A 57,671-nucleotide genomic window follows, 5' to 3' on the forward strand; every position below is an offset into this window, starting at 1 on the left:
AGATTTTTGTTCAGTGAATATTTTTTCCGCTCCAAATTCTTTTAATATTTGTATCTGTCTATTTAAATTTTGATCTAAAGTTGAAACTCTAGCATAAGCAATTTTCATTTTTCAAAATCCACCCCATTTTCAAACCTATTATCATACACCCTAATCATACAATTGGAACCGAGTGTTTTCAATAGCCAACCAATGGATGATTAGGGTCTACCCATAATAGACAAAATTGGATTCTTTATCGTAAGATGAAAGAGTCCGCCACCACTTTTGGTATAATGCTAACTAGGAGGAATGAGATTGACTTCAGTTGAACGTACAGCATATCCCAGATTTAAACAAAACTTAACTAAGAAAGAGCTTGCAACAATTTATACGATTACACATGAAGAAAATATATTTGCACATCGTGTAGCACGTGGAGAAAGTTCGGTTTTTAATTGTTTAGTCATGTTAAAGTCTTTTCAACGATTAGGCTATTTTCCACGTCCTAAGGATATTCCACCAATGGTGATTCAACATATTCGTTCATGCCTTAGTATATCTGATGAAAAAGAACTCAAATTCAATCCAAAAGTGATGTATCGACATCAAAAAGAAATTCGTCAATATTTACACGTATATGCATTTGGAAAAGATGCTTTGCATGTAGCTACAAAGGCTATCTATAATGCTTCTCACGTGATGGATCATCCTCCGGATTTAATTAATGTTGCCATTGAAGAATTAATTAAAGAGCGCTATGAATTACCAGCATTCAGTACTTTAGATAGACTTGCTCGTCGTGTCCGAACACTGGTTAACAACCAATTGTGTCATATAGTTATGACTCAGTTGTCAAAACAAGAAAAACATAAACTTGATGAATTACTTTATACTTCGCAAGAAACTAAGCACTCTGGTTTTAATTATTTTAAAGAACTTCCTAAAAGCCCCTCAATTTCTCATATGAAAGAGCTACAAAACAAACTAGATTTTATTACATCTTTTATGTCGAACATCGAGGAACTATTAAAAGAGATTCCAAATTCTAAAATTAAACACTTTGCATCAGAAGCACTAGTTTTAGATGCATCAGAAATAAAAGACTTTCATATGGCCAAAAGGTATATGTTGTTATTGTCTGTTATTTATCGTTCACAAATTGTAACAAGAGATAACATAATAGATATGTTTTTAAAAAGGATTGCTAGGATACATAAAAGAGGAAAAGAAAAATTGACTTTTTTACGAGAACAGCAACGTTCTATAAGTGAAAACCTTATTTCTATATTAAGTGAAGTTTTACATACGACTCATATGTATGATGATACGAACATGATAGGAAGTAAAATAACGGAGTTATTTGAAGAAAAAGGCGGTATCGATTCTTTACAACAAGATTGCCTAGCTATTTCTGCGTATAATGGGAATAATTATCTTCCTCTATTAGAAAAGTTCTATAACAGTCATAGAAAAACCTTATTTCGATTGACTTCATTATTAAAATTGGATTCAACGACTCAGGATGATTCTCTTATAAAAGCTTTACAATTTTTGTTGCTAAATGAAAATCGAAGAGTAGAACACCTTCCTACTAATCTTGATTTATCATTCGCAAACGAGCAATGGAGACAAACTCTTCGAGTTGGAAAGGATTCTAATTTATTGTATCGTAAACGTCTTGAAATCTGTATATTTTCCTATTTAGCTTCAGAATTAAAAACAGGTGATGTGAGTGTACAAGGTTCTGAAAAATACGCTGATTATAGGAAACAGTTACTACCTTGGGAAGAATGCGAACCGCTAGTTAAGGATTATTGTAAAGAACTTAATTTCCCTTCATCTCCTACTCATTTTGTTAAACAACTGAAACACAAGTTAACTTCTGTCGCCAATACGGTAGATTTAAATTATCCAAATAATGGTCAGGTGATTATAACAGAAGATGGAGAACCTATTTTAAAACGATTAACACGCAGAGATGTGTCTACAAGTAGTAAATTGTTAGAAAAAGAAATTATACAACGTTTACCAGAACGAACCGTATTAGACATACTTTGTAATGTAGAACATTGGACTCATTGGACCAGACACTTGGGTCCTTTATCCGGATCTGATCCTAAATTAGAAAATCCAACGGAACGCTACATTGTTACTACATTTGGATATGGATGTAATTTAGGACCAACACAAACAGCCAAACATATGCGTAATACGATTACAGCTCACATGCTTTCTTTTGTTAATCGTAGACATATTCATATTCCGAAATTAAATGCGGCTCTTCAGGATGTTTTGAATCAATATAATACATTTAGTTTACCAAAACTATGGGGAACGGGAAAAGTAGCTTCAGCTGATGGAACAAAACATGATATGTATATAGAAAATTTAGTATCAGAATACCACATTCGTTATGGCGGATATGGAGGGCTTGCCTATCATCATGTTGCGGATAATTATATCGCTCTTTTTAGTCATTTTATCCCCTGTGGTGTTTGGGAAGCGGTATATATTATTGATGGGCTATTAAAAAATAAATCTGATATTCAACCAGATACTCTTCATGCGGATACACAAGGACAATCGACACCTGTATTTGCCTTATCCTATCTATTAGGAATTCATCTTATGCCTAGAATTCGAAATTGGAAAGATTTAAAATTTTTCCGTCCAGATAAACATACGCATTACAAACATATAGACCCTTTATTTAAAGATGTAATTGATTGGGGGTTGATTGAAACACATTGGAAAGACTTATTTCAAGTGGTTGTTTCAATTAAGATGGGGAAAATATTACCTTCGACGCTTCTTAGAAAGTTAAGTAGTAATAGTAAGAAAAACCGATTATATCAAGCGTTTCGAGAGCTTGGAAGAGTGATTCGAACAATCTTTCTTCTTCAGTATATTTCAGATATGAAATTACGTGAACAAATTACAGCTAGTACCAATAAAGTAGAAGCCTATAATGGTTTTTCAAAATGGTTGTTTTTTGGCGGCGATGGTATTATTACGGAAAACGATCCAATCGAACAGGAAAAACGTATCAAATACAATGATTTAATCACCAATTCTGTAATTTTTCAAAATGTAGTAGATATCACTATGATTTTATGGCAACTAAAAAAAGAAGGTTATCGCTTTTCACGCCAAGATTTAGAAAGGCTAAGTCCTTATATGACTAGACATATAAAACGCTTTGGGGATTATGTAATTGATTTACAGAAAATCCCCCAGCCAATAGAAGAAACGATCCCTCTATAAGCTCAATAGGTCATAGTTGGGAAAAAAAGTAAGGCTATGACCTATTTTTACACGTATCTCGGCTGTACCCCTAATCGACTTTATTGTAAATTAAACAACTTTATTATCACTCAATATTATGTTAGTACGTTGGTTGTACCCCGAATAGAAATCCCCTTGTTGACTATAATTTGAATATATTTAATAAGTACGGTACATGAAATTTTATAAAGTGGGGACATATGAGATTACATTTAATAAAAATAGGGGAGAATGGAATGTAAGAGTATGGGGCAAATGTATTTACTATTATAAAAATGGAGGGATGTTATGAACGCAGTTTTTAGAAAGTATAAACGGTCTTTAAACGCGTTAAATGCTGCCAATACATACTTAGATAGTTTATTGCAAACAAAAACGTATCTGCAGCTCATAATACTGATCTTATTTTGTATCGCTACAGTATACTTACCTTCCCCTGCATTTACGTTCAATTTTATAAATAATATAGATATCCTGTTACAATATGCGTTTAAAGCATTATGTTTTTCGCTTCCTATCTCATTGGTATTTTTATTTATAATGTGGGATCAAAGATTTTTGTTTTCTAAAAAAATCACTTTCCAGCATCTGAAAATCTCTTTCTTCAGTGCTTTCATTATTTATATTATTATGTTGCTGTTTTTGGCTGTACTAATATCCCTAACAACATTCACCGGGACGTCTAACCCCATTGGGAGTGAAGGGAATAACAATATGTTTCATAAAACGCCTGGAATTGCAATACAATTAATTGGTGAGAATATTATGTTTGTATCTATATTATTCTTTTGGCACAAGATTACACGCTCCTTCGTAACAAGTCCCATTACCTCAATTACAACCTCTTTAATATTGTCTGGAAGCTCATTTGGGCTACTCCATCTTTCCACTTATAATTTTAACTGGATACAATGTTTAACTATCATCGGTATACCAGCCATCGCTCAAATGATTTTCTTTCTAATATTTAAAAATATCCATATGGGATACATACTTCACTTCAATTACAATTTAATTATTATGCTTTTTAACTACATAGTTTCTATTTAAACTATTTTACAACTAAAAACAAAAGAAAAGGTACCCCTGCTGCAAGGTACCTTTTCTAAGGGGTATAACTCATTAGCTAAGCGGCCGTTGGTCAAGTATACCGCCTAGACTATTACATGAGTTATGTTTTTATTATACATTGATCATATCAAAAATATTATCATTAGTGAAATTAACTTTCATTATTTTTTAATTTTAAAGCTGCCACCATAATAATAATTTTCTCCAAGTTTCATAACAGCTACATATGATCCTGGCTCATAAACTGATGTAATAGGTGTTACAAATCTACCATAAATATGCGCAGTACCAGAATCATAAATTGTTTTATATCTTTGCATATTTACTACTTTATTTTCATTTAATCGATATATCTTTACAATACCTGTATCTTTACCACCTGTATAAATTGAGATTCAGCAGAAGCAGTGGAAATGTTTCCAACAGTATAAGAAAATACACTGACTCCAATAGTTAACGTCCCAATAGTAGCTACTTTTCCTAAAAGTTTCATTTTTAAGCCTCCTAGTTTATTAAGAGCTTTAAAATCTTACTCATGAAATACAGCTGTACAATCAACTGATAAAAATGTTGGGTTAAAATAAAGTTTGATTATAAATGCTTTGAAAATCCTTATTGAATTAGCACTAAAAAGAATCCATTTCGAAAAAAGATTAATCAAAATGGATTCCCATGTTAAAGTCTAAACGTAGATTTTATAAAAAGATTGGTCAAAACTAATGAGCATATCAATTACAAAAGTTTACTTACTTGTACTAGAATTATTCTATTCTTCAAACCAAAACAGAGTCTGGATAGGCGCTTCTAATACCTTTGCAATATCATAAGTAAGTTTGAATGAAGGGTTATATTTTCCGTTTTCGAGATTGCCAATTGTTTCTCTTCTAACCCCAACCTTATTAGCTAAATCTTCCTGAGACATATGTAACTTTACTCTATATTCTTTCATTCGAGTCTTAAGTGGCATCTTGCATTCCTTTCTTTTCTCTACGCTCAAATATTTCTAAATTAATTAAGAAGGTACCTAATGGTGCAAAAACTGAAATAATAACAAGGAAACGAATTATATGTAGATTTTCAAAAATAAAAATACTCAAAACTAGTATGATACCTAGTACCAATGCTACGAAAAAAGCTCTTGTAGCAGAGATGCGAACATGTAGTATAAAAAGCTCATCTGGTACTACTTTTGCATATGCAAAGAAGAAAAAGAAACTGAATAGGAGACCTGCCCACGTAATATCACCTAAAAATGTGAAAGGTGCCAAAAACCCTAAAAAACCGATAAATCCTAAATAAGCTATTTTATTTTTCATACAATCCTCCCACGTGACATATTTCACTCTTTATGTTAAAAATATATCACATAGTTTTGCAAATAGAAAGGATTTAAAACAGTACAAATTTGTTTTAAATCGACAGTAAAACCACAAAAAGATACGTGAAATTGCTGCTAAAAGCACCCTTCAAAAGAATCGTTATAACAAAAAACACACATTATTGATACAATATAATTATTCATCGAACTAAAGAGAAAACACAATATAAATTTAGGAGGAGAAATACTTTGGAAATAGATCAAATAAAGAATATCCTAAGAAAAAGAGCAACTATCTTTCAAACAGGAGGAAAAAGACCCGATTTATCTATAAATGAAAGTTGGATTGGAAAAATTCCCTATTCATTACCAAATGAAACTTATCCAATCGACCGCTATCAAGAAAAAATGTATGGGATCATGATGCTTAATTTAACTCAAATACCTTTTGTTCCAGAAGCAGTAAAAGATATGAAAGCCATCGCAGTATTTCTATCTCCAAACTTTGCTAAAGATTTGTCCAACTTATCAGGAAATTTTTGTATTAGAGAATATGATTCTTTAGAGAAACTAGTACCGAATGAAATGTCACTTACGTTTCCTAAACTAAAACCTTTTCCCTTAATTCCTAAATTAGTAACTAATGAGTTTCCACAATGGGATACAGAAGATTTTCCAAACAATATGCAAAATAGAATTTTAGAACTTGAAAACACAAATGAGATTGACTACTACGAGGATATTTTTGAAGAAAATCATTACATACATAAATTAGGTGGCTATGCTTGTTTTGCCCAATCAGGCATCCAATGGCCCGCGGATTATGAATTTATTTTTCAAATAACAGACGACCCAAAAGCACATTTAAAGATTATTCATGGCGGCGGAATTTATTTTGCTAAAAATAGCAAAACAAATGATTGGATCGCACATTGTGACTTTTTATAGAATTAGAATATAAAGTGACGTTTTCTCGTGTGAAATTTTGCTTAGCATATATTCTTGTTAAAATGTTGGCGGTATGTCTATAACTACAAGCTTTAATGGATTAAAAGGAAAAAGGGGATTTACAATGAAGAAATATGTCAAATTACAAGCGTGAGGTAGGCCATCTAGTCTCATTGGTTAAAAGAACTTTATTCATTAAATATATTTAATGAATAAAGTTCTTTTTTAATTTGTAATTAGCCCCCATAACTAGGTCTTTTTAGAACATCGTGACCTTATTTCAAATCTACATATATTTATCTTGAACTAAAAAATCTCCTTTTAAAAGAACGTTAGTTCGTATATAATACAAACAGAACAAACGTTCTTTTGAAGGAGATGTATTAAATATGTATGACTATTCCCTTTTGCCTAACCGCAAAATTTGTTTTGTTGATTTGAAAAGCTTTTACGCATCAGTTAGTTGCGTTAAAAGAGGGCTAGATCCTCGATATACAAAACTTGCCGTAGTGGGGGATGTTAATCGTAGCGGTTCAATTGTACTTGCAGCAACTCCTCCATTAAAAGCATTAGGTGTCAAAAGAATGGCTAGGAGCTGGGAGATACCTAAAAGGTCAGATATTATAGTTGTTAACCCTAATATGGAAACTTATATTAAATGTTCTAATTACATAACAAGTTTAGCGTTACAATATGTAGCACCAGAGGATTTTTTTCAATACAGCATCGATGAATTCGCTTTAGAGCTAGATTCATCTCTACATTTATTTGCTTCAACGCCTTATGAATTCGCTCTTAATTTCCAAAAAGAAATATACAAAAAAACAAGACTAGAATGCACAATCGGTTTAGGACCAAACATACTCATGAGCAAGCTAGCGCTTGACCTGGAGTCGAAAAAAAATGAAACTGGCATTGCGCAATGGGGATACGAGGATATTCCAACTAAGCTGGGGTAGTACCAGCGTCTGTACAACCAGGGGCAAAGTAAATTTAAATTAGTTTGCAAAGTCCTATATAAAGGGCTTTTTTTATACTTCAGATTCTTATAAGATGTTGCTGATACTTACTATTATAGGGAGGGAGCAACATAATGAAGCAAAATTGGGATCTGGAGGAACTAATTGAACATTTCACAGTTTTTCCAGAAGAGGTTCGTTTACTTGGAAACAAATATGGTGGAACAAGACTTGGATTTGCTGTTCTTCTTAAGTGTTTTCAATATCAAGGCCGTTTTCCAAAAGGAAAACATGAGATACCAAAAGATATTATTAATTTTGTCTCAAAGCAATTAACCGTTTCTTCCGAATTGTTCCAAGAATACGACTGGAATGGAAGATCTATTAAATATCACCGTGCTCAAATACGGGACTATATGGCATTTAGAGACTGTACGCTAGAAGATATGGAACATATAAAAAAATGGATCCATACAAACATATTACCTCAAGATTTGCAGATAGAAAGGGTTAGGGAACATGTATTACGTTACTTAAAAGAAAAGAAGATTGTTCCTCCTGCTCAGGATCATCTAGATCGAAATATCAAATCCGCCATCCATCAATATGAAGAAAGCTTTTTTCAATCTATCTATTCGCGCCTCTCAGAACACTCCAAATCAAAATTAGATACTTTCGTACGTACATGGTCAAATACAGAACAGATGGAAGAAGATGAGACAATCCTCAGTTTTCGAGAACTTGTGTCCGATCCTGGAAGAATTGGATTAGACAGCCTATTCCGAGAGGTAGACAAACTACGTACAGTTCGCGATATACAGCTTCCACAAGACTTATTTTATGGTGTACCACCCAAAGTAATTAAGAAATACAGGCAAAGAGCTGTTTCTGAGGATATCAGAGAGTTACGTAGGCATCCTATTCACATTCGATATACCTTGCTTTCTGCCTTCTTTTGGTGCCGAGGTAGAGAAATTACAGACAATCTTGTTGAACTTATTATACAGATTGTACATCGTATGGGGGCTAGAGCGGAACGCAGAGTAGAAAAGGAATTTCTACGCGACTTAAGAAAGGTAAGAGGTAAAACGAATTTGTTATTCCGGCTGGCTGAAAAAGCAGTTGAACAACCCGATGGTGTCATACGAGATGTCTTGTTCCCTATCGTTAGCGAAGATACGCTAAAAGATATTGTGAAGGAAACGAAACATGCTGGCCCAGCTTACAGACAAAAGGTATATACCGTCATGAGATCATCTTATGGAAACCATTATAGGAGAATGATACCGGATTTATTAGATGTATTAGAATTTCAATCGAATAACGATGTGCATAGACCTGTTATTGATGCTATTTATTTGTTGAAACAGTATCGACGTACAAGTCAATATACGTATGATGAGGCAGATTATATCCCTATAGAAGGGGTTATAAAGCCCAATTGGATTGAAACGGTTATAGATAAGGAAACAAACCGGGTTAACCGAATTAATTATGAAATTTGTGTCCTACAAGCTTTAAGAGATCGACTAAGATGTAAAGAAGTATGGGTGGTAGGTGCTGATCGTTATAGAAACCCTGAAGAAGATTTACCAGAGGATTTTGAGAAAAAAAGAGAAGAGCATTACAAAGCATTACGAAAACCCCTTGAAGTGCAGACTTTAATTCGAGAGCTTAAACAAAATATGTCCAAGCGCTAATAATAAACCAGTTGCCACTGTACCTGTACGATTACGTCCACCGGAGCAATGGAAAAATACTTTTTTATCTTGTTCAAAAGCTTCTTTGACCGCTGCAATTGCTTTTCTTACTGATTCATCTTGTCCTTCAACACCTTCTACGATAGGATAAGCATGACGTTTAGTTCCAGCCGGAAATCCTTCTGGTTCTTCTCCTCCAGCACGTAAGTCAAACACCTCTGTAATCCCGTGTTTTTTTACTGCCTCTTGTATTGCGTCCACTCCACCAATATATACTTTTCCTTTTACGAGTTCGTGATAGTTCGTCATGTTTGTTAATCTCCTTCAATTATTATTTAGCAACAGTTAGATCCGCCACTGATAACAAGGCCTGCACCTTGTTGATCTTCTACATAATCTAGTGTCAATGTATTTACTAATTCAACAACCTTTGGATCCATAGCAACTTGAATACCGTTTACTGTTTCTTTGACATCATTTTCTTGTGCTTCGCCTAAATTAATACCGTAGCTAGGACCACAGCATCCAGCACCATCAAATGTAAAACGTAATGTTGTAACACCATTTTCTTTCATAGCAGTTTCAATAAACTCTTTTGCTTTATCTGTAATATTCATTTTCATTTCTCCCCTTCATAGTAACTAATTAAAAATGTTTTATTTCACTAAAGCTTTAAGCTTCTCATATCCCACAATATCATCTGATTGCCAAGGGATGATAACACAGTTATTTTGTGATTCCTTTTGAACCGCTTGAATCCATTGTACTTCAGACTGCGCTCTTCCTCTTAACACGGAATCACTTGTATGTGTTGCATAAAAACTTTGATTGATAACCCACCATTTCGGATTAATATTCGCACGTTGTAAGTCTCCTTGTAGACGACTTGCTTCATGAACTGGTGTCGCTTCTGCAAGCGTTACAATTACAACACTTGTTTCTTCTGGATTACGCAAACGTGGTAATAAGTTCTTCACAGACTGTGGTACTTCACCGGAAGAACGTGCAATTTCCTTATGATACGTTTGTGCCGCATCCAACAACAATAACGTATGACCCGTTGGCGCTGTATCAATAACTACAATTTCATCATTTGCTCTTTCAACAATATCCGCTAAAGCTCGGAAAACTGCGATTTCTTCTGTACAAGGAGAACGTAAATCTTCTTCTAAATACGCTAAACCTTCTTCGTCAACCGTATCTTTTGCTTGCTCTATGACTTCCTTACGATAGTTTTCAACTTCTACTTTTGGATCAATTCGACTTATCGTAATATTCCCTTGTTCTCCATGCATGACATAATCAATATGTGCTGCGGGATCAGTTGTAGTTAAGTGTACATGGTGTCCTTTTTCAGCCAGACCAACTGCAATTGCAGAAGCTACCGTAGTCTTTCCGACACCACCTTTTCCCATTGTAAAAATTACTCGTTTTCCTGATTCTGAAAGATTAGTAATCAATGTCTGAAGTGAAGGAATAGAGACGGCATTTGCTTTTTCATTCGAAATCGAGAGATTTTCCATTGGTTGAACCAGTTTTCTCATATTCTCTATCCCAGTAACATTAAACGGTACTAATGGAATTTCATAAGTAGGAAGATTCTTTAATTCTTCTGCCATGTTTTCTAACGCACGTGATTGTCTCTTAAACAATGCATTTGAGACATCATCATTTTGCACATAGTCTTTCAAGATCCCATTTACAAGTAGAAATTGATTACTAACACCAATTTCTTTTAATTCATGAGCTGCTCGTTCCGCTTCTTGCAATGGAGAACTATCTGGTCGTGTGACAAGCAATAACATTGTTTGTTTTGGATTAGATAGTGCTTGAACCGTTTGACTATATAACTCTTTTTTATCTCCAAGGCCTGCTAATGGTCCTAAACAAGAAGCTCCATGAGTACTTTCTTCTAGGAAACCACTCCAAGCCGTAGGAAGTTGAAGAAGACGTAACGTATGACCTGTTGGCGCTGTATCAAATATAATGTGATCGAATTTCGATGTTAATTCTTTATTTGTAAGTAACGTAGAGAATTCATCAAATGCGGCCATTTCTACTGTGCAAGCTCCAGATAATTGCTCTTCCATCGTTGTAATAACTGTATCAGGGAGCTTTCCACGGTATGGCCCAACAACACGTTCTTTATATTCATGGGCTGCTGTTTCAGGATCCAAGTTAGCTACTTGCAGATTCGAAACACTTGGAATTTCTTTCGGTTTATTCGTAAGCTCTATTTCAAACACATCTTGTAAATTAGAAGCTGGGTCAGTACTTATTAATAAAACTTGTTTCCCCATATCAGCTAACGTAATAGCTGTTGCACATGCAGTAGATGTTTTTCCAACTCCACCTTTACCAGTAAAGAATAAAAATGGTGTGAATGCTATTGTGTTTGGATTATATAAGTTTGTCATTGCCTTTCACTTCTTTCTCTATTTTTTCACGTTCAGCTTTAAACGTACGACTGGCTTTTGACTCAACTCTTCTTTTGTTACATCTGTTAATTGTGCAAGTTCTCCATTTGTAAGGTGACCTTTTTCTTTTACTACTTTTCCATCTGCCAAAGTTACAGGTAACACGTCTGGTCCTTTATCTGTTAAAAGTTGACTGATAACAACATTATTAGCAAATGCATCTGGTTCACTTGCCAAATTATAACGAGTTACATCAATTCCTTTATTTTTCAAGTTGTTAACAGCAACTGAAATACGAATTAACTCTGGATCAACACTTGGACCGCAAACTCCGGTAGAACAACACATTGCAGGATCAAAAATTTCAATCTTTTTCATCTCTGATTTCTCCCCTTCTTTATAAAAAAGCCGAGAAAGAATTCTCGGCCTATTTTATTTTCAATTATTCTCCTGTTTCAGCATACTTTTTAATGCGTGCGCCAATTTCATCACGAACTCTTTGGAATACAGACCATTCCTGACCCGCTGGATCATCAAATCCCCAGTGAACTCGTTTTACATGTGGTGGTGTTGTCGGACATATATCATTTGCGTGACCACAAAGTGTTACAACTAAATCTGCTTTGTCTAAAATATCACGGTCAATGATATCAGATGTTTGGTCCGTAATATCGATGTCTACTTCTTTCATTGCTTTAATTGCATTCGGATTTACTCCGTGTGCCTCAATACCAGCAGAAAGTACATTCCATTTGTCACCTAAATATTTTTTACCCCAAGCTTCTGCCATTTGGCTACGACATGAGTTTCCTGTGCATAAAAAGTAAATTGTTTTCTTGTTTTCCATGATAATTCCACCTTTATTATGAATGTTTATTTTTATTGTGTTTGAAAGTATTTACGTTGGAACCAAAGTGCTACATTTACAAGTGCTATCATAACTGGCACCTCAACTAAAGGTCCGATTACTGCTGCAAACGCTGCGCCTGACTGAATTCCAAATACACCTACAGCTACTGCAATCGCTAATTCAAAGTTATTGCTTCCAGCCGTAAACGCTAATGTTGTTGATACCCCGTAACTTGCACCGATTTTTTTGCCCATAAAGAAAGAGACAAAGAACATGATTACAAAGTAAATGAGTAATGGAATTGCAATACGTACAACATCAAATGGTACGCTAACAATCACTTCTCCTTTTAAAGAGAACATCACAATGATTGTAAATAGTAATGCGATTAAAGTAATTGGACTAATCTTTGGAATGAATACTTTTTCATACCATTCTCGTCCTTTCGTTTTTACAAAAATTAAGCGTGTTAACATTCCTGCGATGAATGGAATTCCTAAATATATAAACACTGATTTTGCAACCTCTGCCATTGTTATATCTACAACAGCACCTTCAATTCCTAACCATTCTGGAATAACTGTTACAAACACATAAGCATATACTGAGAAAAATAACATTTGAAATACAGAGTTAAAAGCAACTAATCCAGCCGCATACTCCGTATCACCTTTTGCTAAGTCATTCCAAACGATAACCATCGCAATACAGCGAGCTAAACCTATCATAATTAAGCCCACCATATATTCTGGCTTATCCGGTAAGAATATAACAGCCAAAGCAAACATCAAAACAGGACCGATAATCCAGTTTTGTACCAGTGATAATACTAATACTTTTACATCTTTAAAAACGCGTCCCATTTCTTCGTAGCGTACTTTAGCGAGTGGCGGGTACATCATTAAAATTAAGCCAATCGCAAGTGGAATAGAAGTTGTTCCTACCTGTAGACTATTCATTCCATCAACGAATCCAGGTGATAGATATCCAACTCCAATCCCTACTGCCATTGCGAGAAAAATCCAAAGGGTTAGATATCGATCTAGGAAAGATAGACGTTTTTTCCCCGTGTTGCTCATCCTTCTCACTTCCCTTTCTAACTATTTATTAACAACCACAACGAAGTGTAGGATTGCTCTTCACAATTTGTTTAATTTTCTCTGTTTGGTCTGGTACATGTGCTAAAATATCTTCTAAAAGCGTGTATAAATCACTTGCCTGATTTAAAGAATAATAAATCCATTGGCCTCTACGCTCTTCTTGTACTAAACCTAAATCCTTTAACTTACGAAGATGCTGACTAATTGAAGGTTGACTCATATCAAATACTTCAAGAAGCTCACAGACACAGCATTCACGCTGTTTCAAAATGGAAACAATCGTTAGCCGTGTTTTATCTCCAAGCAATTTTAACAGTTGTGATGCCTTACCTAATTCTATAACCGTTTTCTCCATCTCCACACCTACCTTTTTATAATTACATAAGCATATACTTATATGTTGAGCGAAAATTAAACATAATATCCGTATATGAATTAAAATGTTAATGTTCTTTCACTTATATAAGTATATAATTAACTGCTTATATAATCAATTGAAAAGCTCCTTCACAACAGAATTTTCACACTAAAATCCCCTCCTCCTAAGGCACTATATGTATTACTTGGCCTAGAATTACTATATTCGTCATGTTTAAAAGATATACATAGAGAATATGGATTCAATTCCTGAACTTAGTCACCTAATTTAAGTCAAAATCCATGTTCAAATCATATAATACTTATATTGTCTCTACTCTATAAGTATTATATGATTTAATCTTCTTGGTACTTTAATAAGGGAGCATTTATTCTACAGAGATTAATTTCTCCATAACCATGATATCAACATACTTTCCATCTAATATCCCTTGCTTTTCAAATACTCCTACCTCACGGTACCTTAATCTTCTATATAATCCTTGACCTAAATTATTAAAAGGAAATGTAAACAAAATGAATTTGTAAAAGCCGCTCTGTTTTCCTATATTCTCTAAATAAGTAAGTAACTTTTTACCTAAGCCTTTTCCACGATATTCTCTCTTTATATATATAGATAATTCTCCTACACCTTTATACGCACAACGATGACTATAGGGATTAATAGAAGCCCAACCAACAGTTTGAGAATTCTCTTCCAACAAAATTACTGAATACCTTTTATCTCGCTGAAATAACCATTCCATGACATATTTATCCGTTTTTGTTTCAGTTTCTAAAGTAGCGATGCGATCTTCAATACCTTCATTATAAATAGTTGTAATCTCTGATACATCTTGTTCAGTTGCTCTTCTAACCTCCATTTTTATCCCCCTTAATACATTCACTTACTTATCTGTTTTAATTCCTGATAAGCCCTCAAGAAATTTTCATAGGTTTGTTTCCCTAAACTGTCTGTATTTAGTCCAAAGAAATTTTCAATCGTGTATTTCTTGGCCTGTTCGAGGCTACATTGCCGTGTATTCATAATTAACTTCATATAAGATAAAAAATATTCATTTTTCAAGTTACCTGCACGATTAATAACCATCAAATTGCCTTCTCTCATTAAAATTAATATTCATAAAGATGAAGGGTGTATTTTACTCCCCTTAATACTTACTTATTTTAAGAACAGGAATTAGTACCACAACATGAATCATCTACTTTATTAGATTTTAAATTCACACTACAAACCCCTGTTTCCGGCAAATCAAGTTCCACTTTTTCAGCAGCCTTATAGTCTCCAGTAAGATAAGCAGTAATCGATCTAACTTGCTCATAACCTGTTGCCATTAAAAATGTAGGTGCTCTTCCATAACTTTTTGAGCCTACAATATAGAAATCCTTTTCGGGCTGTCGAAGCTCTTTTTCACCGTGTGGGCGAACCGTACCACAGCTATGAAGGTTTGGATCAATAAGTGGAGCTAATGCTTCCACACTTTCCGTAGCGGAATCAATAGAAGTACGTATTTCGTCTATCATTGATAAGTTAGGTCGATTACCTGTGTTTACAATCATCTCATGTACGTCAGTAATGTTTATTTCTTTTTCCTCTTGATGACCAATAATATTCATTCCTTTTTCCGATCTAGCTACATATTGAATTTTATAAGGTGTAAATACCGTTATCCGTCCGCTATCAACTAATTGGTGAATACGGCTCCCTAAATCACCACGAGCTTCAAGTGCATCTTTTTCTTCACCACCATATGCTTCTTCAACACGTTGTTTTCTCATAATCCAAAGAATATTAGTTTCTGGATAAGTTTCTTTCAATTTAGCTAATTCCAGTAAAGCATTAATTGCGGAGTGTCCACTTCCTACAACAGCTACTCGCTTATTTACATATCGCTTTTGTTCTCTTCCTAAAATATCTGGGATTCCATAAAAAATATGCTGTTTAAGAGATTTTTCTTCCTTTAACCAAATTCCATTTGAATTCGCTGGATTAGGATTCCCCCAAGTACCTGAAGCATCTAACACAGCCCTAGCTTCATAAACTTGGAATCCACCTTCTTTTTCTGTATAAATCATAAATGGCATACTTTCACGGTTAGCTGTTTTCATTTTATCTGTATCTTTCCGTCCTATAGATACTACTCTTGTATTCAAGTGTATAAATGGTTTGATTTCTGGTAGGTCTGCTAGTGGCTGTAAGTAATTTTCAACGATCTCTTTTCCTGTCGGTAATCCTTTTAAGTCTGGTGATTCCCATCCATGCTTTTTTAAAAGAGAGAACGCTTCTTTATCTATGTTATATTGCCAAGGGGAAAATAAACGTACATGTCCCCATGTTAAAATATTTGCTCCTATACTTGAACCAGCTTCTAATAAGATGAATGATTCTCCACTCTTTGATAAATGTGCTGCCGCGGCAAGTCCTACAGGTCCTCCCCCAATAATAGCTATGGGTAATTGTTTAACCTTAGGTGAATCAATATTTGTTGGTAAGGATTTAGTTTCATTCCCACAACAATCCTGCACTTTGAATGGAATATTTATAGATTTCATAAAAAAACCTCCTATTTCTCCTAGTTAAATCAAAAAAAATTGATTTATAAATTAAAATGTGGCTGCATCATTCTCGCCCTTAATTAGGACATAGGACGAAAGATACAGCATAGTTGCTCAGATAATAATGCATCAACTTCTGTTTTATTGATGTTGTAATAACTCCAAGTTCCTTTTGTTGCCTTTGTAATGAGATTAGCATCAAGTAGCAGTTTTAAGTGATATGAAAGTTTTGATTGTGGTAAATTAAGAATTCCTGTTAAATCACAAACGCACGTTTCCCCACGCTGACATAATTCATATAGGATATGCAGTCGCTTTTGATCTGCTAATGCTTTGAATTTCTTTTCGTGTGTTTCAAAAGATTGGGTAGTTAATTGATTGTACAGTGTTAGTTCTTTCATACTACCTCTCCTTAAATCAATTATTTTTGATATTTTTATTATATGCCAATGTTTATTGTTTTACAATTAATAAATCAAAAAAAATTGATTAATTTACTTTTACAAAAGAATCGTTTATAAAGGTATACCTTTGTAAACGGCAGATCCATATCTATGAAACATTGAAATATCGAGTTTATAAAGGTTATGTGAATATATTTATAAGCGTTTATATTTAATTACCACCTTTATAAATAGAATATCGTTGTAATTCTTCCGCAAATGGTTGTAGTTAACCGTGAATCGAGAGATTCATAAAAAAACGTCATCCTTTCTAGTCTAGCTTGTTAAGAAAGGATGACGTTTCTTAGTACTTGAGGGGTATTAAAATTTCTTAAATTAAAGGGCATGTATGGTGACTTCTAATAAGAAAAGACACCCTCTCGAGTGTCTTTCTCTGACTTGAACCATTTCAATTTAATATGAATATATCCGTATTTTTCCCACTTATACGTGTAAACACATCCTATAATACAAAATCAATTATTTATACCAGATTGTTAGTGTACAAATACAAGAGAATTGGGATCAATGTAGAGTGACGCCACATCTATAAAGTTAGTTTATTGATGTGTTCCTCTTTTAAAAACGAATCTGTTTTATAGAATGTATCCACAAGTAATATTTTACTACATTTAATATTCGGTTCGTGTATTTTTTTGATAATTATGCATTATTTCATAATCTTTAATTTGCACAATAAAGACATAACCTACCTTTCTTAAATTCTCTCTCCTATTTTGAAACAAGTCCTATGAGACGCTGTGAAATACCTTTACATTAGGTTCAACAATCTATCCCAATAGACTTTATTCTATTGGGACGAACTGGGAAACATTGATACACAAGACTTCTTATCCTTAACGTTGTAAAAGCGCAAAATTCTGACGCTACCCCTTTAATAACAATTAGAATCTAATTGTTAGGGAAATACATATATTTTGTTATTATAATAGATTCTATATGTTGATAAATTTTTACATATATTCCAATCGGTTCCATATAGCTGTATGATTAACTTGCAAGTTATTTTTATTCAGGAGTAATAATGTTGAAACGTGTCATTGATATGCGCTCTACAGGTTTAGTAATTTGTGTAATGTTATTGGATTTATCAAGCCTGTAGACACATGCAATTAGAAGAAAATGAAAAAAATGGAGGTTTTACAATGAAGAAGAAAATACTTGTAAGCACATTATGTTCTTTAGCAATTTTATCAGGGGGTACAACAATGGCTGGTGCTCAAACAACTAGCGGAAAGGTAAGTTCTACAGATACAATTAATCCAGCCAATCCAGCCTCTATTATTCAAACAAACTACAACACTCAAGGAAAATCATTAATAGCATCAGAAACATTAGTAGCTTCAGTTACTTCTGCACCAACTCCAATGGACGGACAAAAAAATCGTTCAAGTGGAAATTTCAGTATTCAAAATTTACCAGAGAACACATATGCATTAAAATGGGTTATTGTTGGTGCATCAGACGGGATTCGTTTTAATGTTATGAGAGATGTTTCTGGTGGTAAAGACCCAGTTATTTGGAACAATATTTATAGTGGGAATTCTACAGATGTTAAAACACACAGATCTTTTTATATCTCAAATCCATCCGGAGCGAGTGGAAACTTTACTGTTAATGTTTACGCAATACATTAAATCTAGAATATGAATCACTTTATAAAAATAAACCTCTTGTAAAGAGGTTTATTTTTATAAAATCATCATAACATCAGAATAGAAGTCTATTACTTTGATTCTACTATACTTTTATGAAGTTAAAACATACTGTTCTTATAAAGAAAATTATATTCTTTATGGAAGTGGAGGGTTATTCCATTCAGATCTCTTCCAAGGAGCATCTCTAGGATCACCATCTTCATTAGGATTCAATTTATATTCTGGATCACCATAATAGAAAACATCTGGTTGATTCAAATATGGTATTACGCCTTTTAAAGTATCATTACTATAGATAATCCATGGCTGAATAGAATTATTCCCTTCATCTAAACGTCCATTATTTTTGGAAATTTCTCCATTATAGCGAATCTGCACACCATCTTCTGATTTCCATTTCATTGCATGTGAACCGCCATCTACTCCAATAAGAGGATGACCATTATCTTTAGGGATATCTGACCAAGACTTTATTTTATAGCTATTATGATTAGATATGAGTAAATGTGTGGGTTCTCCATTTTTTAAATACACAAAATACTTTTCCCAATCATGTTCATGATCATTAATCCAATCATTGTCTGCATAATATAACCAATACTCATATACTTCATATTCACCTTTTGTAACACTATGAAAGTATACAGCAGGTCTTTGATCATTTGAACCTCTATTTTCCCATCCTGTTGAACCGGTTCCAAATATTGATTCTCCAATTTTAAATCTGATTAGATTTTCCTTGTTGTGCTCAATATTTTCATCATAAGATTGAAACTTAAAAGCTTGTGGGAAATTTTGTTCTCCGGAATCGAGCCAATCTGTTCCGTCAAATTGTAAAGTCGCTAAAAAATTTAATGGATTTTGATTTGTTTGTACTGAAAAAGGTTTATTAACGTTTTCAGCATACGCTATCGTATTACTACTCGTTAACGCAGCTAAAGAACAAAATATACTTAAGTATATTTTTTTATTCATCATAAAACCTCCTATAAAAAGTATTCTCAGCGTCGAATTGTGTTTCTTGAAAATTTTTCATTTTAATAGTTTGTGAAAGAAAATTCTGAATCCTGAATGGTGAAAGCTTCTCGTACAATTGGTAGAGGGGATTAGTTGTATTATATATTATTCATTATTGATTTTTAATATCAAGATGCACTAATTATCCTGAAAAATCGATATTTCGCCTTGAGAAAATTTCTGTACCAAAAGGTACACCTTTACAAACAGGTGTTTTTTTAGGAATAAATGTGAGCCTAAAGGTATCTATATTTTAGAAACGTTCTAAAATTCGGATTTTGACATTTAGAAACACTCTTTTTATCTTAGTTTATACCGTCCAAAAAGGTAAAGGTTTTGGAACCATATTAATTAGGGATAATTACAATTGAATGTTGTGACTTTTTAGTGCTCCAAAAATTGATGACAAAAGTGAGTTTAGAAATTTGATTCATATTTGTATAAGTTTGCATGTCCAGATTGTTTTTATGTACAATAAAGAAAAAGAAATAGCATTAGACAGAGAGAGGAAAAACCTGTGTTCAATCAAAAATTAGTAAATTTACGTATCGATTTTGCTTTTAAGCAATTATTTGGTACAAATGGTAGTGAGGATATTCTCATCGCGTTTTTAAATGCGATGCTACAAGATTCCTTAGAATCACCTATTGTTTCTTTACAGCTAGAAGATCCACATTTACATCGAGAACATGAAGAGGATAAATTATCGATTTTAGATATTTCAGCTACATTAGATACAGGAACAAAAGTAAATGTAGAAATACAGCTCAATAATAATCATGATATGATCAAACGAAGTTTGTATTATTGGGGGAAGCTATTCACATCGCAATTGCAAAAGGGGATGCCATATAGTTCTCTTCATAAAACTATCACCATTAATCTGTTAAACTTTGTGATGTTTCCAGAATATGAAGCGTTTCATACAACAGGAATCCTGTGGAATAAGCAACAACAGAAGATATTGAGTGATGATATAGAAGTTCATATGGTTGAGATTCCGAAGTTAATGCAACAGTGGCGGAATGAACAAGTAAATCCCTGGGAAGATTCTTTTGTTCGTTGGTTATTATTACTTCCAGCGAATGAAGATGAATACTTAACTCAAACATTGGAGGACATTGCCATGAATCAAGATCCAATTTTACAAAAAGCAATGAATAAGTGGGAACGCATGAGCCAAGATTCTTCTTTCCGACAAGCCTATGAGGCAAGGGAAAAAGTGTTAATGGATGAAGCTGCAAAGGTTGCTCATGCTCGTAATGAGGGGAAGAAAGAAGGAATTCAAGAAGGAAAAATACAAATGATTAAAGGTATGCATGAACTAGGTGTACCACTCGAAACAATTGCTAAAGCAAGTAAATTAAGTATAAATGATATTGAACGTATTTTAGAGGAGAAATAAAATAAAAAAAGCACATGAAATGGGGATAACATGCGCAAGAAAATAGTAATTTAGGTAACTTAACCATAACATAAAAGCTCTGATTTATGGGGCTTTTTCTTTTTTTCTCAATAAACAATATAGATAAATATGGTAAAATGGTAAGTGGATGGGAGTCCACTTACATATTATTAAAATTAAGATGGTTCAAGTCGGAGAAAGGTACCTTAGGGTGCCTTTTCTTTTTTAAACGGACCTGCTCATATATCATTTAAAAACATGGGGTAGCACCACATCGCTATCAAGCTAAGCTTATACAACGTCAATTATAGTAGAGGTTGTTTCTTTTTTCTAAAGGATACGTGTAGGGAATTTAAAGATTTGCATACGAAATAAACCCTAATGGGTTTCATTTTTTGATTTAAGCCGCTTGATTATCAGACATGGTACAATTGTAAATGACACCTAATATATCAAAGACTGTTTTTTTATCGTATCGATGGGATTTCCGTCCGTTTTTCTGTAAGAGGTTAAACAGACGAAGAAGAATCTTTGATAATTCTTGGGTGTCTTTTTGTATGGCTTGAAACAGAAGAGAAAAATAATCTTTAATCATATATACGGCTTTATATTCACTCAGTTCTTGTTTCTTCTTCATAAGAAGTAACTTCCGCATTTGAAACATAATAGAGGAACAGAGTAGAATGGCGATCAATTGCCCATACAAATGGCATTCCAATCGTTCTCGTTTTATCTTTTTACAATGATGAATGTGAAAGAATGATTTCCACGTTTTAAATAAAATTTCGATCTGCCAACGTAAAGAATACCAATCATGTACTTGTCCCATTGGGACAATATCTGTAGGGGTATTTGTCATATATACATTGATACCACTGAGTCGTTTACTACGAGGAGAATACTTCATTCCTTTCTTTTTTTCTCTTACAATTTGATCTTGTAATCGTTTTTGTTGTTGTTCTTTTGTTAATCGATGAACAATCACACGAGTTGGTACTTTATCAATCATTCCCACATAAGCATCGGAGATTTCACATGTTTGTCCTGGCTGAAGAGAATTCATTAAGACCTCCATATCTATTTGTATATACTCTGTACCTTTCTTGATTCTTCCATCTTGAAAATAATCAGGGATGGGATTTTTTTGATAAATACGTGTATTAGATTTAATACGAGAGATATAGTAAGCCTTTTTATCGTGTATATGTTGTAGATCTTTCAAATGAAAATAACCTAAGTCTCGAATACATAAATCATTCGCTGTCACTGTCGGAACACACAAAGAACCGTAGGTTCGATCATGTTGTTTACCTGGGCCTGTATGAATATGTAGGAACTGCCCACTTAATAGATCATATTCAAGTTGAATCTTTACCCCCGCTGTATGACTGCATCCTCCAGCACCCGGATAAATGAATGAAAATACATCCGGGAGTTGAAATGCAGTTGAATCTAAAATACGAATACGCTTGAAAACAGAAGTATATGGAGAAGAAATCGGCATAGATGAGGCTAATTTTTGATTTAGTAGTTCAGCTAATATGCGTTGTAAAAATTGGACAGCCGCGCTATTAAATCTTTGATTCAGTCCCTCGGGGCTGATGAGCACTTCTGTTGATGCTTCCAAACGGCTAGATAATTGAGTTAAAGAAGTCGTAGCAATACTTTGACTCATCCATACACATAAAGCGACTAAATCTTTTGCTTGGTACTTACTGGTTCTTTGCACAAAGCCAACATCTCTAGCAAGATCGCGTAAGATATGTGGGGATAAAAAGCTTTGAATCTCTTGAGCAAATAGTTGTAATTCATCAGATACAGAAATAGACATACAAAAAAGCCATCCTTTCCTATAATTCTAGAAACAGGATAACGGTTTTTTATTTTTTTAGAAAATATTTTGTTTCTTTATTGACAATAATCAGAAAAAACAGTTATATTTATGTCAATAAAAGCTGACTAGTCAGATGAAAGGAACATGTTAAATGACACAAAAAGATATATTAATTCTAAATGAGTATGAACAATTAAAATCATTAAGTGATCCTTTAAGAGTTCAAATCCTTTCTTTTTTGATTGAAGAACCTCGTTCAGGGCAACAGTTGTCACAAATTATTGGTTTGTCTCGTTCGAAAATTCACTATCACTTACGTGATCTAGAAAAAAATGGTTTAGTCCAAATAGTAGAGGAAAATAAAAAAAGAAATATGACTCAAAAACTATATCAAGCGGTTGCTAAAAGTTTTATCCCCTCTAATAACTTATTACCTTTTCATTCGGAATATGGAGAGAGTCGTAGGTTATTAACCATTGCAACCTTGGAGAGAGCAAAGAGTCGTGCTTTATCAGCTCCTGAAAATGCTTTTTTAACACAGTCTGAAAAGCCAGAAGAATGGGCTAGAATATCAAGTCAAATAGAAATTCGCACAACAAAAAAGCGATTTGAAGAATGGGTTGCTAAGTATCATGATCTTTTAAAAGAACTCTATGATATTGATGAAATTGAGAATAGTGATGCGGAATGGTTTTATTTAGCCACAGTTGGATTCCAAGTAGATGAGCCTCATTTTAAGGAAGGGGATAAAGATGAGTGAACCTGTTTTACAAAAAACTGCAGTCACGACAAAAGTAAAATCTTTATTCAAACAAAAATCTTTTATATTACTTTGGATTAGTACCATCTTCTCTGGGCTGAGTTTCAGTATGTTTTATTTTGCTGAAGCATGGTATGTTGTTCAGGAGTTAAATTTAGAAGCTTCCTTAGGGATTATTTATATTATTGGAGCAATTCCTCGGATCTTATTTATGTTGTTAGGCGGCGTGTTAGCTGATAGACTAAGTCAATCGAAAATAATGTTTTTTTCAGACTTAACAAAAGCCATATTAATTGGAGGATTAGTTTTATTGTTATTATTTACAGGTGAGATACATCTCTGGACATTAATTATTTTTGCGTTATTTTTTGGTGTTTTGGATGCGTTTTTCTGGCCTGCATCTAGTTCTATTACTCCCGTTATTGTTCCAAAAGAATTTCTAACAAGAGCGAATTCAATTATTCAGACTACAAGTCAATCTACTTCAATTTTGGGTCCAATGATAAGCGGATTTATAATTGTTGGATTTGATTATACAGGGATTTTTAGTTTGATTACAATCCTGCTGATTTTAGGTAGTTGCTTTATATTTTTTATTAAAGTTAATAAAAAAATTGTTAACACTCAAGAAAATAAGCATCATTTGCTTATAAGTTTAAAAGAGGGAATTAGCTATGTTAAGAAGGCACCAATATTAATGGCTTTCATTTTAAAAACATTATTTTTGAATCTTTTTTTCGTAGGTCCATTAACTATAGGATTACCGATTTTTGTTAAAAATATATTGGAAGGAGAAACAATAGACTATAGTTTTATAATGTCATTTTTAGCTATCGGGATGGTACTAGGCTCTATTATCCTTGGTATTATAAATCTCAAAAGAAAGAGAGGAATTCTTAGCCTAACATCACAAATGTTTGTAGGACTTTGTTTCTTGATATTAAGTTTTAGTAATGAACTATGGCAAAGTGTTGTTATTGTTGTTTTTTTGGGGATATCAATGACAATTTCTAATATATGTGCTGTTTCTGTTGTGCAAAATGAAGCTGAACCAGAAATGATTGGGAGAGTAATGAGTATTCAAACAGTCTCTTCCATGGGATTAACACCCATTTCCTATGGATTGACTTCATTAAGTCTTTCACTTGAGATAAATATAAAATTTATTATTATGGTTGGTGCCTTATCTTTAATAGCATTTACCTTATATATATACTTTAAAATTCCAGCATTACGAACTGTCGATTAAATCATTAATTATAAAATATCTTTAGGAAATGAATACACTACTGAATATCTAAAGCACTAGGGTTGTAATTGACTATAGAGATACAAAATTTCATTTGGGGGGCATTATAAAATTTTAACTTGATAGCAATGTGGCGGTACCCCTTTAAAGAGATACCCTATTGTCATTTTTAACTAATGATTATGTTTAGCGCTGCAGTCGCTTTAGGCCATCCAACATAAAAGGCCATATGTGTTATCAAAGCAATAATTTCTTTTTCGTTAATTCCATTCTTTTCAGCTAATTGTAGATGAAATGGTAGTTGTTCAGTATTGCCAATACTAATTAGAGCAGATAGTGTAATTAAACTTCTTTCTTTTGATGTTAAAGTAGGATCGCTCCATACTTTTTCGAATAGTATGTTTTCACCGTAATCAACAAAATCGGGAGCAATATCTCTCATTTTCTTTGGTATATTTAATTCGATACGATCATTCACTATTCTTTTTCCTCCTTCATATTAACCATTTGTGCTATCCCTTGACCAAATGACCAGTTTTCAGCAGATGTCTCGTTTAATGTAATAAAAATATCAGTTGTAGAGATGTTTAAATGATTATAAAAAGCTTCAGAGATTGATTGATACAAATTCTTTTTCTGATTTATTGCTCTTCCTGGCGCACATGTAATGGAAACATGTATCATTTTGTCTGTTCTCTTTTTCTCCCCTTCTAAGAGATAATGCGGGTCATAAAAAAATTGATCAGATGGATAGGGTAAAAATAAATGAAAGTAATCATTTTCTGGAATTTTAAAATGTTCAATTAATGAATGATGAATACTATTACTTACCTTTTTTAACTCTTCTTTATTCAATTGCCCTTCTGGATAATAAACATTAACAAACGGCATATATTCACTCCCTTTCTTATAACTATATTTTACTTCCGTGACTTTGATTTATATAATTGAAAATACATCATATAATTATCAAAAAAACCGATATAGTTGAGGTGTGAAAATGGAAATAAAAGAGTTAAATACATTTAAAATGATTGTCGAAGAAGGAACTTTTTCACTTGCGGCAAAAAAATTAAACTATGCTCAGTCAACTGTAACAACACATATAAAAAAACTAGAAAACGAACTTGGTTTTCTTCTATTTGAACGAGGGTGGGATGCACGATTAACAGATGAAGGTACGTTATTTGCAGAGGAAGTAGATAACTTGTTAATGCATTGGGATTATTCAATATCTCAAGCGCAACGTATAAGCAATGAGGAGAAAGGAACATTAAGAATAGGACTAACAGAATCTGTTGCAAAAAAATTAATCCCTTCTATATTAAAATATTTAAACAACGAAAAGCCGTATATACATTGTGATTTTGTTGTAGGAAATACAGCACTTTTATCACAAATAATAGATCAAAATAAAATTGATTTTGCTGTTTGTGGAAACAGCAAAAATAGTTCCAATGTGAATTTCACTCCACTTTGCCAAGAACAAATCGAATTTATAGTCAATAACCCTCATCATCCATTATTACAAAAAGAGTCAGTTGAAATTTCTGATATCATTGATTATCCCATTTTGATTGGAGAGAATAGTTGTTATTATTCTCAATCCGTGAATGCCTTCTTATCAGAAAATAACTTATCCTTTAAAAGAGTCTACAATTGTAGTGCGCTACATCTTATTCCACAAATGGTTTTTGGAAACGCAATAGGCATTATCCCTAAGGGAACTAGCTTAAAACAAAGTAATATATCATTTAAGGTTAAGGGATTTGATCCCAAAATGCCTATAGGATTATTAATTCCTTCTAAAAAAAGAAACTATTTGAGCCAGACAAAACAACAACTTCTGAAATTGATTGAGTCGTCGTTGAGATAAAGTTGATCAAAAACACCTCACAACCCATATTTTTCGACAAGATAAAAAAATCCATTTGTTTTAAACATTCAAACTTTATTTCAAATCTATATTTTAAATAAAAATAAATAAAGGCGCATTATAGCACCTAATACAACACAATATGGGGTACGGAAACGATTCAAGGTATGAGGGGCCACTTTGGAAAAATATTAAATAATAAAAACCGTAGGAATTGATAAGTCCTACGGTTTTGTGATTAGAATTCTCTAATATTAATTGCAAAATGAGGCTTGAATCTCACTTCAATAGCCTTTTTTTCTTCTGTACATTGAATATGAAGCGTATCGTTACGAGAAATAATTCGTTGAACAGACTTCATATTCACGTCGAATACACATCCGTTTTGATAAGAAAGGCTTAAATCGACTGTGTTTTCATATGTAGACATTGTCATCAATAATTTAAATCCTAAAGTATCTAATTTGCTATACATAAAAACTTCAGCTTCCACATCAAAAACAGAGATAGGCTCACTTTCAAATAACTCTAATAATTCATATTCATTATATTGAATGTACAAGTTAACACACCTTTTCTTTTGAACGATTTTCTTTATAAGTATAACGAAGTGTCCCATTCATGAAAATTAGGAATAAGGAATAACTGAAACGACATCACCATTATCATTTAAAATAACTCTTGCATCTTTTCCAGTATACTCCCATGATCCAGGTTTATTTCCTGGCTTGCGGGAACCATTTTTAATAATATCTTCTACTACCACAGGGGTAATACCACGTGGATCAATATATTTTTTAAGCACTTCGTTGTATTCTTTTGTTCCTGGTTTTAGCCCTTGTTTAGCAGCTCTCTCATGTGCTCGATTCGTTAATTCTGCCTTAACTTCTTGTGTTTTGGGAGCCATTCTTTCTAAAGCATGCTCGGAATATTTACGACCATTGATAACTCCTCCACCTCTTGGCATACTCCATCCAATGCCTGAAGTACCTTGTGTTGCTTTTTCAAGATTTTTCGCTTTCTTCTCAAGATCAGCAACTGTTCCAACTACTTTACCAATTGTTTTAACTGTTCCACCTGATGCAACACTTAGGACACCCATTGCATAATCAGAAGGATCATATTTCCGATCTGTACCCATCTCTTTTCCTTGGTACATTTGAATCGCTTCTTTAGGTACATTAAGAATAGGTACAATATCCAATGTAGTGTTCATTATTTTATTTGTTCTGTTTTGATCAGCTATATACTCATTAATCTTTCCTGGTGAAACACCAAAATCTCGTAAACTATTACTTAAATCAATGTTTCCAATATTTCTTGCTGCTGCTGGAATATCAACTTTGTGGCTTGCAATTTTATTGGCTGAGTCCATAAATACATTTGCAAAATCTAATCCTGTGTTTACATCTGTGTAAAATCCAGGTACTTTTTCTTGAAGTGTTTGAAGATGTCCAGCTATTACAGGTACAGTTTCTCTTGTTTTTTGAGCCAACTCTTCCATTTTTGGCTTTGCAACTTCTATGGATTTCTTTAAACGTATGGAACTCTCTGCGACTTTTCCTAAATCTTGAAAAGCTCCCTTAAATCCTTCACGTAGTTTACGATGATTCTCCTCGATTTCAACTGTCGCATCTGCTATATATTTTAAAAATTCATTTGTTTTATCTGCATACACATTTAGAACTTTATAATAATTATCTAAACTTGTATATATCATTTGATACTCGGTTAGGACTACATTTAGAAATGCTGTATTTACATCACTACCAAACTGCACGATTTTTTCAAAATCTTCTCCCAATAATTTTGCGAGCTCTTTTCTTTGAGTAACCGTTAAATTTTTTATATCTCCTTTTATAGAATTTGCTATCTCTTGTAGTTTATCACGTGCTTCTTTTACTACTTTCATTTGATGTTGTACATCTTGTGTCGCGTTATCTATCTCTTTAGATACATTATTCCAAGTTTCAATAGAGTCTGTTGTGTTATGTTCAGCCTGTTCTAATACTTTTAATGTATCATTAACAAGTGTTTCATCACTTTTTAAATAATTTAAAACACTCTCAAATATCTTTACTTTTCCATCCAATAGGGTAAGGGGGCTTTTTGTTTCCTGATCAAAAATGACAGCATCATGAATACGAACATATCCTTTTTCACCTTGATGCTTTACTTCATACCATTGACCAGTTTTCCCAGTTACCTCAATTACTTCCCCTTTTTCTACATGTTTTGCTCGTAATACACGTTTCAAATCAGGTTCTGGGTACACCTTTTTCACAAGAGACTCTAATACAATCCAACCTTTAACCATTTCCCCATCTTGGTTAAAAGAAAACTTTTTATCTTTATATGTAAAGTCTCCTGTTTGCAGGGCACCTGTACGATGCAGTAAATACCAATCATAATCATTTTTCATCCATCCACTCTTCGCTTCATGTGAATCATCAAAATAGTATGGTTTTCCCTCAATAAAATGTATTCCCGATGTCAAATTTCCACTTGCATTAAAGTAATACGTCTTCCCATCAATATATTGTATTCCTACTTGCATAACACCAGATGGGCTAAAGTAATATTGTGCACCACGAATCTTTACCCAACCAGTTTGCATAATTCCATCCGATCCAAAATAATATCGTTTTTCATCAATTGTTTGGAAATCCGTTGCACGTTGTCCATCTTTTTGATAATAAATCCATTTCCCATTCTCTTGAACCCATCCACGTTGATGATCTAACAAGAGACGAGATTTTATTTGTTGAATGAATTTGAGCGGTCCATTCATAACTTGGATATCACTGTCCAGTTGTTTTTCAAATCCCTTAATGACATTGGGCGGAAAGTATTTTTCAGGATCCTTTTTATACTCTGTTATCATATAGTCAGAAAGTATTGCTATGCTTTTCATCACTTCAGATGTAGTTGCTGGTTGTTGATCAATTACAACAGATTCAAAAATTCTCACATACCCAACTTCACCTTGATATTTGACTTTATACCAGAGCCCATCTTTTCCTATCACTTCCAGTATATCCCCATCTTTTACACGTCTTGACTCTAAAAGAAATTTGGTTTCTGGTTTTGGATAAACTCTTTTAATCGTAGAGCGTAAAAAAATCCACCCTTTTTCCATTTCTCCGTATTTATTGAATCGGAAATTTTTTCCCTTATATGTGAAATCTCCAGTTACAGGTCGACCACCTTTCATATAGAGCCAATCATCTGATGTATCCTTCCATCCAGATTCTAAATTCCCCAATTCATCTATATAACATTTTTCTCCGTTAATGTATTTATAACCCCATGATAACTTACCGTCACTATAGAAATGATATACGGCACCAGATAATTTTAATTCTCCTACTTGCTTTACCCCTTCTTTCGTATAATAGTACATTGCTCCATTCTCTTTTACCCAACCAACTTTGTTTGCTGTATCAGCTGCAAGCGCAAGAGAGGGTGCATAGGTCGAACATAATAATACCAATGACAAAATAATACCTATAATTTTCCTCATACAGGCATCTCCTTTCAAAATATGTAATTTTTGGAACCTTACAATTATATATAAAACACCATATATTAAAATAATAAAATTAATTAAATGCAAAATTGCATATCCGACCTTCTCAATAGAGTGTACCCTATTGAGAAGAAATCATTTCCTTGATATTATTAGCTTCATAGACTCTCAATAACACTTATCAAAAATACGTACAAAAAGAGGGATAAAAATGGTCTATGGATACGCACGTGTAAGTGCACAAGATCAAAATTTAGATACACAAATTGAACAACTTATAAAATATGGAGTAGGTGAAATCATAAAAGAGAAAATTAGTGGAGTAACAAAACAAAAGCCGGAGTTAGACACATTACTTTCAAAACTAACTACTGGGGATACCTTAGTCGTAACTAGAATGGATCGTTTAGGTAGAAATACCATTCAGCTATTACAGTTAGTAGAACAATTTCGGGAAAAGGATGTGCACTTTGCAATTTTAAATTTAGGAATTGATACAAGAACTCCAACGGGCAAGTTCTTCTTAACTGTCATGGCTGCCTTTAGTGAGTTAGATCGTGAAATGATTAAAGAAAAACAACATGCGGGAATAAAGCTAGCAAAACAAAAAGGCGTATATAGAGGAAGAGTGAAGAAATACACGGATAAACATCCTGGCATGAACCATGCAATTGAATTGCGAAAACATACCAATAAAACAATAAAGGAAATATGTCAGATTACAGGAGTGAGTCAGGCCGCTCTATATCGTAGATTAAAAGAACTTGAATAAAGTTCTTTTTTATATTTGTAATTAAATCCCAGAGTGGCCCCTCATACCTAGAATCGTTTCCGTACCCCATATTCGGACGATCTACCGCTGGCGAAAAGAAAAACACGTAATCGAATATATCAATGATCTAGCAGAATCCACGCAGGACTCACGGATCGCTACTGTGTACAATACGATCGAACGAATTATATTAAGTCCTGAATCTAGCGAACAAAGCAAGCTGAAGGCGATCGAATTATACCTGAAGAACCGTGGCAAGCTGAAAGAGAAAAGAGAGATCGAAGCCACCGTTACAGAAAAGACTACGGATCAGCTGGCAGCAGAACTGGACGCTTTATTGGAAGAATAGAAACAAGCCCTTGCTTATATAGCAGGGGTTCTTTTTTTATGCCCTTTTTACCACGGGCTATGTTTAACTTAGGGCGTTATATTATATATAGGTATATAGCAGCCTATTACTGTATGTATACAGCAGGCTATTATATTGCTTATTATTATATTGGTTATTCCTTAAATGGAATATCTAATAAGCTATTATATATAGGCTTATATTATATATATTTATTATATTATTATTGGATATTCCTATTAAATATATATTAATTATTATTGGTTATTCCTGAATCGTATTTATTAAATATATATTATGTGTGCGGATCATACTGAAAATAATGAAGGGGGGTACAGGGGGGAGTAGGGGGGGCTTAGCCCTATGCATGGCATATAAACTTTTTCTACAATATTTTTTAATCGGGAAACCTAATATTTCCAACTATCTCCCTTGTCGATCTGATATAATAGAATAAAAACTGGACGGGAGTCTGTAAAATGGCTGGACTAACTGAAGTAATCTTAAAATCTATCGCTGAAGAAGGCGAAAAACTAGGGGATGCACTGATGAAACAGGACATACCTGTGCAAATTGCAGGAAAGAAACTGATAGATGCAGAGTCAAATCAGGAACTATTCATCGGAAAAGTGTTTATGCTGCATACGGATTTAGGGCTTTCTATTAACAAGGAAACTATGAATCATATGAAAGATAATTATAAAGAAGCTTCACCAGCCTTTCTGTCGGGCTACAAACAAGCGATCGGTGCGAACTGAAAATATTTACTGAAGCGGTCTGAAATTAAAAAATACGTGCATATATAGTGCGAGTGGGTCACGGAATGGATTTCTGCGATTATTCATTTTACTTACTTGGCATGATTCAAACCTCCAATTTATAGCACACAGGTCAAAAAGGGAATCCGTACATAGATTCCCTTTTTTTTAATCCTCTGTTTTTAAAAATTTGATAACATAAACTAGCAAACAAAATGCAAGTAAAGCTTGAAAAATTCTTGTGAATAGACTGATAGTAGGATTAAAATCAAGACCGAAAATAATATGAATTACTGTGTATATTCCAAGTATAAAAATTGCAAATTGAAGAAGTTTTTTCATACTCTCATCCTAACATGAATGGAATTAAAGTAATAGTGTAACAATTGCCCTTGCTACAATATCAGCTAACCAAGAAGGGCATCCCATACTTTTTAGTCGCTTAGATAAAGCATCTGTAATCGTTCCTTCAAAATTAACAACAATGTTCAAAGTTTTCATAACAGCTTCATAAGCTAAATATCCTTTTAAAGTATTTTTAGCAGATTGAGAAATTGGTAGTTTAGCAATATACTGTCGCACCGTTCTATCCCATGATACTCTTCCAATGCGTTGAAGATTTTTTATCGCCTGTTTTGCTGCTATTTTAGCAGCTTGGCTTTTAGGACCATATTGAGGTTCATCTTGTGCTGGAATCCCTAATGGTCCAGTTTTCAAAGGCGTTGCTTCTCTTGGTAATTCAGCTTGAATACCCATCACTATATCTTCCGTTGTTATGTTGTGTTTTTGCAGTTCATTTTGCAATTCTAGTAAATCTAATACCTCTTTTTGTGTGAATTTTTCATCTAAAACTTCATTTTCAGCAGCCTTTACTTCCTTTGCATTAAAAGCAAGAGGTGAAGCAACTCCAAATACAAATGTTCCTACTAAAACACTACTAATAATTTTATTCCTCTTTTTCATACAAAAACCTCCTTATATCTATTTAAAATTCCATTACAAACCCTAATATACCAAATTTTTCATTTTTGTAAATGTTCTGTTAATAATTGGAATATATAGGCTGCTGGTTATGAAACATCCTTAAGTACAGGTAACTGACTAAATTGTGTCGAAACGTACAATTTTGTACTTTTGAGTTGATTCTTTTTTTGTCTGTTTTCCCCGATCTTGTGCCTATATGGGGTATGGCAACCATTCCTTCTTTTTGGAGCCACTTATAGGGATCCTCCTTGTCTTCGCTACCGATAATGTTACGTTATGTTAACCAAGCATGTATCTTTATTCATAAGTCAAAATAAAAAGCATCTGTATTCAGACACCTTTTATTCTTCAGAATCCTCGATATTTTTTAAAACATAATTTATTCTGCTAAAAACATTATACCTATTGCATGTGAACCTGACGAAATCATGAATTTCATCAGGTTATTTCTGTATTCTGGCTCTTGTTAAATCAAAGTAATCTAATTAAAAATAAAAATGTTTTATTCTTTTGTATAAGTTTACTTTGCTTTTTGTAAAAAATGGGTTTATAATTTAATTCAAGAGGTGATCGTCATGAAGAAAGATTTTGGTGATTCGATATCAAATAAGGTTTATGAATATCGTGTACTTGCCAGAATGTCTCAGCAAGAATTAGCAGAAAAAGTCGGAGTTTCCAAACAAACAATCTTCGTAATGGAAAAAGGAAATTATGTTCCGACTCTGCTGTTAGCTTTTCGAATTGCTGATTTTTTTAATGTTGATGTAAACGATATTTTTACTTATCTGAAAGGAAATGATAAAAATGGAAATTAAGTCAATCTCAGATATCCCTAATGCAATTTTTTACCCTTTAAAGTCCTGGGCTGAACAATCTACAGGAAATTGGAATATTCTCGTTGGAATTGGTTATTTACTACTCATGGGTAGTTTGATTTTTGCCTATGTATTTTATAAAAAGATTGGAAAAGACGACGAACGAACAAATACAATCTTCTTGAAAAGCAGTTGCTTTATGCTATGTGCAATTATGTTATGTGACATTATTTTTCCAAAAGACTACATGTCGAACGTTTTTTACTTGTTCAAATATGCGCTAGCAATTTTAGCTGCTGGAATTTGCATGGCTATACAATATAAAAAGGATTTTTCATAAGGAAAGGTCAATTGTTTTTGAATGTGAGTGCATTGATAACCTCTCTTTTTACTAAGTCATTTCCTTTTTTTTATTACGTAGAAAAAATTAATTAACTTCCGCTAACGAACTTTATGTAAATAAGCCGTCCATATGGGCGGCTTATTTTATTTTTTGCTTAGCGTGGTTTTTTTCAAAAATGCTGGCGGGACCTCGATTTGAAGTAAAATATAAGGGTTATTAATTTATTGACAGAAAAATGGATATTACATATACTAATTTTAATATTACGATTAATATATTTGAGAGGTGCTATATGTTTAAAGATAAAAAAATGATTCGATTTGGTTTATGGTTATTTGTCTCTTTATCTGTAATTCAGTTTACCATTGGTTATATAAAAGGATATTATAAAGCTTCTACAGGTAATGAATTATTAATTTCAGAAACATGGAAAACAGTATTATTAGATGTTCCTGAAGGAATACTTGTTATTTTAGGAGCAATTGCTTTATATCAATTTACAAAAAAAGCACCAGAAAAAACGGCATCTATGTAGATGTCGTTTTTTTGATAGATTTTTAAATATGGAGATTATCAAGTACATTGTCTTTTTCTTCTTTATTAATTCCAATATATTTTAAAGTAATTTGTGGAGTGCTATGATTGAGTATTTCTTGCAACATAGCTACATCTTTTGTTCGAATGGGTTGGACATCAATGAGATGTGGTTTTTTATTCATGGATTTATGACCTCTTTATTTATAGTGTTTTGAATGTATAATTTTATTATGTATTTTGAGGATATCAGGGGATTCGGTTTGAAGTAAATGTTTAAGGGGATTTGAATGTAAACAAATATGCAAAAGTTTACATTCAAGAAAAGAAAAAAAGAATCCTATTAATTTTAGGACTCTTCAATGTGTAGGGACTAAGAACAACACATTATCGCCTTGTTAAAGGCATCTTCAGGGATATATACTTTATTGTTTTTAACTTTATATGGAATATCATTTTTTTCAAGTATATTTGTATCAACAGATTCTACCGTATCACCCCATTGTATGTATTTGTCGCTGTATCCTTTTGAATACAAAAATACAACAAAAAGAATCAAAAAACCTAAAAATAAAAATAGTATTCTCTTCTTTCCCATTTTTTCACCTCTTTATCAATAATACATATATACATGATTTATAAAAGTGAGATTAACTCTCATAGACAAGTATGATGAAATAAGTTTTATGTTTTTTGGGGACTTCAACATTATTAACTTGCTATTGATGTGATGGAACCTCAAGTATGTAGAAATTTAAAAAAGTCCCTTAATTTTAATATAAAGGGACTTTGCTCACACAAATGATCTGCACATCAATTCATCTTTGATATACAGATCATTTGTATGATAATTTTTACAGATAATTGCGGAATAATGAACTTACATTACTGCTTTTAAAAGCTCTCCTACTAATGGGATGATTCCACCTACAAATTTTAAAACTGCCATTGCGATTTCCATATTGTTTCCTCCTCTTGTTCGTATTAAGCTATGATAATTTTATAAATAATTGCTAAATAGTAAACTTACATAAATGCTTTTAAAAGTTCTTGAACCATTGGAATTAATCCACCCACAAATTTTAAAACTGTCATTGCGATTTCCATATTGTTTCCTCCTCTTGTTCGTATTAAGCTATGATAATTTTATAAATAATTGCTAAATAGTAAACTTACATAAATGCTTTTAAAAGTTCTTGAACCATTGGAATTAATCCACCTACAAATTTTAAAACTGTCATTGCGATTTCCATATTATTTCCTCCTCTTATGTTGTTGCTAAGATGTGATTTATCTTTATGCCTTCATTATAGTAAGCGCTTACATTTATATCAATACATTTTTATATGTAATATTGCATATTTATATATTTAGACAAAAATCAGGCCTCTATTAGTCATTCCTTAATGGTACTATAGCGGGGTGAGAGTCTTTAAGGGTTCTCCTTAATAGGAGGAAACGATATGGAAAGAGTGCTACAAGTGATTGATAGTAATTTGAAACTTAAGAGCTGGGTTAAACAGGTACTAGCTGTAGGCGGAATGTTAGGGTTCTGCTACTTGGTATTATATGTTTTTAGTTTCTTACTTGTTTTATAAATACTATACAACTACACTAGTGGAGTCTTGCCTACAGAGGTAAGGCTCTTTTGTTGTGCCTGTGGTGAACAAACTATACACAATACCTCCTCAGACTCCTTTATGAAAGTAAACGGTTCTGGTGCAAAAATAAAAGAGAATAAAGTGTATATATCCCTAACAGGATTGTATTTTATGCTACCAGTCCAAAAAATTGATGGATGAATTCTTTCTGATTTTGAACAGACTGGTCCCGTACCTTGAAAGGCATCGAAACCATTCATGCTTTATATAAACAAAACCGAAGTCTTGGTTCGGACTTCGGTTTTTCGACATACAATGAATTACAGGAGCTACTAACAATCGCATAAAATATACAACTTTTTGTTGGCACCACTTAACCTTAACAAAACTTCGCAATAATATAAGACATCAGTATCAGTAGTTAATAATGAATAGAATTTTCGTTTTGGAGGGATTTTGATTCTCTAGGTTGATGGAGATGTGGCGAGATTCCAATATCTAGCTTTATTTTTTACTGCCCTCTTCGTAAATATAAATTGCATTCCCTCCTTGTATTAAAACAACGACCCTATCATTCTTTTTATATTTAATCATCGCGCCTTCTTTCTCCTGTGTTTTCCATCCAGCTAACCAAATTCCTACCTTATAATCAATGGATAATCCGTTTAAAAAACATGATCCTTTGTATTCATAGTCCTTATGTTCTTTCTGTTGTACATATTCCGCACGAGCAGGTACTGGGAACCCCTTTATCTTTGATTCAATTGTTCGATTATAGAAAATTATAAATCCGATTATAGCTACTACTGCTATCGTAAATAACCATTTCCACCTCATTGTATTTCACCATCCTTTATTTTCCTCTTTTTTTAATAAATAGAAAAATACCCCTTTACTTCCATCTTTATTAATTATATCATATTTTTGTATTATAATGATATTAAGAATGTAGGAGGATTTTATGAAATTAAGCAAAGTATTAGTTGGTAGCGCATTATTACTTGGTTTGATATTCAGTCAAATGTCAGTTACAAGTGCCGAGGAAAAAAAAGCAGATGATTATACTTTAGGTGAAATTGAAAGCGTTTTATTTGATTATTTTAGAGAACACAATCTTTCGCTCAAAGTAAATAGCGAAGAATTTCAGGCCTATCTGTTTAATCAATTAATGTACCATAAAGATAAAGAATTGGAAAAACACCCTCAATATGATCAAATTTTAGGATATGCTGCTGAGTATTTACATGAAAAATCCTTATATGCAGCTTCTACTGCGGATACGTCAAAAACTCAGTCTTTAACGGCTAAGTCTAACCCGAAAGAATTTAGCATGAAACCTGTGGCACAGAAAACAATTGGACAAATTAAAGAAGAAGTTCAAACAGAGGAAGCAGCAGCAAAAATAGAACAAGTACACCGAGCTCCCAAAATGGCTGCAGCACGTTCAGGATATAGTGGAAGCGCAGCTGCTAGTTACGCAGTGAAATGGGCAAAGGGCAGAAACCCTAACTTTGGCGATTATAGTGGTGGTATTTTTGGCGGTGGGGGAGATTGCACAAATTTCGTTTCACAAGCTGTAAATGCTGGTGGTAAAGGTATGAATAAATTAAAAAACATTTCATTCTCAACTGCTGATTTATTACCAGGGAATACATATTGGTACAGTGTAGTTGTGCCAAATGCAACTGGAAATCGTTCGGTATTTAAAGCTTCTCATACTTGGACTGTGGTTGAAAACTTCTATAATTACTGGTCTTCTAGAGTACCAACTTATGAGACTTATAGTCCTAAAGCATTAGAAGGTCAGGCTAATGTTGGGGACGTTATTCAATATCGCAATGATGAAACTGGCCGCAAATGGCACAGTTTAATGGTTACACATAAATCACCAGGTAGTTTCCAAATTAGTCAGCATAGTGCCGACAGAAAAAATGATGAAATTGGATATATTTTAGACAGTGATCCTAAAGTAAAAAAATCTAAACTGCTTATTCTACAATTTACGCGATCATAATGTGTAAACAATAGCTATTGCAATAGTCAATTAAACCTCATTATTTAAAGAAGATGCTATTTCTCCCAAGAGGAGTGGCATCTTTTTTGTTCTGGTGCAAAAATAAATTATCTAATAGGGGTCACCATACATGCCCATCAACTTAAAAATTTCATAACGCCCCCAAAACAAAAAAATTGTATATTTTCATCTGGAGATGTCAATTTTCTCATTTTGGGGTATTTGCTTTTCTTAGCTTGATGGGCATGAGGCGGTATCTCATAGTGAAGAAGGTTATTTTCAAGGATTTGTAGAATATTGTCATAACACGTATGAACTAGGTGGTGGAGTTTGATGAACATTAGATTAGAAAAGGCAAAAAATTCGGATGCGCAAGCTATTTTTGAAATTCAGGTTATGGCTTTTATGCCATTGTTAGAAAAATACAAGGATTATCATACAAATCCAGCAAAAGAAACAATTGAAAGAGTAATTACAAGAATAAATAACCCTAACGGTAGGTTTTATAAAATTTTAGTCGATAATAACCTTGTAGGTGCCATCTGTGTTTTTTGGAGAGAGGACGTACAATTTTGGATAAGTCCAATGTTTATTCTTCCTACTGAGCAAGGGAGAGGAATAGCTCAGAAGGCTATAAAATTAATTGAAGAAATGTTTCCTCAGGCAATTACTTGGGAGTTGGCTACGATATTAGAGGAAAAACGAAATTGTCATTTATATGAAAAGATGGGTTACATAAAAACAGGAGTTAGCAAAGAACTAAATGAAAATGCAACACTTATTTTTTATAAAAAGATTTGTTAATCCTTCCTTATGTAACTGAATTAATAAGTAAAAGAAATGCTATATATCGATTATGTATAATATGTAGAATTACTTATTTTATATGATTATTTTTATAAAAGAATTAGTAAATTATGTTAGGATATTATAAAAGTTTCGGAGGGGAAACTGATGAAAGTAAATAAAAAGGAGATACAAACAAACGACAAAGCGATTAGTTATACACATATAGAAATGGGTTCCAAAACAATCTGCTTTATGTTTTCAGGTTCAGGTTACAATTACGATAAACCATTGTTTTATTATGCGACGATGGCAATGCTCCAAAATAAAATCGATATTGTCCATATCCATTACTCCTATGATAAGCAAACAATGAAAAAGAATATTGAAGAAATAGCTAAAATAATGATGGATGATATTAATCCTGTGATTTTAGATGTTTTAAAAAATGGTCAATACAACGATACGATTTTTTTAGGCAAATCACTCGGAACAATTCCAATTGCAAATGAACTTATGAAGAGAGAGGAATTTTTAAATTCAAAAATGATTTTACTTCCCCCCCTGTTGAGGTCTGATTCGCGATTTGACTCTATTTTTAATAGTCAACATCAAGGGCTGTTAGTTATCGGGGATAAAGACCATCATTACAATTCAAATCAAATTGACCAATTAAGTAAATCAAACTTAAAAATTGATGTTGTCCAAAATACAAACCATTCCTTAGATGTTGGAGAATTTGAAACAACAAATTCAATTTTAACTTTATCAAGGATAATGGAAAAACTCCAAGAAACCGTTAGAATAAATTAATGATAAACTGATATTAGGGGTCACCATATACGGTACTATATTTCATGTTGCAAGCAAAGTAAAAGAACCCTACACAAAGCAGGATTCCTTTATCAGGTAATTCTGTTGGCAAATGAGCTTTGACCATAAGGAATTGAGTCTTGGACCACTCAATTCCTTTTTTATGTTATAAAAATTTGTAATTAGATTTCAAGAAAAAATATATAATGAGTATGAAAGTTCATAAAAGAATTCTATTTTGTTTTTTCATGAATCTAAAAATCAAATCATCTAATTCTTGGCTTAATAAAAGTACTTTTTCATGATTCATACCATATTTGATAGCAAGTTGAACTAATTCATTCTTTTTGTCTTCTATCAAACTATGTAACAATGTTAATTCCATTTATAAACTCCTTTATACTTATCGTTTTAATAAGAAAAATATTCAAATAAAAAAACAAGACCGTTAATTACAGTCTTGTCTTAAATGTTCTTATTCAAGTGAATAACTCTAATAAAGAGAATACACTAAAAATTATATTATTTAAATAGAAAAACCCTAAAAAATTGAATAAATATCATTTTTTACTAATGTAAAACTTATATTTTAGGTATTCTGTACAACTTCCTTACACACATCAACAAGGGGTACGGAATAAAGGTAGTAAGTTCACTTTACTGATAAACGGTCTATATTTCCAACGACTTCATTATAGAATGAATAAATATCGCTAATCCCTAATGCATCTTCGATATCAATTCCTATAAAATCAATATGATCCCAATTCTTTTTTGTCGCTGTATAATTCCAGACACCTTTTTGAGCCTTTTCAGTATATGCTTGATTTGGATGTCCCAATGGATACTGAGCAGAAACTACACTCACAAGACCATCATTTGCCCACCAATCATTAGTAATAAATGGTTCTAAATCTTCCCTTGTGTACTTACCAATATGCATGCTAGGCATAAGCATAAGTGGATTCATCGTTAGTATAGGCAAAGCATGTCCCGTTATTAATGAAGGATACGTCGCATCTCCTGTATAAGAGAAATAATAAACATCATTAAAGGTTTTTACCCATTGATTTAACTCTTTAGAGCCAACTGTCGTTAAATCATAAGCACTAATATCCTTACTCTTCCAAACAGTACTATTAAACACACGATCCGCATATTGTAAGAAATTTTCCCCTTGCTGACGTTTTAATCCCCAGTGATCTAATTTAAAATCATAAACAAAAGTTTCAGGATTACTTCCTGACAAACTAGCAATCTTTAATATAAATTTTTTAAAAAATGATGTCACATTTTCTTTATCTGCATATGTAGAACCATTATGAGGGCTACCGATACTTGTAATACTTTTTACCCAATTTTTATTCCCATCAAATAAAGAAGAAATCCCTTCTTCTGGATGTTGTTTTGCATATTCCTGTTCTTTTGCACTGCCCTCTCTCAATAATTGAAGTAATACTCTTCCCGTTGGCCCTCCCATACTATGTCCAACGAAATGAACCTTATATTCTTCGCTCCATTGACTATATATTCCAGGATACCTTCTCCCATAGCGAGCATGCCCATGTTCTTTTGCATGTGCTACACCGTAATCTACTGTTCCACCTTTTATGTATGCATATAATTCAACTGCACGATCCCAATTACTTGAGAATGGACCAACTGAAGCTGTATATGTCCTATATCCTTGTTGATTTAAATTTGTCTCAATATCTTTAAAACCTCCCCAATATTTAAAACCAAATAACTCATCTCTTCCCCATCCAGCTAAACCATGAATAAGGATAATAGGCTCCGTTACGATTGATTCAGCTTCCTTTGACTTTACAGGTGACCCAAATAAAGTAATAACAAATATCACAGATAATACCCCACTCAAAAATCGTTTCATGATACACCTCCCGTTTTTTTGTAATATTACTGAATATTCCGTCTTTTTTAAAGGGATATATTAATTTTCTCAACAATCTTTCTTTTTTTTATTTAACTCCATTTTAAAAATTGATGTTTATTATGGTTCTATTGCAAAGATTTCTAAACTAAGATAACCTGTAGAAAGTTTGAAAAAAGCATAAACAGGTTGGTAAATGAGGAACAATGTTTAGGAAGTAGCTAGTAATTGTTGAAGTTCATTGTACGTTGAAAAGGCAGAGTCTCTTTGAAGACTTCACCTTTGTTTATATAGGGGTAGAGTCACATCGCTATCAAGCTAAGAAAATACAACTACCCCCAGAACAAGATTTTGTGCTAATTTGTAATAAAAAAGCTCATTTTTTCGTTTTGGGGTGGATTTGTTTTCTTAAGTTGATGTGCATGGGGTCACCATATCAAAAAAAGAAAATTGTACGTTTAGACACAATTTGGACACAAATTAAGCTGTTTGGTGTACGCTAAGACAACTTTTCGGCTAAATAAGGACTATTTGGCACTGGAAAGTCGATGTTCTCTAAAATGTCAACTGGAATATTACTTTCACTTATGCTTCCTATCTTGGCAAATTTATGGGTAAAGTGACATTTGAAAAGGAAGAGAGTCCAATTAGGGGGATGTGTAGCAATGAAGAAATATATTCAGAGTAATATTTATTTTCAGTTTATTCCATGTTAGGATAATTATGTATTTTAAAACCATTTTAAAAGGGGGATGAAGAAATGAAGAATCTTAAGAAATGGGCAACGATGATCAGTTCTGTAATAGTGCTAGTTTCTATATTTTCTTTTGCATTACCAATTCCCAAAGCAGAAGCCGCAGTTGTTAATGGATCAGACCCGATTGCTACAGGATGTGCTAGAGATGCAATAACAGTAGGCTACGATCAGTATAGTGGTGCTCAAGTTGAACTTCGCTATAGCCCTAGTTGTAGAAGTGCTTGGGCTAAATTCGATATTGGTACTGATACATGGGCAAAAGAAGCAAGTGCAACAATTACACGAAATGATGGCGTGAAATATTCATGTTCTGTCAAAAGATCACTGGGACAGAAATCTTGTTATACGAGACAGGTTAATGATGCAGGGTATACTGCTCGTGCTACTTCTAATGTTCTCTTTCAAAGAGTATATGGTGGTGGTTATTGGTGGGAATATTTAAATACTCGTTGGTATTAATTCTGTAGTTCAATTCTAGATGAAATATATTGAGAGCGTGTTTTGAAAAAAGATTGATCCAAAACACGCTCTTTCTTTTTGCTCGTTTATCAAGGCTATTAGTATTAATTTGATCAAACATTATTCCAAAGCTACAATAGTCCTTGTGTTTGAAAGCCTATAAAAACCTTTAGTACTATCCATTCTCGTTATATCCATGGCTACTCACGGCCAGCTTATGGGTTAATAATTGATTCACGGTCAACTTATACTTCCAGTTTCGTTAAAAAATTAGATAATCACCTACAAAAACCAACTGTTTTTTGGCCAGCTTATAAGTAAAGTGACAACTAATGGGAAAAGTGACTGTAGTTTGTAAAAATAATGATAAGACCTTTGGAACAGAATGTTTAGCGACATTACGGCCAGGCGATCTATGTATTCGAGATTTAGGCTATTATTCACTGGATGATTTAGATCAAATGGACCAACGAGGCGTGTATTATATATCGCGGCTTAAACTAAATAATATGGTGTATATCAAAAATGAGTTTCCTGAATACTTTCGAAATGGAACAATAAAAAAACAATCTCAGTACATCAAAGTTGATTTAGAACAAATTATGAATACCTTAAAACCAGGACAGGTCCATGAAATAACAGACGGTTATATTGGAAAGGATAAAAAACTATTCACACGAGTTATTATGTATCGATTAACTGAAAAACAACTTCATGAGCGTATGAAAAAACAAGTGTATACGGAAAGTAAAAAGGGCATTACATATTCAGAGAAAAGCAAACGATTAGCTGGTATTAACATATATGTTACCAATACACCTTGGGAGATTGTTCCGATGGAACAAATACATGATTTTTACTCTCTTCGCTGGCAAATCGAAATTATCTTTAAAACTTGGAAATCACTTTTTCAAATCCATCATTGGCAAAATATCAAACAAGAGCGATTAGAATGTCACATTTATGGAAAACTTATTGCTATTTTTCTATGTTCTTCTACTATGTTTAAGATGCGACAGTTGATTTTACAAAAGAAACAAAAAGAATTAAGCGAATATAAAACCATTGGAATAATAAAAGATCATCTATACATCTTATATCAGGCTATACAACAAAACACTCAAGAAATAACAAAAATCTTGTGTCGTCTATTCATCCTCTTACTGAAAAATGGACGAAAATCTCACAGATATGAGAAGAAAACAGTCTTTGATATCCTGGGTGTTGTTTATGATTATAGTGGATTGGAAAAACAAAAGAAAATTGCATAATTTTTAAAATTGGGTTGATTGAGGTTTATTTGGTATGCTCATTTTTAAGGACACAAAGTATTTTAAGAGTTTTTCCGTTCATATGAACGAAAGTACATTTTATTTGGGTTCTTAAGTTGATGGGCATGTATGGTGACCCCTATTATGTAGTAATGGTGGAAATAGCCGTTTTATAAATTAATTGCTGTTTACCGTTCACCATCAATAAAATTGTGAATCTATCGATACCAAGTATCTGACCAGAAAACCGAAAGCCATTTTTTAAGATGATTATCACATTTTCTTTTTTATTTTTCAGTTGTTCATAGTACTCATTTTGTATATTTTGCATTGATACTCTCATCCCCTTTTTACATCATGGTATCATATTTCATCTAAATCGGGTTTTTATGTAATATATTTTTTCCGATCATTAGCCAAAAGCTAAATGATACGCTCCATTTTATATATTTAGCTATCCAAAAAGGGAACAGAAGAGTCCCCAGGATTAAATGTATACTAGTATTTTGTGACATTTGTTTTATTAAACAATACGGTACGTGAAATTTTTTTGATGTGACTTAAAAAAGCTCCTCTTAGAGGAGCCAATTATTTTACAAGATACTTCTGTAATTCCTCTATTATAAGCTCTGCACCTGCTGGACTTAGCGTAATCTTTCCGTCTGCTAAAGTAATATTTTTATCAGATACTTCCCCTGTTATTGTACAAGCTCCTTTAGTTTCATATTTTTTCAAGATGATCTTTTCACCTTCTACATAAATCTCTAATGGTGTCTTTTCTTCAATTTCCAGTGTGCGTCTTAACTCCATTGGTATAACAATACGTCCTAATTGATCTAATTTTCGAGTTACTCCTGTTGATTTCATGAAACCTCTCCCTCGTATATTATTTTTTAGTTACTCTTTCAAGCGACGATTTAACACAATGTTCTCTTGGACGTCTGAGGATATTCCTAGATAATGAAAGTAAGGATCATTTGGGACAATTCTCCCTCTCCCTGTAGGCTTTAACTACATTAAAAGACTGTTTCCCAGTGTTCGCTTTATTCTTCCTACTCACAGGCTGTTCTCCTTAATTCAAACCTAGCTGTTAGTAGCGCTAGGGCGGCTTTTGAAGCAAGGGTAAGTTCTTATACACGAGGATGTTGGTCAGCGTTCACACTAGGGATATCCCCAGACGTCCAAGAAAGAGATTTTCCAATGATTCTAAAAGAAAGGAGGAACTCTCTCATGAAACTATTTGTTGGTTTAGATGTGAGCTCTCAAGATGCAAAAGTTTGTTTTTTAAATGGTGAAGGTGATCGATTAGAATCGTTCACCATTACAAATGACTTACCTGGAGCCATAATATTAAAAGAAAAAATTCTGAACACAGCTTCCAAATTAACCTGTGAAGTGATTAAGATTGGCTTAGAATCTACGTCGATTTATAGCTACCATCCAGCTATGTTTCTTCACAATGATAAGGAGCTAAGAACCTACGGTTCTCAAGTGTTTATGATTAATCCAAAACAAATTGCAAACTTTAAGAAAAGTTATCCAGAGATGGATAAAACAGATGCCATTGATGCATTTGTCATTGCAGACTATGTTCGTTTTGGACGTCATACGATGTCGATTGTGAAGGAAGAGCAATACATTGCCTTACAACAGTTAACTCGTTCTCGTTATCAACTCGTACATGCCTTAACAAAAGAAAAACAACATATTCTCTGTAAAGGATAAGTTTGTATCTTTTATAATCTTAGAAATATATTGTGATAGATAATTTTCCCTATAAGCAGTATGATTCTTGGTTTGGAATATAGTCCCGCCATTTTTATTTCCGATATCTACGGGTAATCTTCTCCGTATTCGAAACGCAACGATGCGATTAAAAATCACCTTATTAATAGAAACAATCCGTTCGTTATCACCCTTTGTATCTACTGTTAAATAATAACGTCCACGTATATCGTCATATTCAATGTCTTCCCACAATGCATGTGCCACTTCTGCCACACGTAATCCAGTGGTAGCCAGGACCGATAATAAAGCATAATTGATTTCATTATCCTTATAGTAATGAAGCAACTGCTTCACTTCCTCATATGATAACTCGCGTTTTGGTTTATGGTGTTTATTAACGGTCGTACTTAGAATTTCCATATGAAGAGGTTCCTGGATATATTGAATTTCATATAGCCATTTCAAATACGAACGGATCACACCAAGTTTCCGACTAATCGTAGATGCTTTGTATTTTTCTTTTGATTGATTGGAAATTGCCTCCTGGGACAGCCATGTTTGATAGTTACGGATATGGCGCTTCCTTAGATTCCTCCAGACTTGGCCAACTTTATAATCTTTTACATCTTGCTGCAGAAATTCTGTACTTTGTTTGATAAAAAAATAGAACTGACTCAAATCACGAGCATATAGAGTTCTGGATTCATCTTTTATACGCTTCTCCTGGTCAAAGTGTTTTTGGCGGTTTAAGTAATAGTACAGTATCTCTTCGTCTGAAAATCCTTCGTATGTATAAGTATCTTCTCTTTCGTTATTTTCCTTTTTAAATTCAGCTTCATCTATATAATCACGATTCCATGCTGCAATTATGTTTGTGAAATTTTGTTTTTGTTTCTCTATATTTTCTAAAGAAGTTTCACTATGAACTGTATTCAATTCAAATTTCATTGTTCTTCAACTCCTTATAAATTCCTTTTATATCTATTATTATAACTGAATTACATTCAAAATAATTTACATAGAAGGATTAAATTTTATAAAAATGAAAGTAAAGAACAACTATAGAAAATACGTATTACCCCTCACTTTTTTAGACATTTCTATGTGCAGTACTTATATGACTACAAGGGGCTTGCACCTCATGTAATTGCAGCTGCAGTTGGTCATAAAAATGATAGAACGACAAAAGAAAATTATTTGAAACAACGATTAACGAAAGATAATGATGCTGGAAATCTAATTTCGGAAGATGAATTCTAATTATATCGCATATTTTGTATTGAACAGATTCAATACCACTGTCTATAGTTATGTATTTTTTACATAATTAAAATTGATTATATACCTGTTTTTTCTGTTTGTTCTTATAAGGATTCATTAGTTCTTCGCCAAGATTCCCTAAACAATTAACATATCCATAGGGAAGCGTGTAGAACCTTGCTATAATGAAGATACAGATATATTCCACTTAGCGTTAAATGAGTTAACAAACGGAAATGATTTATAGAATTTTTGCACCAGTACCAGAAAATTTAAGACTAAATCATTTACTTTAAAGTAGCGAATCCGCTGCTTTTGTATTTTGCATAGAAAAAGGAACCATAATAGGCTCCTTAGTTTGATTCTGAAGTTTTGTAGTTTTTATTAAGGAGATTTCGTAGATCAATAATAAGAAATGATAAAAATGCCAAAGTTAGGATGCCGTTTATCCAAAAATATGTGCTTCCACTTGTGTATTTGTCATAGAAGGTATAGGTATTAAAAATTAAAAGTATGATTGAGCAGATAATTGAAGTTACTAATGAAACTAAACTTCGCATTATTGACACCTCGATTCTAAAAATTATAACTTTTAATACAATTATACATTTAAATAATAAGATTAACAAATAAATTTACCCTAAGGAGGAATGAAGATAAATTACTTACTATGGTTCTGTTGCAAAGTTTTTTACATAAAGCTACACTCTAGAAAATAGGATCTAGGAGAATCAGGCATGAGATATTTTAAAGGAAAACAATTCAAGAAAGATATAAATTCAGTAGCCGTCGGGGTTCTGTATTTCATAATATATAAAATCTAAATATATTGTAATTTTTATGCTATACTTTAAAAGACACCTAATGTTTATACTATACAACGGTATCTACAACAGCAGCTGAAAAGTCCCTATCTATAATGATAGATAGGGACTTTTCTAATTCTCAGTTACAAAATACAAAACATAAATTCAACAGGAAGCGGAGAGAATGGTGCTATGTATCCTAAGTTTTTTGATAAAATGGCCTTTTCAAAAGAACATAAAGATTTATTAATTCAATTATATAATAAAGAAATTACAAGAAAAGAGTATAATTGTTTATTAAACAATCTATATGATACAAATTCTACAGTACATAAAAATAAGAAACCAGATAATATGCTGTCTACTTAAAACTTTCAATATTCTCAACAACCTAAAAAATAAGGGTTCTGGTGCAAATACAATGAAAGCTTGAAAAACAAGTAGACTTCTTTCAGAATCCTACCTTATGCTGTAAATCCAAACAACTGATGTATAAATTCCTTCTGGTTTTTGACGGACTTCTCCCGTAAGAAAACTTGCTTCTTTCGAAGCATATGCATCGCTTCCATACCACTCAATATCTTTGTGGCAGTTCGAAACGATTTCAATCCTAGCATAGAACGAACTCGCTTCTTTATAATGCGATGGTCTTGCTCAATGATATTGTTTAGGTACTTCTGTTGTCTCATTTGCGTGCCAGAAGGCATGCTTTTTTCTTTTTGTAATTCTTGAATCGCTACAGGTTACGCTAGATTCTTATCGACTGTGATCACGCGGGGAGAGGACACATGCGAAGAAGCCAAGGCTTTTTTGAAAAAGCACTTGGCTGATTGGGTATTTCTATTTTTGCTAAGATAAAAATCAATGGTGGTTCCTTCGGAGTCCACTGCACGATATAGATACATCCATTGAACTTTTACTTTGATATACGTTTCATCGACTCTCCAGGAATCATTTGTTAGCTTAAGATGAGGTCTTATCCTTTCATCTAATTCCGGTCCATATTGATGAACCCAACGCATAATCGTTGTGTGAGCCATCGATAAACCGCGTTCTTCCATCATTTCCACCAAGTTACGAAACTTAAGGTTGTACCGTAGGTACCATCTCACTGTTAATAAAATAATGTCAGGTTGATAATGTTTCCACTTGAACAAATTTTGCTTTTCCATACTGATCACGTCCTTTTTAGAGTACTAGTATCAGTATGGAAAAGTTTACTAGACTTCTTGCACCAGAACCTACAACAGTACAATCAAAATGCTATTTTATGTAATTTTCTAGAAGTTAAGTCCTTATAAAATTAATTTAAGAAATATAATTATTAAAATGATAAATGGACAAAATCAATGAAAAAGAAATGTAAAGGTATACCAAGAATTATCTATCTAATTAAATATAAAACAGCAAAACGAATTTTAAAGGTGTACCTTTCATAATAAGTTGAAACATATATTTAAAATATAGTTTAACCATTTTTAAAAAAATTGTATTACGGATATGTTTATCTAAAGAAGGGGGGATTAACTTGAGGAAATGTGAGCCAAGCTCAAGATATTGAGCTTGGCCCTTAGGGATGTATTTTCTTAGTGATTGTAATTCATATTATCACCTCCTTTAATGGATATTTGGAGAACAGAAATTTAAAACACATAATAAATTAACTAATATTGTTAGGAAAAAGAAACTGGCAACAACTCAATACCTCTTGAAGTAGCTGTGACCCTACGTGTTGGGCGTCTCAATAATCGTAAACGACTCGACTCTTCTAAAAGACATAAAATCAATTCTTTAATTGCTAATTTACCAAAAAAAGTTCCTACACATGTATGTGGTCCCCAACCAAACCCCAGATGTGGATTTTTTGAACGGTCAAGAATTATACTATCAGGTTCAGGAAACACTTCCGGATCCCTATTGGCTGCAGCAAACAGTACTACAATTACATCACCTTTCTGAATTGTAGTATCTCTAATTTTTGTCGTTTTGGCAGCTATGCGACCCGTTCCTTGTGCTGGTCCATCAAAACGAATTAATTCATCCACCCCAGTGTCAATTAAAGATTTATCATTTAATTTATCAAATACTTCTGGGTGTTCTAATAGAGCAAGTACAACATTACCAAATACAGCATATAAAGATCCAAAACTTGCATTGAACATCGTACCAGTTGTATTACGAATGTAATGCTCAGGAACATTTGTGTTTTGAGCATGCTTTCTAATGTATGAAACAATTCCTGGCCTATCTTCAGCAGCAAACCACTCACCAACAAGAGTATTGAGTTTTTCGCGTGCTTGATTACCTGGTTCAATATTCTCAGGTCTTAGTCCTGAATCCATTTGTCGAGTAATAGCTTCCGATATTTCAAGAAAAGAATCCAAGTTTGGCTCATCAACACCAAGTGTAATTGCTGTCATACTTAATGCTAGCGGAGCGGAAACCTCTCTCATAAAATCAAATTCATTTATTGATTTGTGTTTTTTAAAAATATCTTTAATTAATACATGTATTTTCTCTCGAACATTATTAATATCCTGTGAATTAAAGGCTCTCGTTAATAGATTACGCAAAGGTATATTGTCAGGTGGATCCAAAGATTGAACAGTATGACGTACATCTGGAATTTCCACTCCAACTCGTCTCCTATCAGTTGTAAACACTTCATGATTACGTAGCACTTCTTTACAATCATCGTATCTTGTTAATACCCATGATTTCATTCCCTCATGCCAATAAACGGGAGCGTTCTCTCTTAACTTTTTATAAATAGGATATGGATTCAATAATGTTTCAGGATCGAGAGGATCATATTTAAGTTCTATTTTTTGTAACATAATCGTCTCCTTTCACAAAAAATAATGTTTTATCTTTTTCTATAAATTAACAAGAGCTCTCCTAATCACCAATACCCTCCTTAATTGTCTCCTCAAGAAGGGATTCTAATTTGGAAACTGATTGAATCTTATTAGCATAAATAGGAGCAGCATGAGTTATGCTAAATTCATCAGCTATTATCGCACTCGCTAAAGCGATGTCAGTAAACTTTTTTCTTTTCTCATTAAAACTCCGTAGTTGATTTATAATTCATAAATCAAATTTAACATTTTTAGCATAAATGTAAATATTTTGAATTTGTAGAAATATTATTTTGATTATTATGAATATTATGACATATATAAAGTTTTAATTTTGAACAAAGTTGCGATGTTTTGCCCCTTTGGATCTGTTTATCTAAAGGGGGTCACCATACATGCCCATCAACTTAAGATTTTGAAGTACCCCATCGCTATCAAGCTAAGATTTTAAAGTACCCCCTAAATGGAAATTTTGTGTTTTTATAGCATCGAAGTTTATTTTTCTCTTTTTTGGGATAACTTTTTCTCTTAAGTTGATGGGCATGGGGTACCACCACACATCCATCAACTTAAAAATTCAAAATTACCCTAAAACGAAAAAAAGCCCTAAATTTATAAGGCTCTTTTTGGTTCTGGTGCAAAAATAAAATAAAAGAGAATAAAGTGTATATATCCCTAACAGAATTGTATTTTATGCTACCAGTCCAAACAATTGATGGATGAATTCTTGCTAATTTTGAACAGACTGATCTCGTAAATCAATCTGTTCTTTTTTGATCATATGCATGGCTTCAACACCACTCAATATGGAAGTTGCTGTTTTAAATGACTTGAATCCCAACATAGAACGCACGCGTTTCTTAATAAAACGATGATCTTGTTCCACTATATTATTGAGATATCTAACTTGCCTTAGTTGTATGCCTTTAGGCATATGTTTCTCTTCTTTTAATTCTTGAATCGCTACAGGATAGGCAGGATTCCTATCTACTGTTATCACGCGAAGTTTAGAAACGTACGAAAAAGCCAAGGCTTTCTTGAAAAAGCGCTTGACTATTTGTTTATCTCTTGATTGACTTAGATAAAAATCAATTGTATACCCTTCTGAATCGACTGCACGATATAAGTACATCCATTGACCTTTTATTTTGATATATGTTTCATCGACTCTCCACGAGTCATTTGTTGGCTTAAGATGATGTCGTACTTTCTCTTCTAGTTGAGGTCCATATTGATGAACCCAGCGCATAATCGTTGTGTGAGCAATTGATAATCCTCTTTCCTCCATCATTTCCACCAGGTTACGAAAGCTCAAATTGTACCGTAGGTACCACCTTACTGTTAATAAGATTAGTTCCGGCTGATAATGCTTCCATTTGAACGAATTCTCCTTTTCCATACTGATCACACACCTTTTGTAGAGTAGTAATATCAGTATGTCCAAGTTTAAGAGATTTTTTGCGCCAGAACCAATAATTCTAAGAATAAAAAAAGGAAAATCATATATTTTAGATTAAAATAGTTACTATTTAATATAAAATAAAAAGTTAGAAATATCAAAAAAAGTTGACTATTACCATATAATGTAATAATCTTTAAGCCATAAAGATAGTAGAGACGCAGGAGGTTGATAAATTGAGAATATGATTTAATTGATAGAGTTTCGAAGGAGAATTATGGCCTAAAATGATATCTGGTTTAAACTACTCTTTTACAACTAATTATAGGATACATTTAATACTGAGAGCTAATGGTGTTTATTATATATAGTTTATAATTATCTTGGTTAAATGGAGTGATTGAAAATAAAACACATATTATTGATTAGTGGTTTACCATATGCCCAGAAAAAATTGGATTTATTAGGCCACAAAATTACATTAGTTGTAAATAAAAAAGACTTAAAATTTGGTAATAAAGCAATCGAATACGCTTCTCGAACTTTAATTTTAAGTGATAAAGATGACCTCCTAAAAATTATTAATGCTTTACATGAATCAGATCCTTTTGATGGAGTTATTTCTTTTTCAGAAGGAGGATTATTACAGGCAGCTCAATGTGCTGAAATGTTAAAGTTACCAGGAATGCAGGTTCAAGCTGTAAAAAATACAATGGACAAATATTTATTTAGATGTTGCCTTAATAGTATTCCCGAATGCAATGTAAAGTTCCAATTATGTAGAAACGAAGAAGAAGTAGTTGAATTTTATAATAAGCTTCGGAACAAACAGTTAGTGCTAAAACCTGTCAGCGGTATGGGAAGTAAAGGAGTTATTTCAGTAAATGATAAGAAAAATATAAAAGAAGCATTTCGCTATAGTAGTAATAACTTTAATACTCCAGTCTTAGCTGAATCTTATTTGGAAGGTGATGACTTTAGTGTTGAAACTTTTACTAATAAAGGTCATCATCAATTAATTGCTATAACAGATAAATATAATACTGGACCTCCTAATTTTGTAGGGAAGTACCATGTTATTCCAAGTGAAATTGATGATAAAAAGCGGGATTTTATTTTCAATAAAGTAGCAAGAGTACTTGATGTTTTAAATGTAAAGTTTGGACTAGCTCATACAGAAATTAAAGTTCTTGATACCGAAGTGAAAATAATTGAAGTGCAATTAAGACCTGGAGGAAAATTTTATCATCTAATTGAGAACGGGCTAGGAATTGATGTTTTTGAATTAGCAATAAATTCAATGTTTGATATTGTTTATCAACCTAAAAAAGGAGTTGGTTCTGCATCAATATATTATTTTGATGCTAAGGAGGAAGGCATAGTAGAAAAAGTTGAAGGTATTGAATTAGTGTCTAAAAATACGAATGTTTGTGACATAAATATTCGAGTTAAACCAGGGTGTTTCATAAAAAAATGGACAGATACTTCCGATCGTTTAGGCCATATAGTTTGTACAGGTGTAAATTCCCATTTGAGCTTACAAACAGCTATGTTTTTAGCTAATCAAATTAAATTTATGATAAAACAAGAAAAGGGAGTTAAAAAATAAGTGGCAAAAATTTTATTTATTGAAACGAACCCTATCGGTTTAGATGTGATGTTAGAAGCCAAAAAACTTGGCCATTATGTAATCTTTATTACTTCAGATCTACAGTATTACCTTCGTGGTAATACATTAGATAAACATCCACTAGGTAGAGTTGATGAAGTAGTAGAAGTATCAAGTACATATAATACTCAAGTTTTAATTAATTTCATTGAAAATAATTTTTCCTATAAAGAAATTGATGCAATTATTACTCTAAATGAAATCCACTCAAATGTAGTAGCACATTTAGCCGAACACTTTGGTGTTGCAGGTTTAAATCCTCAATCAGCAGATATTGCACGTAACAAATATTTAACCAGAAAATTACTAAGTAATTTCTGTATCCCTTCACCTAGTTATCAATATGCTAAGACCCTAAATGAAATAATTAATGTTTCAGAATCCATAGGATATCCTATAATAATTAAACCAATTAATGGTACGGGAAGTTTATTTGTAAAAGTGAATCATTCAAAAGAAGAGGTTATTCAACACTATGAAATATCTGAAAAAGTGAACACTTTCAGTAGAAGTGTACCGAAAAACGATGGATATTTAGTCGAAAAATTTATTGAAGGTGACCTAATAAGTGTTGAAACAGTATCTTGCAAAGGTCATCATGAAATTATTGGTATTACTAAGAGAGAGTTAGAAGGATACCCATATTTTATTGAGGTAGGTTCTATCTTTCCATCAGAAATCTTTCAAGCAAAAGAAATAGAGATGTTGACAATGAAAATATTAAATTGTTTAAATTTTAACTTTGGTTTTTCACATATTGAGTTTATTTTATCTGCAGATGGACCCGTATTCATAGAGATTAATCCAAGACTAGCAGGTGGAGTGATTCCAAAATTAATTGAACTATCTTATGGCATTAATATATCAAATTATTTACTAAACCTATATCTACAAAAAAATAACAAATTGGTTATTAAATCGAGAAAAATAGCGGGTTCTTATCATTTTACATCTCCCCAAAAAGGATTTTTAAGTCAAGTCCTAGGTTGGAACGAGATTACAAATAGTAGACTCGTACAAAAAGCTTCATTAAATAAAAACATAGGACATAAACTCAATGGACTTAAATCTAATTTTGACAGACTTGGCTATGTAATTATAGAGGGTGATTCTGAGCACGAAGTGATAAATGAAATACTTAGAATAAAAGATTTATTTTCAATAAAAGTAAATCAAAAAAATTATAATTGTTAAATTTCTGGAAGTGTAGCTTAATCAATATATTTAATACTTAAATCGAATAAATTATAAAATCTCCTATCTTAACCATTCGATAGGTATATATAATTTACTAATAATAAGTAAAGAGGTGTTCTAATTGCAAACTTTAAGAAATAATATTGATCATGTTTTAAGTGATTTTAAAAACGCAACTGGTAATACACCACTTATACAAATCTCATTATCAAATGGAAGTAATATTTATGCAAAATGCGAATGGACAAACCCAACTGGTTCAATAAAAGACAGGACCGCTTATGGATTAATTAAAAATGCAAGAGATATGGGGGATTTTCATCAAGAAAGTAAAATTCTGGAATATAGCGGCGGGAATTTAGGGAAATCACTTGCCGAAATATGTTATCGCGCAGGTGTAGAATTAAATTTAGTTTTTAGTCCAGGAACAAGTAAAACATACAAAAAAAGTTTAATAGATTTTTTAAAAGAAAAAAATGCAAACCTTATACCATACAGTAGTGAAGATGGTTTTTGGGGAGTAATGCAACACACAATAAAGGTAAGTAAGGAAAACCCTTCATACACTTTTTTATATCAGCACGTAAATGAAGCAAACTTTAATATTCATAAGAATTGGACTGGTAAAGAGATCATAAATCAACTTAGAGGAATTAAATTAAATGCATGGGTGGCAGCGATCGGTAGCGGAGGCACCTTAATGGGGGTATACGAAAAGCTTCAAGAATATTTTCCTAGTATTGAATTACACCCTGTTTCACCTGCAGAGCAGCCATATGGTACAACAGAAAAACCAAATACCATGACTAAATTATCGGGAACTAGTGGATTAGGTTATGGGGAAAAACAGAAGTTTGTGCAAAGAAAGGAGCATATGTTTAAAGAGCATTGGAAAATAAAATATGAGGATGCATTAATAGAAATGGAGAGATTCTATAAAGAAACAAACATTCAAATTGGTTCGTCAGCTGCAGCTAATCTAATTGTTTCAAGAAAGATTGCAGAGCAAAAGGATAACTTTAATGTTGTGACCGTTTTTCCTGATAAAGGAAGTTTAGAGGAATGGGATTTGATTAGTAATGGATTATAATCAAGTATTAGAGAATAGTTTTAAAAAGAGCTATTCAGAAGGTCTAGATTTGTGGACAAGAGATAGTTTCTTAAATACTCATATAATAAATTATGCAGATTCTTTGAAGGGAAATGATAGAAAAATTTTAGACATTGGAACAGGAAAGGCTCAAAATGCACACATCTTTTTAGAAAAAGGATTTTATTTCGTCGGAATAGATATCACTCAACAAAAAGTATGGGAGTTCCTTGAATCAAAATATCCGGGAAAAGTTAAATTCTATCACAGCCATTTCTTACACTGGAATAATGAAGAGAATCTATTTACGAATGTACTTGACGTAGGCTGCTTACATCATCAGAGATATGAAGATATCCCAAACTATCTAAAAAAGGTAAGTAACATATTAACCAAAGATGGAAAATATCTTTTAATAGTATCTGCATATGATGATGGGGAAGAAAACGAAAAAATGCACAAGGTTGAAATTCTTCCTAGTGGGAAAATAAGAAATAAGTTCAATGCACTCGAACTAAAGTCTCTTTTAGGTGAGGATTTTGAAGTTGAGAGCATAAAGCGCATTCATAATGTTGAAAGAAATCGATTCTTATTAGAAGTAATTTCGAAAAGAAGGGTATAGGGTATAAGTTATAAATATTTACATGCTTAATGAGGTGCAGATATTATCTACTTAATTTAAAAATATTCGAAAGTAAAAATGTTTAATCACGATAGATAAACTTAAATCTACGATTTTTTTCTTTTGTATAAGAAAAAATCTACAATATAAACTCTAGTATTAAATAAGTGTACTTAAAAGTACAGCAATAAAGATAATTTTATGGAAAATGAATTTCTACCTATCTAGTATTTGATGAAGTGAGGAGAAGCTATGTTGAAATATTTAAACAGCATAAATTTTTGCAGGATACCATCTGGAAAATTTCGGTTTGGTATAGATTGGAATATGGAAGATTTCGTTAAGAAATCAGAAGAATATAGAATTCCTATTGAATGGTTATTAAAAGAAACACCATTAAATGAAGTATATCTAGATGAATATGATATATCAGACTCTCCAATTACTGTCGGTATGATGAGTGAATTTTTCAATTACAACTCTAAACTCTCTATTCCAAAAGAATTAAAATATAACATTGATAATCACAACATGAACTT

The 57,671-nt window shown here is 32.7% G+C and carries 56 protein-coding genes and 11 pseudogenes (2 of these 67 cut by a window edge); 31 read left to right on the forward strand and 36 right to left on the reverse strand.

Features of this window, described 5'->3' with window-relative positions; all coding sequences use genetic code 11:
- Window positions 1–108 carry the start of a recombinase family protein gene (locus QRY57_RS00310; protein ID WP_286015166.1) on the reverse strand. Its footprint begins 498 nt before the window's first position, so 108 of the gene's 606 nt are visible here — the first part of the coding sequence; its start codon is at window positions 106–108; the stop codon falls past the left edge of the window.
- Window positions 109–297: 189 nt separating this feature from the next.
- Here QRY57_RS00310 and QRY57_RS00315 point away from each other — a divergent pair, with 189 nt between their 5' ends.
- On the forward strand, window positions 298–3,246 hold the full coding sequence (locus QRY57_RS00315) for a Tn3 family transposase (protein WP_286015167.1): 2,949 nt from the start codon (window positions 298–300) through the stop codon (window positions 3,244–3,246).
- A gap of 309 nt (window positions 3,247–3,555) precedes the next feature.
- The gene (locus tag QRY57_RS26950; RefSeq protein ID WP_349775659.1) at window positions 3,556–4,317 is read left to right on the forward strand and encodes a hypothetical protein; all 762 of its coding nucleotides are present in this window, start codon (window positions 3,556–3,558) and stop codon (window positions 4,315–4,317) included.
- Window positions 4,318–4,499: 182 nt separating this feature from the next.
- On the opposite strand, the pseudogene QRY57_RS00320 reads toward QRY57_RS26950, so the two are convergent.
- From QRY57_RS00320 to QRY57_RS00335, 4 genes and pseudogenes are all read right to left on the reverse strand, one after another.
- Window positions 4,500–4,733, reverse strand: a pseudogene (locus QRY57_RS00320) (DUF5065 family protein); the annotation flags it as partial.
- Complete coding sequence (locus QRY57_RS27050) at window positions 4,694–4,831, reverse strand: hypothetical protein (protein WP_286015168.1); 138 nt, start codon at window positions 4,829–4,831, stop codon at window positions 4,694–4,696. The gene QRY57_RS27050 and the pseudogene QRY57_RS00320, both read right to left, overlap by 40 nt.
- 273 nt (window positions 4,832–5,104) lie before the next feature.
- Window positions 5,105–5,305 carry a helix-turn-helix transcriptional regulator gene (locus QRY57_RS00330; RefSeq protein WP_286015169.1) on the reverse strand — a complete coding sequence of 67 codons (201 nt, stop codon included), beginning with the start codon at window positions 5,303–5,305 and terminating at the stop codon, window positions 5,105–5,107.
- The gene (locus tag QRY57_RS00335) at window positions 5,295–5,654 is read right to left on the reverse strand and encodes a DUF3796 domain-containing protein (protein ID WP_286015170.1); all 360 of its coding nucleotides are present in this window, start codon (window positions 5,652–5,654) and stop codon (window positions 5,295–5,297) included. The genes QRY57_RS00330 and QRY57_RS00335 overlap by 11 nt, the downstream gene beginning before the upstream one ends.
- Window positions 5,655–5,905: 251 nt before the next feature.
- On the opposite strand from QRY57_RS00335, the gene QRY57_RS00340 reads away from it, so the two are divergent.
- From QRY57_RS00340 to QRY57_RS00350, 3 genes and pseudogenes are all read left to right on the forward strand, one after another.
- On the forward strand, window positions 5,906–6,604 hold the full coding sequence (locus QRY57_RS00340; RefSeq protein WP_286015171.1) for a DUF1963 domain-containing protein: 699 nt from the start codon (window positions 5,906–5,908) through the stop codon (window positions 6,602–6,604).
- A 389-nt stretch (window positions 6,605–6,993) separates the two neighbouring features.
- Window positions 6,994–7,557 (forward strand): annotated as a pseudogene (locus QRY57_RS00345) (Y-family DNA polymerase); the annotation flags it as partial.
- A gap of 140 nt (window positions 7,558–7,697) precedes the next feature.
- Window positions 7,698–9,263, forward strand: a complete 1,566-nt coding sequence (locus QRY57_RS00350; RefSeq protein ID WP_286015172.1) for a DUF4158 domain-containing protein — start codon at window positions 7,698–7,700, stop codon at window positions 9,261–9,263.
- Here the strand turns inward: QRY57_RS00350 and QRY57_RS00355 are convergent.
- From QRY57_RS00355 to QRY57_RS00405, 11 genes and pseudogenes are all read right to left on the reverse strand, one after another.
- Window positions 9,249–9,572, reverse strand: a pseudogene (locus QRY57_RS00355) (protein-tyrosine phosphatase family protein); the annotation flags it as partial. The gene QRY57_RS00350 and the pseudogene QRY57_RS00355 sit on opposite strands and share 15 nt — an antisense overlap.
- A 26-nt stretch (window positions 9,573–9,598) precedes the next feature.
- Entirely contained in the window at window positions 9,599–9,880 is a 282-nt protein-coding gene (locus QRY57_RS00360; protein WP_286015173.1) for a HesB/IscA family protein, read from the reverse strand.
- 39 nt (window positions 9,881–9,919) lie between these two features.
- The gene (arsA, locus tag QRY57_RS00365; protein WP_286015174.1) at window positions 9,920–11,680 is read right to left on the reverse strand and encodes an arsenical pump-driving ATPase; all 1,761 of its coding nucleotides are present in this window, start codon (window positions 11,678–11,680) and stop codon (window positions 9,920–9,922) included.
- 18 nt (window positions 11,681–11,698) lie between these two features.
- Window positions 11,699–12,058, reverse strand: a complete 360-nt coding sequence (arsD, locus tag QRY57_RS00370; protein WP_286015175.1) for an arsenite efflux transporter metallochaperone ArsD — start codon at window positions 12,056–12,058, stop codon at window positions 11,699–11,701.
- Between the two features lie 64 nt (window positions 12,059–12,122).
- A complete protein-coding gene (gene arsC / locus QRY57_RS00375; RefSeq protein ID WP_286015176.1) occupies window positions 12,123–12,527 on the reverse strand; it encodes an arsenate reductase (thioredoxin) in 405 nt (134 codons plus the stop codon).
- Between the two features lie 32 nt (window positions 12,528–12,559).
- A complete protein-coding gene (gene arsB / locus QRY57_RS00380; RefSeq protein WP_000072357.1) occupies window positions 12,560–13,609 on the reverse strand; it encodes an ACR3 family arsenite efflux transporter in 1,050 nt (349 codons plus the stop codon).
- Between the two features lie 28 nt (window positions 13,610–13,637).
- A complete protein-coding gene (locus QRY57_RS00385) occupies window positions 13,638–13,985 on the reverse strand; it encodes an ArsR/SmtB family transcription factor (RefSeq protein ID WP_286015177.1) in 348 nt (115 codons plus the stop codon).
- A 391-nt stretch (window positions 13,986–14,376) separates the two neighbouring features.
- Window positions 14,377–14,871: an arsinothricin resistance N-acetyltransferase ArsN1 family A gene (locus QRY57_RS00390; RefSeq protein ID WP_286015178.1), complete on the reverse strand. Its 495-nt coding sequence runs from the start codon at window positions 14,869–14,871 to the stop codon at window positions 14,377–14,379.
- A gap of 20 nt (window positions 14,872–14,891) precedes the next feature.
- Complete coding sequence (locus QRY57_RS00395) at window positions 14,892–15,098, reverse strand: hypothetical protein (protein WP_286015179.1); 207 nt, start codon at window positions 15,096–15,098, stop codon at window positions 14,892–14,894.
- A 77-nt stretch (window positions 15,099–15,175) separates the two neighbouring features.
- Entirely contained in the window at window positions 15,176–16,561 is a 1,386-nt protein-coding gene (locus tag QRY57_RS00400; protein ID WP_286015180.1) for an NAD(P)-binding domain-containing protein, read from the reverse strand.
- Between the two features lie 83 nt (window positions 16,562–16,644).
- Window positions 16,645–16,965 carry an ArsR/SmtB family transcription factor gene (locus QRY57_RS00405; RefSeq protein WP_286015181.1) on the reverse strand — a complete coding sequence of 107 codons (321 nt, stop codon included), beginning with the start codon at window positions 16,963–16,965 and terminating at the stop codon, window positions 16,645–16,647.
- Between the two features lie 1,208 nt (window positions 16,966–18,173).
- Between QRY57_RS00405 and QRY57_RS00410 the strand changes: the two genes are divergently transcribed.
- Window positions 18,174–18,665: a hypothetical protein gene (locus tag QRY57_RS00410; RefSeq protein ID WP_286015182.1), complete on the forward strand. Its 492-nt coding sequence runs from the start codon at window positions 18,174–18,176 to the stop codon at window positions 18,663–18,665.
- A 156-nt stretch (window positions 18,666–18,821) separates the two neighbouring features.
- Here the strand turns inward: QRY57_RS00410 and QRY57_RS00415 are convergent, their stop codons facing one another.
- Window positions 18,822–19,664, reverse strand: a complete 843-nt coding sequence (locus QRY57_RS00415) for an NPP1 family protein (protein WP_286015183.1) — start codon at window positions 19,662–19,664, stop codon at window positions 18,822–18,824.
- A gap of 556 nt (window positions 19,665–20,220) precedes the next feature.
- Between QRY57_RS00415 and QRY57_RS00420 the strand changes: the two genes are divergently transcribed.
- Window positions 20,221–21,108: an Rpn family recombination-promoting nuclease/putative transposase gene (locus QRY57_RS00420; protein WP_286015184.1), complete on the forward strand. Its 888-nt coding sequence runs from the start codon at window positions 20,221–20,223 to the stop codon at window positions 21,106–21,108.
- Between the two features lie 400 nt (window positions 21,109–21,508).
- On the opposite strand, the gene QRY57_RS00425 is transcribed toward QRY57_RS00420, so the two are convergent.
- Window positions 21,509–22,939 carry an IS4 family transposase gene (locus tag QRY57_RS00425; protein ID WP_286015185.1) on the reverse strand — a complete coding sequence of 477 codons (1,431 nt, stop codon included), beginning with the start codon at window positions 22,937–22,939 and terminating at the stop codon, window positions 21,509–21,511.
- 154 nt (window positions 22,940–23,093) lie between these two features.
- On the opposite strand from QRY57_RS00425, the gene QRY57_RS00430 reads away from it, so the two are divergent.
- Entirely contained in the window at window positions 23,094–23,702 is a 609-nt protein-coding gene (locus QRY57_RS00430; RefSeq protein ID WP_286015186.1) for an ArsR/SmtB family transcription factor, read from the forward strand.
- Window positions 23,695–24,951 carry an MFS transporter gene (locus QRY57_RS00435; RefSeq protein ID WP_286015187.1) on the forward strand — a complete coding sequence of 419 codons (1,257 nt, stop codon included), beginning with the start codon at window positions 23,695–23,697 and terminating at the stop codon, window positions 24,949–24,951. The genes QRY57_RS00430 and QRY57_RS00435 overlap by 8 nt, the downstream gene beginning before the upstream one ends.
- 169 nt (window positions 24,952–25,120) lie before the next feature.
- Here the strand turns inward: QRY57_RS00435 and QRY57_RS00440 are convergent, their stop codons facing one another.
- Both QRY57_RS00440 and QRY57_RS00445 read right to left on the reverse strand, forming a co-directional pair.
- Entirely contained in the window at window positions 25,121–25,429 is a 309-nt protein-coding gene (locus QRY57_RS00440) for a carboxymuconolactone decarboxylase family protein (protein WP_286015188.1), read from the reverse strand.
- On the reverse strand, window positions 25,429–25,842 hold the full coding sequence (locus tag QRY57_RS00445) for a tautomerase family protein (RefSeq protein WP_286015189.1): 414 nt from the start codon (window positions 25,840–25,842) through the stop codon (window positions 25,429–25,431). The genes QRY57_RS00440 and QRY57_RS00445 overlap by 1 nt, the downstream gene beginning before the upstream one ends.
- Window positions 25,843–25,951: 109 nt before the next feature.
- Between QRY57_RS00445 and QRY57_RS00450 the strand changes: the two genes are divergently transcribed.
- Window positions 25,952–26,827 (forward strand): LysR family transcriptional regulator, encoded by an 876-nt coding sequence (locus QRY57_RS00450; RefSeq protein ID WP_286015190.1) that lies wholly within the window; start codon window positions 25,952–25,954, stop codon window positions 26,825–26,827.
- Between the two features lie 238 nt (window positions 26,828–27,065).
- On the opposite strand, the gene QRY57_RS00455 is transcribed toward QRY57_RS00450, so the two are convergent.
- Both QRY57_RS00455 and QRY57_RS00460 read right to left on the reverse strand, forming a co-directional pair.
- Window positions 27,066–27,389 (reverse strand): hypothetical protein, encoded by a 324-nt coding sequence (locus QRY57_RS00455; RefSeq protein ID WP_286015191.1) that lies wholly within the window; start codon window positions 27,387–27,389, stop codon window positions 27,066–27,068.
- A gap of 66 nt (window positions 27,390–27,455) precedes the next feature.
- Window positions 27,456–30,350, reverse strand: coding sequence for an S-layer protein (locus QRY57_RS00460; protein ID WP_286015192.1), 2,895 nt, complete (start codon window positions 30,348–30,350; stop codon window positions 27,456–27,458).
- Window positions 30,351–30,567: 217 nt separating this feature from the next.
- Here QRY57_RS00460 and QRY57_RS00465 point away from each other — a divergent pair, with 217 nt between their 5' ends.
- The 3 genes from QRY57_RS00465 to QRY57_RS00475 all read left to right on the forward strand — a co-directional run bounded on the left by QRY57_RS00465 (window position 30,568) and on the right by QRY57_RS00475 (window position 32,235).
- On the forward strand, window positions 30,568–31,128 hold the full coding sequence (locus QRY57_RS00465; RefSeq protein ID WP_286015193.1) for a recombinase family protein: 561 nt from the start codon (window positions 30,568–30,570) through the stop codon (window positions 31,126–31,128).
- A 79-nt stretch (window positions 31,129–31,207) separates the two neighbouring features.
- Window positions 31,208–31,477 carry a phBC6A51 family helix-turn-helix protein gene (locus QRY57_RS00470; protein WP_286015214.1) on the forward strand — a complete coding sequence of 90 codons (270 nt, stop codon included), beginning with the start codon at window positions 31,208–31,210 and terminating at the stop codon, window positions 31,475–31,477.
- A 479-nt stretch (window positions 31,478–31,956) separates the two neighbouring features.
- Entirely contained in the window at window positions 31,957–32,235 is a 279-nt protein-coding gene (locus tag QRY57_RS00475; RefSeq protein ID WP_286015194.1) for a hypothetical protein, read from the forward strand.
- Window positions 32,236–32,601: 366 nt separating this feature from the next.
- Here the strand turns inward: QRY57_RS00475 and QRY57_RS00480 are convergent, their stop codons facing one another.
- A complete protein-coding gene (locus QRY57_RS00480; protein WP_286015195.1) occupies window positions 32,602–33,198 on the reverse strand; it encodes a hypothetical protein in 597 nt (198 codons plus the stop codon).
- A gap of 596 nt (window positions 33,199–33,794) precedes the next feature.
- Between QRY57_RS00480 and QRY57_RS00485 the strand changes: the two genes are divergently transcribed.
- The 3 genes from QRY57_RS00485 to QRY57_RS00495 all read left to right on the forward strand — a co-directional run bounded on the left by QRY57_RS00485 (window position 33,795) and on the right by QRY57_RS00495 (window position 34,912).
- Entirely contained in the window at window positions 33,795–34,034 is a 240-nt protein-coding gene (locus tag QRY57_RS00485) for a helix-turn-helix transcriptional regulator (RefSeq protein WP_286015196.1), read from the forward strand.
- A complete protein-coding gene (locus QRY57_RS00490; RefSeq protein WP_286015197.1) occupies window positions 34,024–34,374 on the forward strand; it encodes a DUF2178 domain-containing protein in 351 nt (116 codons plus the stop codon). Before QRY57_RS00485 ends, QRY57_RS00490 begins: the two co-directional genes overlap by 11 nt.
- Before the next feature lie 295 nt (window positions 34,375–34,669).
- A complete protein-coding gene (locus tag QRY57_RS00495; RefSeq protein WP_286015198.1) occupies window positions 34,670–34,912 on the forward strand; it encodes a DUF3937 family protein in 243 nt (80 codons plus the stop codon).
- A gap of 22 nt (window positions 34,913–34,934) precedes the next feature.
- Here the strand turns inward: QRY57_RS00495 and QRY57_RS00500 are convergent.
- Both QRY57_RS00500 and QRY57_RS00505 read right to left on the reverse strand, forming a co-directional pair.
- Window positions 34,935–35,057: pseudogene (locus QRY57_RS00500) on the reverse strand (tyrosine-type recombinase/integrase); the annotation flags it as partial.
- Between the two features lie 227 nt (window positions 35,058–35,284).
- Window positions 35,285–35,509 (reverse strand): hypothetical protein, encoded by a 225-nt coding sequence (locus tag QRY57_RS00505; RefSeq protein WP_098302082.1) that lies wholly within the window; start codon window positions 35,507–35,509, stop codon window positions 35,285–35,287.
- An 865-nt stretch (window positions 35,510–36,374) separates the two neighbouring features.
- Here QRY57_RS00505 and QRY57_RS00510 point away from each other — a divergent pair.
- Both QRY57_RS00510 and QRY57_RS00515 read left to right on the forward strand, forming a co-directional pair.
- Window positions 36,375–36,509, forward strand: coding sequence for a hypothetical protein (locus tag QRY57_RS00510; RefSeq protein ID WP_286015199.1), 135 nt, complete (start codon window positions 36,375–36,377; stop codon window positions 36,507–36,509).
- A gap of 230 nt (window positions 36,510–36,739) precedes the next feature.
- Window positions 36,740–36,859 (forward strand): annotated as a pseudogene (locus QRY57_RS00515) (IS6 family transposase); the annotation flags it as partial.
- 157 nt (window positions 36,860–37,016) lie between these two features.
- On the opposite strand, the gene QRY57_RS00520 reads toward QRY57_RS00515, so the two are convergent.
- A complete protein-coding gene (locus tag QRY57_RS00520; RefSeq protein WP_286015200.1) occupies window positions 37,017–37,349 on the reverse strand; it encodes a hypothetical protein in 333 nt (110 codons plus the stop codon).
- Between the two features lie 124 nt (window positions 37,350–37,473).
- Here QRY57_RS00520 and QRY57_RS00525 point away from each other — a divergent pair, with 124 nt between their 5' ends.
- From QRY57_RS00525 to QRY57_RS00535, 3 genes are all read left to right on the forward strand, one after another.
- Window positions 37,474–38,526, forward strand: coding sequence for an amidase domain-containing protein (locus tag QRY57_RS00525; RefSeq protein ID WP_286015201.1), 1,053 nt, complete (start codon window positions 37,474–37,476; stop codon window positions 38,524–38,526).
- Window positions 38,527–38,859: 333 nt separating this feature from the next.
- A complete protein-coding gene (locus QRY57_RS00530) occupies window positions 38,860–39,330 on the forward strand; it encodes a GNAT family N-acetyltransferase (protein ID WP_286015202.1) in 471 nt (156 codons plus the stop codon).
- 150 nt (window positions 39,331–39,480) lie between these two features.
- Window positions 39,481–40,125 (forward strand): alpha/beta family hydrolase, encoded by a 645-nt coding sequence (locus tag QRY57_RS00535; protein WP_286015203.1) that lies wholly within the window; start codon window positions 39,481–39,483, stop codon window positions 40,123–40,125.
- A 220-nt stretch (window positions 40,126–40,345) separates the two neighbouring features.
- On the opposite strand, the gene QRY57_RS00540 is transcribed toward QRY57_RS00535, so the two are convergent.
- The 3 genes and pseudogenes from QRY57_RS00540 to QRY57_RS26955 all read right to left on the reverse strand — a co-directional run.
- Window positions 40,346–40,510 (reverse strand): aspartyl-phosphate phosphatase Spo0E family protein, encoded by a 165-nt coding sequence (locus QRY57_RS00540; RefSeq protein WP_097970130.1) that lies wholly within the window; start codon window positions 40,508–40,510, stop codon window positions 40,346–40,348.
- A gap of 267 nt (window positions 40,511–40,777) precedes the next feature.
- On the reverse strand, window positions 40,778–42,016 hold the full coding sequence (locus QRY57_RS00545; RefSeq protein ID WP_286015204.1) for an esterase/lipase family protein: 1,239 nt from the start codon (window positions 42,014–42,016) through the stop codon (window positions 40,778–40,780).
- Window positions 42,017–42,226: 210 nt separating this feature from the next.
- A pseudogene (locus tag QRY57_RS26955) lies at window positions 42,227–42,310 on the reverse strand (IS6 family transposase); the annotation flags it as partial.
- A gap of 466 nt (window positions 42,311–42,776) precedes the next feature.
- On the opposite strand from QRY57_RS26955, the gene QRY57_RS00550 reads away from it, so the two are divergent.
- Together QRY57_RS00550 and QRY57_RS00555 are read left to right on the forward strand one after the other, a co-directional pair.
- A complete protein-coding gene (locus QRY57_RS00550) occupies window positions 42,777–43,232 on the forward strand; it encodes a DUF2690 domain-containing protein (protein WP_286015205.1) in 456 nt (151 codons plus the stop codon).
- Between the two features lie 356 nt (window positions 43,233–43,588).
- Window positions 43,589–44,503, forward strand: a pseudogene (locus QRY57_RS00555) (IS4 family transposase); the annotation flags it as partial.
- A 142-nt stretch (window positions 44,504–44,645) separates the two neighbouring features.
- Here the strand turns inward: QRY57_RS00555 and hfq are convergent.
- Window positions 44,646–44,834, reverse strand: a complete 189-nt coding sequence (hfq, locus tag QRY57_RS00560; RefSeq protein ID WP_286015207.1) for an RNA chaperone Hfq — start codon at window positions 44,832–44,834, stop codon at window positions 44,646–44,648.
- 257 nt (window positions 44,835–45,091) lie between these two features.
- Window positions 45,092–45,370 (reverse strand): AbrB/MazE/SpoVT family DNA-binding domain-containing protein, encoded by a 279-nt coding sequence (locus QRY57_RS00565; RefSeq protein WP_286015208.1) that lies wholly within the window; start codon window positions 45,368–45,370, stop codon window positions 45,092–45,094.
- Between the two features lie 363 nt (window positions 45,371–45,733).
- On the opposite strand from QRY57_RS00565, the pseudogene QRY57_RS00570 reads away from it, so the two are divergent.
- Window positions 45,734–46,216: pseudogene (locus tag QRY57_RS00570) on the forward strand (IS110 family transposase); the annotation flags it as partial.
- Here the strand turns inward: QRY57_RS00570 and QRY57_RS00575 are convergent.
- Window positions 46,208–47,179, reverse strand: a pseudogene (locus QRY57_RS00575) (tyrosine-type recombinase/integrase); the annotation flags it as partial. The pseudogenes QRY57_RS00570 and QRY57_RS00575 sit on opposite strands and share 9 nt — an antisense overlap.
- Before the next feature lie 120 nt (window positions 47,180–47,299).
- On the opposite strand from QRY57_RS00575, the pseudogene QRY57_RS00580 reads away from it, so the two are divergent.
- Window positions 47,300–47,491, forward strand: a pseudogene (locus QRY57_RS00580) (tyrosine-type recombinase/integrase); the annotation flags it as partial.
- Between the two features lie 353 nt (window positions 47,492–47,844).
- Here QRY57_RS00580 and QRY57_RS00585 read toward each other — a convergent pair.
- Window positions 47,845–48,051 carry a hypothetical protein gene (locus tag QRY57_RS00585; protein ID WP_286015209.1) on the reverse strand — a complete coding sequence of 69 codons (207 nt, stop codon included), beginning with the start codon at window positions 48,049–48,051 and terminating at the stop codon, window positions 47,845–47,847.
- 438 nt (window positions 48,052–48,489) lie between these two features.
- Here QRY57_RS00585 and QRY57_RS00590 point away from each other — a divergent pair, with 438 nt between their 5' ends.
- Window positions 48,490–48,666 (forward strand): hypothetical protein, encoded by a 177-nt coding sequence (locus tag QRY57_RS00590; protein ID WP_286015210.1) that lies wholly within the window; start codon window positions 48,490–48,492, stop codon window positions 48,664–48,666.
- A gap of 95 nt (window positions 48,667–48,761) precedes the next feature.
- Here the strand turns inward: QRY57_RS00590 and QRY57_RS00595 are convergent.
- From QRY57_RS00595 to QRY57_RS00605, 3 genes and pseudogenes are all read right to left on the reverse strand, one after another.
- Window positions 48,762–49,469 (reverse strand): annotated as a pseudogene (locus tag QRY57_RS00595) (IS6 family transposase).
- A gap of 501 nt (window positions 49,470–49,970) precedes the next feature.
- Window positions 49,971–51,134, reverse strand: a complete 1,164-nt coding sequence (locus tag QRY57_RS00600; protein WP_286015211.1) for a cytochrome P450 — start codon at window positions 51,132–51,134, stop codon at window positions 49,971–49,973.
- A gap of 751 nt (window positions 51,135–51,885) precedes the next feature.
- Window positions 51,886–52,554 carry an IS6 family transposase gene (locus tag QRY57_RS00605; RefSeq protein WP_286015037.1) on the reverse strand — a complete coding sequence of 223 codons (669 nt, stop codon included), beginning with the start codon at window positions 52,552–52,554 and terminating at the stop codon, window positions 51,886–51,888.
- A gap of 400 nt (window positions 52,555–52,954) precedes the next feature.
- On the opposite strand from QRY57_RS00605, the gene QRY57_RS00610 reads away from it, so the two are divergent.
- From QRY57_RS00610 to QRY57_RS00630, 5 genes are all read left to right on the forward strand, one after another.
- Entirely contained in the window at window positions 52,955–54,163 is a 1,209-nt protein-coding gene (locus QRY57_RS00610) for an ATP-grasp domain-containing protein (RefSeq protein ID WP_286015038.1), read from the forward strand.
- The gene (locus QRY57_RS00615) at window positions 54,164–55,417 is read left to right on the forward strand and encodes an ATP-grasp domain-containing protein (RefSeq protein ID WP_286015039.1); all 1,254 of its coding nucleotides are present in this window, start codon (window positions 54,164–54,166) and stop codon (window positions 55,415–55,417) included.
- A gap of 124 nt (window positions 55,418–55,541) precedes the next feature.
- The gene (locus tag QRY57_RS00620) at window positions 55,542–56,510 is read left to right on the forward strand and encodes a pyridoxal-phosphate dependent enzyme (RefSeq protein ID WP_286015040.1); all 969 of its coding nucleotides are present in this window, start codon (window positions 55,542–55,544) and stop codon (window positions 56,508–56,510) included.
- A complete protein-coding gene (locus QRY57_RS00625) occupies window positions 56,500–57,132 on the forward strand; it encodes a class I SAM-dependent methyltransferase (protein ID WP_286015041.1) in 633 nt (210 codons plus the stop codon). The genes QRY57_RS00620 and QRY57_RS00625 overlap by 11 nt, the downstream gene beginning before the upstream one ends.
- A 252-nt stretch (window positions 57,133–57,384) precedes the next feature.
- Window positions 57,385–57,671, forward strand: partial view of a formylglycine-generating enzyme family protein gene (locus QRY57_RS00630; protein WP_286015042.1) — the beginning only. 817 nt of this gene lie beyond the right edge of the window; 287 of the gene's 1,104 nt are visible here — the first part of the coding sequence; it begins with the start codon at window positions 57,385–57,387; the stop codon falls past the right edge of the window.

It is taken from the genome of Bacillus arachidis, assembly GCF_030285945.1.
Classification (GTDB): domain Bacteria; phylum Bacillota; class Bacilli; order Bacillales; family Bacillaceae_G; genus Bacillus_A; species Bacillus_A arachidis.

Coding starts and splice junctions, on each gene's coding strand:
- QRY57_RS00510 (WP_286015199.1), top strand. CDS start 36,375: ATGGAAAGAGTGCTACAAGTGATTGATAGTAATTTGAAACTTAAGAGC.
- QRY57_RS00545 (WP_286015204.1), bottom strand. CDS start 42,016: ATGAAACGATTTTTGAGTGGGGTATTATCTGTGATATTTGTTATTACT.
- QRY57_RS00335 (WP_286015170.1), bottom strand. CDS start 5,654: ATGAAAAATAAAATAGCTTATTTAGGATTTATCGGTTTTTTAGGGTTT.
- QRY57_RS00585 (WP_286015209.1), bottom strand. CDS start 48,051: ATGCGAAGTTTAGTTTCATTAGTAACTTCAATTATCTGCTCAATCATA.
- arsC (WP_286015176.1), bottom strand. CDS start 12,527: ATGGAAAACAAGAAAACAATTTACTTTTTATGCACAGGAAACTCATGT.
- QRY57_RS00565 (WP_286015208.1), bottom strand. CDS start 45,370: ATGAAATCAACAGGAGTAACTCGAAAATTAGATCAATTAGGACGTATT.
- QRY57_RS00625 (WP_286015041.1), top strand. CDS start 56,500: ATGGATTATAATCAAGTATTAGAGAATAGTTTTAAAAAGAGCTATTCA.
- QRY57_RS00350 (WP_286015172.1), top strand. CDS start 7,698: ATGAAGCAAAATTGGGATCTGGAGGAACTAATTGAACATTTCACAGTT.
- QRY57_RS00535 (WP_286015203.1), top strand. CDS start 39,481: ATGAAAGTAAATAAAAAGGAGATACAAACAAACGACAAAGCGATTAGT.
- QRY57_RS00590 (WP_286015210.1), top strand. CDS start 48,490: ATGTATCCTAAGTTTTTTGATAAAATGGCCTTTTCAAAAGAACATAAA.
- QRY57_RS00600 (WP_286015211.1), bottom strand. CDS start 51,134: ATGTTACAAAAAATAGAACTTAAATATGATCCTCTCGATCCTGAAACA.
- arsD (WP_286015175.1), bottom strand. CDS start 12,058: ATGAAAAAGATTGAAATTTTTGATCCTGCAATGTGTTGTTCTACCGGA.
- QRY57_RS00480 (WP_286015195.1), bottom strand. CDS start 33,198: ATGAAAAAGAGGAATAAAATTATTAGTAGTGTTTTAGTAGGAACATTT.
- QRY57_RS00330 (WP_286015169.1), bottom strand. CDS start 5,305: ATGCCACTTAAGACTCGAATGAAAGAATATAGAGTAAAGTTACATATG.
- QRY57_RS00415 (WP_286015183.1), bottom strand. CDS start 19,664: ATGATGAATAAAAAAATATACTTAAGTATATTTTGTTCTTTAGCTGCG.
- QRY57_RS00395 (WP_286015179.1), bottom strand. CDS start 15,098: ATGGTTATTAATCGTGCAGGTAACTTGAAAAATGAATATTTTTTATCT.
- QRY57_RS00530 (WP_286015202.1), top strand. CDS start 38,860: ATGAACATTAGATTAGAAAAGGCAAAAAATTCGGATGCGCAAGCTATT.
- QRY57_RS00475 (WP_286015194.1), top strand. CDS start 31,957: ATGGCTGGACTAACTGAAGTAATCTTAAAATCTATCGCTGAAGAAGGC.
- QRY57_RS00520 (WP_286015200.1), bottom strand. CDS start 37,349: ATGAGGTGGAAATGGTTATTTACGATAGCAGTAGTAGCTATAATCGGA.
- QRY57_RS00405 (WP_286015181.1), bottom strand. CDS start 16,965: ATGAAAGAACTAACACTGTACAATCAATTAACTACCCAATCTTTTGAA.
- QRY57_RS00390 (WP_286015178.1), bottom strand. CDS start 14,871: ATGGAGGTTAGAAGAGCAACTGAACAAGATGTATCAGAGATTACAACT.
- QRY57_RS00505 (WP_098302082.1), bottom strand. CDS start 35,509: ATGGGAAAGAAGAGAATACTATTTTTATTTTTAGGTTTTTTGATTCTT.
- QRY57_RS00410 (WP_286015182.1), top strand. CDS start 18,174: ATGAAGAAGAAAATACTTGTAAGCACATTATGTTCTTTAGCAATTTTA.
- QRY57_RS00445 (WP_286015189.1), bottom strand. CDS start 25,842: ATGCCGTTTGTTAATGTTTATTATCCAGAAGGGCAATTGAATAAAGAA.
- QRY57_RS00550 (WP_286015205.1), top strand. CDS start 42,777: ATGAAGAATCTTAAGAAATGGGCAACGATGATCAGTTCTGTAATAGTG.
- QRY57_RS00485 (WP_286015196.1), top strand. CDS start 33,795: ATGAAGAAAGATTTTGGTGATTCGATATCAAATAAGGTTTATGAATAT.
- QRY57_RS00490 (WP_286015197.1), top strand. CDS start 34,024: ATGGAAATTAAGTCAATCTCAGATATCCCTAATGCAATTTTTTACCCT.
- arsB (WP_000072357.1), bottom strand. CDS start 13,609: ATGAGCAACACGGGGAAAAAACGTCTATCTTTCCTAGATCGATATCTA.
- QRY57_RS00525 (WP_286015201.1), top strand. CDS start 37,474: ATGAAATTAAGCAAAGTATTAGTTGGTAGCGCATTATTACTTGGTTTG.
- arsA (WP_286015174.1), bottom strand. CDS start 11,680: ATGACAAACTTATATAATCCAAACACAATAGCATTCACACCATTTTTA.
- QRY57_RS00495 (WP_286015198.1), top strand. CDS start 34,670: ATGTTTAAAGATAAAAAAATGATTCGATTTGGTTTATGGTTATTTGTC.
- QRY57_RS00425 (WP_286015185.1), bottom strand. CDS start 22,939: ATGTCTATTTCTGTATCTGATGAATTACAACTATTTGCTCAAGAGATT.
- QRY57_RS00465 (WP_286015193.1), top strand. CDS start 30,568: ATGGTCTATGGATACGCACGTGTAAGTGCACAAGATCAAAATTTAGAT.
- QRY57_RS00450 (WP_286015190.1), top strand. CDS start 25,952: ATGGAAATAAAAGAGTTAAATACATTTAAAATGATTGTCGAAGAAGGA.
- QRY57_RS27050 (WP_286015168.1), bottom strand. CDS start 4,831: ATGAAACTTTTAGGAAAAGTAGCTACTATTGGGACGTTAACTATTGGA.
- hfq (WP_286015207.1), bottom strand. CDS start 44,834: ATGCAAAATATACAAAATGAGTACTATGAACAACTGAAAAATAAAAAA.
- QRY57_RS00360 (WP_286015173.1), bottom strand. CDS start 9,880: ATGAATATTACAGATAAAGCAAAAGAGTTTATTGAAACTGCTATGAAA.
- QRY57_RS00435 (WP_286015187.1), top strand. CDS start 23,695: ATGAGTGAACCTGTTTTACAAAAAACTGCAGTCACGACAAAAGTAAAA.
- QRY57_RS00605 (WP_286015037.1), bottom strand. CDS start 52,554: ATGGAAAAGGAGAATTCGTTCAAATGGAAGCATTATCAGCCGGAACTA.
- QRY57_RS26950 (WP_349775659.1), top strand. CDS start 3,556: ATGAACGCAGTTTTTAGAAAGTATAAACGGTCTTTAAACGCGTTAAAT.
- QRY57_RS00430 (WP_286015186.1), top strand. CDS start 23,094: ATGACACAAAAAGATATATTAATTCTAAATGAGTATGAACAATTAAAA.
- QRY57_RS00460 (WP_286015192.1), bottom strand. CDS start 30,350: ATGAGGAAAATTATAGGTATTATTTTGTCATTGGTATTATTATGTTCG.
- QRY57_RS00385 (WP_286015177.1), bottom strand. CDS start 13,985: ATGGAGAAAACGGTTATAGAATTAGGTAAGGCATCACAACTGTTAAAA.
- QRY57_RS00540 (WP_097970130.1), bottom strand. CDS start 40,510: ATGGAATTAACATTGTTACATAGTTTGATAGAAGACAAAAAGAATGAA.
- QRY57_RS00400 (WP_286015180.1), bottom strand. CDS start 16,561: ATGAAATCTATAAATATTCCATTCAAAGTGCAGGATTGTTGTGGGAAT.